At 59.9% G+C, this 57,671-nt stretch carries 41 protein-coding genes and 8 pseudogenes (2 of these 49 cut by a window edge); 23 read left to right on the plus strand and 26 right to left on the minus strand.

Annotated features, from left to right (window positions below):
* From trbC to BSY18_RS19890, 6 genes are all read left to right on the plus strand, one after another.
* On the plus strand, positions 1 to 649 hold the 3' portion of the coding sequence (gene trbC, locus BSY18_RS19865; protein WP_069052124.1) for a type-F conjugative transfer system pilin assembly protein TrbC. Its footprint begins 89 nt before the window's first position; only the last 649 of its 738 coding nucleotides appear in the window; the start codon falls outside the window, past its left edge; its stop codon occupies positions 647 to 649.
* 65 nt (positions 650 to 714) lie between these two features.
* Entirely contained in the window at positions 715 to 2,382 is a 1,668-nt protein-coding gene (locus tag BSY18_RS20785; RefSeq protein WP_150126412.1) for a conjugal transfer protein TraN, read from the plus strand.
* A 3-nt stretch (positions 2,383 to 2,385) separates the two neighbouring features.
* Positions 2,386 to 2,763: a hypothetical protein gene (locus BSY18_RS19875; protein WP_069052126.1), complete on the plus strand. Its 378-nt coding sequence runs from the start codon at positions 2,386 to 2,388 to the stop codon at positions 2,761 to 2,763.
* Positions 2,760 to 3,563: a conjugal transfer protein TraF gene (gene traF / locus BSY18_RS19880; RefSeq protein WP_069052127.1), complete on the plus strand. Its 804-nt coding sequence runs from the start codon at positions 2,760 to 2,762 to the stop codon at positions 3,561 to 3,563. The genes BSY18_RS19875 and traF overlap by 4 nt, the downstream gene beginning before the upstream one ends.
* A complete protein-coding gene (locus BSY18_RS19885) occupies positions 3,563 to 5,005 on the plus strand; it encodes a conjugal transfer protein TraH (protein ID WP_069052128.1) in 1,443 nt (480 codons plus the stop codon). Before traF ends, BSY18_RS19885 begins: the two co-directional genes overlap by 1 nt.
* A gap of 12 nt (positions 5,006 to 5,017) precedes the next feature.
* Positions 5,018 to 7,804 carry a conjugal transfer protein TraG N-terminal domain-containing protein gene (locus tag BSY18_RS19890; RefSeq protein ID WP_069052129.1) on the plus strand — a complete coding sequence of 929 codons (2,787 nt, stop codon included), beginning with the start codon at positions 5,018 to 5,020 and terminating at the stop codon, positions 7,802 to 7,804.
* Between the two features lie 29 nt (positions 7,805 to 7,833).
* On the opposite strand, the gene BSY18_RS21130 is transcribed toward BSY18_RS19890, so the two are convergent.
* A complete protein-coding gene (locus tag BSY18_RS21130) occupies positions 7,834 to 8,058 on the minus strand; it encodes a hypothetical protein (protein ID WP_150126413.1) in 225 nt (74 codons plus the stop codon).
* A 95-nt stretch (positions 8,059 to 8,153) separates the two neighbouring features.
* Here BSY18_RS21130 and BSY18_RS19895 point away from each other — a divergent pair, with 95 nt between their 5' ends.
* Complete coding sequence (locus tag BSY18_RS19895; protein WP_150126414.1) at positions 8,154 to 9,020, plus strand: hypothetical protein; 867 nt, start codon at positions 8,154 to 8,156, stop codon at positions 9,018 to 9,020.
* 10 nt (positions 9,021 to 9,030) lie between these two features.
* Here the strand turns inward: BSY18_RS19895 and BSY18_RS19900 are convergent, their stop codons facing one another.
* The 4 genes and pseudogenes from BSY18_RS19900 to istA form a co-directional block, all read right to left on the minus strand.
* Complete coding sequence (locus BSY18_RS19900; RefSeq protein ID WP_069052131.1) at positions 9,031 to 9,690, minus strand: hypothetical protein; 660 nt, start codon at positions 9,688 to 9,690, stop codon at positions 9,031 to 9,033.
* A gap of 30 nt (positions 9,691 to 9,720) precedes the next feature.
* A complete protein-coding gene (locus BSY18_RS19905) occupies positions 9,721 to 9,930 on the minus strand; it encodes a hypothetical protein (protein ID WP_069052132.1) in 210 nt (69 codons plus the stop codon).
* Between the two features lie 364 nt (positions 9,931 to 10,294).
* Positions 10,295 to 11,101: pseudogene (gene istB / locus BSY18_RS19910) on the minus strand (IS21-like element helper ATPase IstB); the annotation flags it as partial.
* A gap of 56 nt (positions 11,102 to 11,157) precedes the next feature.
* Positions 11,158 to 12,611, minus strand: a pseudogene (gene istA / locus BSY18_RS19915) (IS21 family transposase).
* A gap of 167 nt (positions 12,612 to 12,778) precedes the next feature.
* Here istA and BSY18_RS21500 point away from each other — a divergent pair.
* The 3 genes and pseudogenes from BSY18_RS21500 to BSY18_RS21505 form a co-directional block, all read left to right on the plus strand.
* A pseudogene (locus BSY18_RS21500) lies at positions 12,779 to 13,102 on the plus strand (integrase core domain-containing protein); the annotation flags it as partial.
* 381 nt (positions 13,103 to 13,483) lie between these two features.
* A complete protein-coding gene (locus tag BSY18_RS19920) occupies positions 13,484 to 13,894 on the plus strand; it encodes a MarR family winged helix-turn-helix transcriptional regulator (protein ID WP_171900312.1) in 411 nt (136 codons plus the stop codon).
* Positions 13,895 to 14,045: 151 nt separating this feature from the next.
* A pseudogene (locus BSY18_RS21505) lies at positions 14,046 to 14,240 on the plus strand (IS5/IS1182 family transposase); the annotation flags it as partial.
* 175 nt (positions 14,241 to 14,415) lie between these two features.
* Here BSY18_RS21505 and BSY18_RS19925 read toward each other — a convergent pair.
* From BSY18_RS19925 to BSY18_RS19955, 8 genes and pseudogenes are all read right to left on the minus strand, one after another.
* Positions 14,416 to 16,737, minus strand: a complete 2,322-nt coding sequence (locus BSY18_RS19925; RefSeq protein WP_069052134.1) for a TonB-dependent receptor — start codon at positions 16,735 to 16,737, stop codon at positions 14,416 to 14,418.
* Positions 16,738 to 17,101: 364 nt separating this feature from the next.
* The gene (locus BSY18_RS20800) at positions 17,102 to 20,026 is read right to left on the minus strand and encodes a TonB-dependent receptor (RefSeq protein WP_083231712.1); all 2,925 of its coding nucleotides are present in this window, start codon (positions 20,024 to 20,026) and stop codon (positions 17,102 to 17,104) included.
* Between the two features lie 468 nt (positions 20,027 to 20,494).
* Positions 20,495 to 21,791 (minus strand): annotated as a pseudogene (locus BSY18_RS19930) (IS701 family transposase).
* Positions 21,792 to 22,382: 591 nt separating this feature from the next.
* A pseudogene (locus BSY18_RS20805) lies at positions 22,383 to 23,165 on the minus strand (IS110 family transposase).
* A 59-nt stretch (positions 23,166 to 23,224) separates the two neighbouring features.
* Positions 23,225 to 24,185, minus strand: a protein-coding gene (locus BSY18_RS20810) for an IS630 family transposase (protein WP_150126428.1) whose coding sequence is annotated in 2 segments (ribosomal slippage) — positions 23,225 to 23,816 and positions 23,815 to 24,185 — 963 coding nt in all. Because the reading frame shifts where the segments join, the coding sequence is not laid out codon by codon here.
* 431 nt (positions 24,186 to 24,616) lie between these two features.
* The gene (locus tag BSY18_RS19945) at positions 24,617 to 26,092 is read right to left on the minus strand and encodes an efflux transporter outer membrane subunit (RefSeq protein WP_335617690.1); all 1,476 of its coding nucleotides are present in this window, start codon (positions 26,090 to 26,092) and stop codon (positions 24,617 to 24,619) included.
* Entirely contained in the window at positions 26,049 to 29,273 is a 3,225-nt protein-coding gene (locus tag BSY18_RS19950; protein ID WP_069052137.1) for an efflux RND transporter permease subunit, read from the minus strand. Before BSY18_RS19950 ends, BSY18_RS19945 begins: the two co-directional genes overlap by 44 nt.
* A gap of 13 nt (positions 29,274 to 29,286) precedes the next feature.
* Positions 29,287 to 30,414, minus strand: a complete 1,128-nt coding sequence (locus BSY18_RS19955) for an efflux RND transporter periplasmic adaptor subunit (RefSeq protein ID WP_069052138.1) — start codon at positions 30,412 to 30,414, stop codon at positions 29,287 to 29,289.
* A gap of 190 nt (positions 30,415 to 30,604) precedes the next feature.
* On the opposite strand from BSY18_RS19955, the gene BSY18_RS19960 reads away from it, so the two are divergent.
* Positions 30,605 to 31,243 (plus strand): TetR/AcrR family transcriptional regulator, encoded by a 639-nt coding sequence (locus BSY18_RS19960; protein ID WP_069052139.1) that lies wholly within the window; start codon positions 30,605 to 30,607, stop codon positions 31,241 to 31,243.
* A 45-nt stretch (positions 31,244 to 31,288) separates the two neighbouring features.
* Entirely contained in the window at positions 31,289 to 31,654 is a 366-nt protein-coding gene (locus tag BSY18_RS19965; protein ID WP_150126415.1) for a transposase, read from the plus strand.
* 740 nt (positions 31,655 to 32,394) lie between these two features.
* On the opposite strand, the gene BSY18_RS19970 is transcribed toward BSY18_RS19965, so the two are convergent.
* From BSY18_RS19970 to BSY18_RS19980, 3 genes are all read right to left on the minus strand, one after another.
* Positions 32,395 to 33,993 (minus strand): ABC1 kinase family protein, encoded by a 1,599-nt coding sequence (locus tag BSY18_RS19970; protein ID WP_069052141.1) that lies wholly within the window; start codon positions 33,991 to 33,993, stop codon positions 32,395 to 32,397.
* The gene (locus BSY18_RS19975; RefSeq protein WP_054135828.1) at positions 33,990 to 34,673 is read right to left on the minus strand and encodes a TetR/AcrR family transcriptional regulator; all 684 of its coding nucleotides are present in this window, start codon (positions 34,671 to 34,673) and stop codon (positions 33,990 to 33,992) included. Before BSY18_RS19975 ends, BSY18_RS19970 begins: the two co-directional genes overlap by 4 nt.
* Before the next feature lie 163 nt (positions 34,674 to 34,836).
* The gene (locus tag BSY18_RS19980; RefSeq protein ID WP_069052142.1) at positions 34,837 to 35,817 is read right to left on the minus strand and encodes an MlaD family protein; all 981 of its coding nucleotides are present in this window, start codon (positions 35,815 to 35,817) and stop codon (positions 34,837 to 34,839) included.
* Between the two features lie 242 nt (positions 35,818 to 36,059).
* Between BSY18_RS19980 and BSY18_RS19990 the strand changes: the two genes are divergently transcribed.
* Positions 36,060 to 36,263, plus strand: coding sequence for a hypothetical protein (locus BSY18_RS19990; protein ID WP_069052144.1), 204 nt, complete (start codon positions 36,060 to 36,062; stop codon positions 36,261 to 36,263).
* Positions 36,264 to 36,880: 617 nt separating this feature from the next.
* On the opposite strand, the gene BSY18_RS21515 is transcribed toward BSY18_RS19990, so the two are convergent.
* The 4 genes from BSY18_RS21515 to BSY18_RS20005 form a co-directional block, all read right to left on the minus strand.
* Positions 36,881 to 37,372, minus strand: coding sequence for a transposase (locus BSY18_RS21515; protein WP_236823527.1), 492 nt, complete (start codon positions 37,370 to 37,372; stop codon positions 36,881 to 36,883).
* Positions 37,347 to 37,706: a transposase gene (locus tag BSY18_RS21520; RefSeq protein WP_150126416.1), complete on the minus strand. Its 360-nt coding sequence runs from the start codon at positions 37,704 to 37,706 to the stop codon at positions 37,347 to 37,349. Before BSY18_RS21520 ends, BSY18_RS21515 begins: the two co-directional genes overlap by 26 nt.
* A gap of 712 nt (positions 37,707 to 38,418) precedes the next feature.
* A complete protein-coding gene (locus tag BSY18_RS20000; RefSeq protein WP_069052145.1) occupies positions 38,419 to 38,745 on the minus strand; it encodes a 2Fe-2S iron-sulfur cluster-binding protein in 327 nt (108 codons plus the stop codon).
* A 29-nt stretch (positions 38,746 to 38,774) separates the two neighbouring features.
* Entirely contained in the window at positions 38,775 to 40,052 is a 1,278-nt protein-coding gene (locus BSY18_RS20005; RefSeq protein ID WP_150126417.1) for a cytochrome P450, read from the minus strand.
* 154 nt (positions 40,053 to 40,206) lie between these two features.
* On the opposite strand from BSY18_RS20005, the gene BSY18_RS20010 reads away from it, so the two are divergent.
* The 10 genes from BSY18_RS20010 (at position 40,207) to BSY18_RS20055 (ending at position 51,123) form a co-directional block, all read left to right on the plus strand.
* Complete coding sequence (locus BSY18_RS20010) at positions 40,207 to 40,992, plus strand: FadR/GntR family transcriptional regulator (RefSeq protein WP_069052146.1); 786 nt, start codon at positions 40,207 to 40,209, stop codon at positions 40,990 to 40,992.
* Positions 40,993 to 41,004: 12 nt separating this feature from the next.
* Positions 41,005 to 42,030: an NAD(P)H-dependent flavin oxidoreductase gene (locus BSY18_RS20015; RefSeq protein WP_083231698.1), complete on the plus strand. Its 1,026-nt coding sequence runs from the start codon at positions 41,005 to 41,007 to the stop codon at positions 42,028 to 42,030.
* A gap of 16 nt (positions 42,031 to 42,046) precedes the next feature.
* Positions 42,047 to 43,222: a thiolase C-terminal domain-containing protein gene (locus BSY18_RS20020; RefSeq protein ID WP_069052147.1), complete on the plus strand. Its 1,176-nt coding sequence runs from the start codon at positions 42,047 to 42,049 to the stop codon at positions 43,220 to 43,222.
* Entirely contained in the window at positions 43,219 to 43,695 is a 477-nt protein-coding gene (locus BSY18_RS20025) for a Zn-ribbon domain-containing OB-fold protein (RefSeq protein ID WP_069052148.1), read from the plus strand. The genes BSY18_RS20020 and BSY18_RS20025 overlap by 4 nt, the downstream gene beginning before the upstream one ends.
* Entirely contained in the window at positions 43,692 to 44,915 is a 1,224-nt protein-coding gene (locus tag BSY18_RS20030; protein ID WP_069052149.1) for an acyl-CoA dehydrogenase family protein, read from the plus strand. Before BSY18_RS20025 ends, BSY18_RS20030 begins: the two co-directional genes overlap by 4 nt.
* Positions 44,915 to 46,006: an acyl-CoA dehydrogenase family protein gene (locus BSY18_RS20035; protein WP_069052150.1), complete on the plus strand. Its 1,092-nt coding sequence runs from the start codon at positions 44,915 to 44,917 to the stop codon at positions 46,004 to 46,006. Before BSY18_RS20030 ends, BSY18_RS20035 begins: the two co-directional genes overlap by 1 nt.
* A 24-nt stretch (positions 46,007 to 46,030) precedes the next feature.
* The gene (locus tag BSY18_RS20040) at positions 46,031 to 47,644 is read left to right on the plus strand and encodes an acyl-CoA synthetase (protein ID WP_069052151.1); all 1,614 of its coding nucleotides are present in this window, start codon (positions 46,031 to 46,033) and stop codon (positions 47,642 to 47,644) included.
* A complete protein-coding gene (locus tag BSY18_RS20045) occupies positions 47,641 to 49,248 on the plus strand; it encodes a flavin-containing monooxygenase (protein WP_069052152.1) in 1,608 nt (535 codons plus the stop codon). Before BSY18_RS20040 ends, BSY18_RS20045 begins: the two co-directional genes overlap by 4 nt.
* A 17-nt stretch (positions 49,249 to 49,265) precedes the next feature.
* A complete protein-coding gene (locus BSY18_RS20050; protein ID WP_236823528.1) occupies positions 49,266 to 50,225 on the plus strand; it encodes an alpha/beta fold hydrolase in 960 nt (319 codons plus the stop codon).
* A gap of 112 nt (positions 50,226 to 50,337) precedes the next feature.
* Positions 50,338 to 51,123, plus strand: coding sequence for an NUDIX hydrolase (locus BSY18_RS20055; protein WP_069052154.1), 786 nt, complete (start codon positions 50,338 to 50,340; stop codon positions 51,121 to 51,123).
* 410 nt (positions 51,124 to 51,533) lie between these two features.
* Here BSY18_RS20055 and BSY18_RS21525 read toward each other — a convergent pair.
* From BSY18_RS21525 to BSY18_RS20080, 6 genes and pseudogenes are all read right to left on the minus strand, one after another.
* Positions 51,534 to 51,676: pseudogene (locus tag BSY18_RS21525) on the minus strand (IS110 family transposase); the annotation flags it as partial.
* Between the two features lie 318 nt (positions 51,677 to 51,994).
* Positions 51,995 to 53,008 (minus strand): annotated as a pseudogene (locus BSY18_RS20060) (IS110 family transposase).
* A 413-nt stretch (positions 53,009 to 53,421) separates the two neighbouring features.
* Complete coding sequence (locus tag BSY18_RS20065; RefSeq protein ID WP_069052155.1) at positions 53,422 to 54,951, minus strand: DHA2 family efflux MFS transporter permease subunit; 1,530 nt, start codon at positions 54,949 to 54,951, stop codon at positions 53,422 to 53,424.
* Positions 54,952 to 54,957: 6 nt separating this feature from the next.
* Positions 54,958 to 56,103 carry an EmrA/EmrK family multidrug efflux transporter periplasmic adaptor subunit gene (locus tag BSY18_RS20070; RefSeq protein WP_069052156.1) on the minus strand — a complete coding sequence of 382 codons (1,146 nt, stop codon included), beginning with the start codon at positions 56,101 to 56,103 and terminating at the stop codon, positions 54,958 to 54,960.
* Positions 56,100 to 57,542, minus strand: a complete 1,443-nt coding sequence (locus tag BSY18_RS20075; protein ID WP_069052157.1) for an efflux transporter outer membrane subunit — start codon at positions 57,540 to 57,542, stop codon at positions 56,100 to 56,102. Before BSY18_RS20075 ends, BSY18_RS20070 begins: the two co-directional genes overlap by 4 nt.
* Positions 57,532 to 57,671, minus strand: partial view of a hotdog fold thioesterase gene (locus tag BSY18_RS20080; protein ID WP_069052158.1) — the final stretch only. The gene runs 274 nt beyond the window's last position; 140 of the gene's 414 nt are visible here — the last part of the coding sequence; its start codon lies beyond the right edge, outside the window; it ends in the stop codon at positions 57,532 to 57,534. Before BSY18_RS20080 ends, BSY18_RS20075 begins: the two co-directional genes overlap by 11 nt.

A 57,671-nucleotide genomic window follows, 5' to 3' on the forward strand; every position in this document is an offset into this window, starting at 1 on the left:
TCCCAAAGCGATCGAGGCGCGGGCCGATACATTCAAAGCCGACGCCCAGGCGCTCTTCGACTATGCGACCGCCAACGCGCAAACCCAAGGCGAAGAGGCGCAGACGGTTGTCGCGCAAGGCTATGAGGCAGCCGGCGGCCTCGATGTGTCGCAGATCGCCGGAAAAGATGGCCCCGTCGACTTCGACGAAATGGTGGCTGGCGCCAGGGCCGGCATGGCCCGCCCCAAGGGTGCGCCGCTGTTCGTGGCATTCGCTAGCCTGTCGATGCCCGAAGAGGCGCTCGCAAAGATGATCGCTGACACGACCAGGGCAGGCGGCGTTGTCGTTTTCCGCGGCTTCTCCACCGGCAATCCGCAGACCTTCATCAGCGGTATCCGAAAGGTTGTCGACCAGTCTGGCGCAAGCAATGTGGCAATCGATCCCCGGCTGTTTCGATCCTTCGGCGTCGACCGGGTGCCTACCTATGTGGCTCTAGCGACCGATTTCGAGCCCTGCGATCAGCTCGATTGTGTGACCGCGCCGCCGCCGCATGATCGCATCTCAGGCAATACCAGTGTGGCTTATGTGCTCGAGACCTTCGCCGGGGCTAACGGTCCGGGCGCGCCGGTTGCCCGTCTCGCTCTTGCCAATCTGAGGGGGAAGAGGTGAATGGCCTGCGCATCCTTGCGGTCTCCCTTGCGCTCGCGGCTTGCGGTCATCTTGCGCACGCTCAGATGGCAGCCAGTGATGCGAGGGTAGAAGGCGAAGCAATCGCAAAGGGTGTCCGTGACACAACGTCATCGGGCATTCTTGGCAATGGTTCGGCGGCAAACGTGCCCGGCTTCCAGGGCACTGATGTTCCATCGCGCGATTATGTCGACGATCCTGTCGGGCTGACGGCGGCGGGAGAAGCGCAGCGGTATCGCGATGAGTACCGCGTGATCGTTGATCCCTACAGGACCCGGTTCGATTCCGACACTGTCGACCTGTCTGCCGGTCGCCTGATTGAAGCTGACCCCGACGCCTATCTAGGCGCTGGTGGTGGGCCCGGAGGAGCCGCGGGAGCCTGCAACCCCTTACCTCCGGGAGGGACGGGCACCACGACTTATCTCGAAAGCTGCAATGCCGGCTCGCAGCCCTTTGCGGAGGCGCGCAGCTGTAATGCGTCGTTGCAGATCCAGACCGAGGGACGACGCACCTGGGAGTATTCTTGCGAAACCGAAGCGTTTGCTGATCGCAATGAGATGTGTCCGATGCTTGCCCAAGCACAGGGCTCCAGCTCTTGCACTCTCGAGCGCACCGTTCGGGTAGGGCAAAGGTGCCTGCAGTGGGTGGAAGAGGAATTTGGTCGTAGGTGGTGTGCTGAGCCGGGTGAGCCCTTCTTCCGCCAGTTCTGGCAATGCCCGTCCCGGCTAAGCGGCGTCCCCGGCGGGATTGAACGCAATACCTCGCGGATCGTCGGCGAGACCGTTGACGAGGCCGCCTGCCAGAGCGCCACGAATGGTGCCACCTGCACGCTTGCAAGCGAGGTCTGCACTGCGCCCGGAGAGACGCGGGTCATCAATGGTCTTTCGGTGACGCGCAGCTGCTGGGAGTGGCAGCGTACCTATCAGTGTGAAGGGGTGGCTCCTGCCAATGACTGTGGTGCCCTTGAGGCGCGTGGCGATTGCAGGTTCAGCCATGACGAGTGCCTGAGCTTTGACGCAGATGGTGTGACCTGCAACGTCCATGATCGCTGGTATCAGTGCGCCATTCCCGGCGCGGGATCGCAGCCGCCGCCCGCCTATGTCTGTGCAGGGGATCTCTATTGCATCAATGGAGAATGCACTCAGGTCGAGCGCGAGGCATCACCTGAGTTCAAGGACGCCATGGTCGCCATGAACGTCATGGGCGAGCTGCGGGACGGGTTTGATCCTGATCGGCTGAAGATCTTCAGCGGCGAGCATTTGCGCTGCACCCGCAAGGTCTTTGGCCTTTCGAACTGCTGCAGCGGCAAGGGCGTGCCGCTTCTCACGCCGTTCCTGTGCGACCGCGAGGACCGTGAAGTCGACAAGCGGGATGATGCAGGTCTGTGCCGCTTTATCGGGACCTATTGCTCATCCCGCGTGCTCGGCGTCTGCGTGACCCGCAAGCAGTCATACTGCTGCTACGGCAGTAAGCTCGTCCGTATTCTGAATGAACAGGGCAAGGCGCAGCTTGGGATGCGGTGGGGGACGCCGCAGCGCCCTGACTGTGAGGGCTTCCTGATCGCCCAGTTCCAGCAGCTTGACTTGAGCCGCATGGATTTTCGGGAAGTGTATGCCGAGTTCGTTGATGCGGCAAAGCTGCCTGACGAGATCGATATGTCGATACAGATCCAGCAGAAAATTCAGAACTATTACAACACGAACGGTGGGACCTGACCCATGAGCGGTGCTGATATTCTTGCCTTCCCGCATAGCGAGCCGTTTCCGCCCGCGCAGGTGCTCGATCTCGCGGTCAGTGTCGCCATTGGTCGTGATCTGGCGCGCAGCGAGACCGAGATGTTCGCGCTCATCAAGGACTGGTTCTTGCGGCCTGCGACGGTCGGCGAATTGGCAGCATCCATCCGGCGCCTTCTTGATTGTGGATCGATCAGGCGGGTGAGCGATGGTGAGTTCGACTTTTGCCTCACGCCTGCAGGTGTGGAGGCAACCACCACCCTGTCGGGGGGAATGATTCGGATGATCGACCGCGGCCGCGGTTATTTCAAGACTGCCTTCCTCTTGCAGATGCTCGACCTTGAAAAAGGAAAACGCCCATGACGAAACTAGCGATCCTGAGCCTTGCAGCAGCCCTCGGGGCGGCGGCTGTCCCCTTGCTCGCCCAGCCACCCGCTGATGCCAATCGCGATGCGTTCTACTGCGACGAGCGCAAGCTTGGGATCTGGTTTTACTGCAACTCGGAGGAAGCCAAGCGCAAGGCACGCGAGCAGGCAAGGCCCGCATCGCCAGCCATTCCTGCGACCGAGCGCATGGCTCAGATTACGGCGAAGCTCGATGAGCTCAAAGCACGGGCCATTCTTGAGCCAACGTCAGAAAACATCGTCAGCTATATCCGGTTCCAGCGCGAGCAGCTCGACCGCGCTTCGACATTCGCGGATGTGTGGGGTCGCTCGATCTGGCAGAACCCCGATCTCGACTATACGCTCGAACGGCCTGTTTCGACTCTCGCAAAGCAGACTTGGGCAGAGGATCGCAAAGCCCAGCGTGAGGGCTCAATGGCAGCGCTCACCGAGCGCTACGGGGTCTTCTATTTCTACTCCTCGTCCTGCTCGGCTTGCCGAACCTTTTCGCCGGTAATGCGGGCGCTGTCCGACACATACGGGCTCGAGGTGCTCGCGGTCTCGATGGATGGCGGGCCCAACGAAGCGTTCCCCAACTATGTCGTTGATAGCGGCCAGTACCAGCGCATGGGTCTGCAAGGCGGAGCTGTGCCGGCCCTGGTCCTTTTCGACACCCAGACAAGGCTGCCGATTCCGATCGGCTACGGCGTGATGGCGGCCGACGATGTGATGCAGCGCATTTTCTACCTCACCCAGATTGAGCCCGGGAGTGACTACTGATGGCACGCCAGACCAAGCGCGGCTTTGCCGCCCGCCTCTTCCGCTCGTCGGGGACGGCACTTGCCGTGCTTGCCGCAGCGAGTTTCGCTGCAGCCCCGGTCAGTGCCAATGTCGGCTCGGAGCTGGGTAGCTTCTTCGACGACATGGGGGCCGCCGCCAATGCCACCGGTCCCGTCGCCTATCAGGGCCAGTCGGCAGGCTATTACTCGGGCGGCAACATCTGGACCCGCTTTCCGCAAAAGAACGTGAACCCGGTCAATCTCCAGCTGCCCGGGGTCAAAGCTGGATGCGGGGGCATCGACGTCTTCTCCGGCAGCTTCTCCTTCATCAACACCGATGAGATCGTGGCGATGCTGAAAGCGACTGCCAACAACGCGCTGGGCTTTGCCTTCCAGCTTGCGATCAAGTCGATCAGCCCGCAGATCGCCTCGACCATCGAGGAGATGGCACAGAAGGTTCAGCAGATGAACCAGTTCAACATGAACAGCTGCGAAGTGGCGCAGAACCTCGTCGGCGGCTTGTGGGGCAAGTCCGATCGGATGTCCTCGGAGATTTGCAAGTCGGTTGGCAACAGCCAGGGGCTGTTCTCCGATTGGGCCAAGAGCCGCCATGAATGCGGGACAGGGGGGCAGCGAGCCGCGACGATCGCGGCCAACAGCGATCCCGACATTCCTGCACAGAGTTACAACTTCACGTGGGAGATGCTCAAGCAAAGCTACCCCAGTTTCTCGACTGAGTTCCGCGAGTACCTCATGACCTTCGTCGGGACGGTGATTTTCTACCAGGATGGCGATGCCAGTGGCAAACGCGGGTTCCAGTTCGTGGGGCAGGGCGACCGCGCCCTTCTGACCGCGCTTCTGGACGGCACCAGCTCGGTCACGATGCTGAATTGCGATACCAACGACAAGTGCCTCAACCCGACCACGCAGGCCATGTCGATTTCGGCATCACAGGCGTTGAAACCCAGGGTCCGGGCGATGATCGAGAGCATGAACGCGAAGGTTCGCAGCAATGCCGCGCTCACCAGTGACGAGATCGGCTTGCTCGGGGCGACCACGATACCGCTCTACAAGATCATGACGGTCAACGCTGCCGCAACCCTCGGCGGCATGACCAGCAACGACATGAATGACCTCGCCGAAATCGTGGCGATGGATCTCCTCGATGCGCTTGCGCAGCAATATTATGGCTATGCCTCGCGCGGGGTAGGGACCTTCCAGAACGCCAATGAGGAAGCTCTTTCGCAGTGGCGCGATCAGATCAATTCGGTGCGTCAGGTCCTCGACACATACTCGCAAGGCATGAAGCTGCGCCTCGACCGGACTCAGCATGTGGTTCAGCGCGCGGTGTTCCTTGAGGGCACGCTCAGGAACAATCTGTCGCCGCAGATGTCGGCCGCGTTGTCATTCAGCACGTCGCTTTCGCGTCAGGGCATCCAGTAAGGACAGCGTGCCATGATGGAGATCTTCACGATCGGCGGGGGCGAATACATCGTCAATGTCTTCAACGCAGTATCCGCTTGGACTGGGGGTGGGGGCTTTCGTTCGCTGCTGCGCGTCATGATGGTCATGGGCTTGATCTACACGCTGCTGGTGGTGGCGTTCAGCCTCAACTGGCGCGCCTGGTTCAACTGGTTTCTGGGGGCGACGCTCATGTACGGCGCCCTCATCGTACCTACGATGACGGTGAGGGTTACCGACCGCCTCAATCCTTCCCTGGCACCCGCTACGGTCGCAAACGTTCCTCTGGGACTGGCAATGATAGCCTCTGTCAGTTCGACTGCTGGTGATTGGCTCACGCGCACGGCTGAGACGGTTTTCGTGATGCCGGGTTCGCTGCAGATGTCGAGCAACGGCATGATCTATGGCGCGCGCCTTTGGGATCGCACCCAGGACTTCCGGATCCGCGATCCCCGCATCAGCGCCAATCTTGAAGAGTACATGAAGCAGTGCCTCTTCTACGATATTCTGCTCGGCTTCAGTTCCTTCGACACGATCGCGAACTCCAACGATATTCTGACGGAGATGGGGCCGGGATCGCCTGCGCGGGGGATGAAGTTCATCCCCGAAAGCGGCTCTCCTACCATCGTCACGTGTCAGGCCGGTTATACGGCGATCGCCACCGGCGTTGCGACCTATTCCGACACGGCCCTGGCGGAAGAAGGTCGCAAGATTTTCCCGGGGTTAACCCCAGCGCTCGCGCGCTCGAAGCTGATTGCGGACCTTCCGATTGTCGCCAGCCATTTCCATGGCAGTTCGCAGACCGCACAGCAGATTTTCCAACAGCGCTCGCTCGTCAACGCCTTCCTGCAGGCGCGCGCCAACCTCGGCGCGGCCGATGGTGACACCTTTGCTGTCCTGCGCGCAGAGGAGCAGGCGCGCAATACCTATACGTCGATAGCGGAGCAGGCCATGACCTGGGTCCCGCTGCTCAACATCGTGCTGACGGTCGTCTTTTATGCGATGTTCCCGGTGATCTTCCCGCTCTTCCTCATCCCGCGCAGCGGCACGCCTGCGTTGAAGGGATACTTTACCGGATTCTTCTACCTCGCCGCCTGGGGACCGCTCTACGTGGTCCTTCACATGTTCATCATGGACCGGACGGCTGATGCGATGAACGCGACCTCGCCAGGCGGGGTGACGATGGCCGGGATGGCAGGCATCGATGCCGTCAACACGGATACGGCAACGATTGCCGGCTTCCTGATGATGTCGATCCCGTTTCTGGCGGCAGGCATGGCCAAAGGCGCGATGGCGGTTTCGTCTCAGGCAACGTCGATGTTGGCGCCTGCCCAGTCTGCGGCCGAGGCTGCAGCGGTGGAGCGCACGACCGGCAATTATGCCTACGGCAACGAGAGCTATATGAACCTCTCGAGCTCCAACCGGCAGTCTGACCAGTGGAACACGGCACCGTCTTTCTCCGGGGGCGCGCCGATCATGTCGAGCGTAGGTGCGAATGCCGCGATAACCCGAACAACATCAGATGGGTCGACGGTTTACGACACCTCACCTGCGATGAGCCGCCTCGCGTTTGCATCGTCTGTCAGCCAATTCGCGAATGCTGAGCGCCAGCAGACGTTGTCCGAACTGGAAACTGCACGCAATACGCTGAGCGAAGAGCGTTCCCGCGCGCTATCATTGGCTGATCGAACGTCGAGCCGGCAAACAACCGGCACCCGCAATTCCAGCGGTTCCGAGAGTTCTGCAGGGTTCCGGTCGGGCGAGAACCTGCAGCGGTTTGACAACCAGTCGCTTGATGCACGCGACACGATCTCGGAGAGCGACCGTGTGAACTCCTCGCAGGGAGCCCAGCAAAGCAATACGGATCGTCTCGAAACAACTAGGGGTGGCTCGCTGAGCGTTGGTGGTTCAGCAGGACGCGGCGGGAAGCGCGCTGCGAATGGTGAAGGCGGCAGTGGCGCCAATGGTGCGATTGGTGGTAGTGTTCAAGCTGGCATTACTGGCGCTCGTGCGCGGCTAGATACGGTCACCCGAGGAACTGAAGCCAATCAGAGCCAGGGCTTCGACTCATCGACATCTGACAATCGTTCGAATGGATCCAACGCAACGCAGGACAGCGGCAGCTATGTGCAGAGTGGCAGCTTCAGCCGGAGTGAAGGCTATTCGGAGGCGGCCTTTTCTCGCGAACAGGCGCTTGAGGACGTTCGGCGGATTGATAAGCGCATTGCGGCGATCGACGAGGTCTCGAAATCCCTCAGTAGCAACACTTCGAGCAGGGATGGCTATGGGTCCAATCTCTCCTTTGACCTAAGCCAGATTATCGCAAGCCGGTATCAGGAAAAGGCGGCTGAACTGGGGCTGACGGCACCGAGTCTGGCACGCACAGATCTCAGCCCCCAGGAGCAGGCGACTGCTGAAGTGGTCGCGCGGGCCATCATCGCCGACTACTATGATCAGCGCGTGGCGCCATTCAATGATCTGATCCCGCAGCCTGGTTCGCTCGTTGGCAATGTCTCGGGCCCGGGCGCATTCACGGAGACAGACTTACGCGGACAGGGACCTCGCCGTTCAGTCGGATCGCCGCACAATCTTGTCGAGGGGTCGTCAGACAGCGCGATCAGCGATCGAATCGATGAAGGCGGTCAGTCTCTCGGACAGCGTTATGAGACCAATGTCACTCGATCCGGCCAGCGCCGTCAGGATTTTCAGCAGGATCGAAAAGGTGAGGGTGCCGCCGACGATCGCTTCAATGAGCGCTTCTATGACAAGGATCAGCGTTGATTGTCTGAGCGCTCGATCATCCCAATAGGCTACCAGCTGAGAATAGCGACTACGAGAAAGGCAATCGACAGCACGAGGGCAAGGAGTGAGCCCGTACCCGTGTGTGTTCCGCTGTAGGTCAGATCTTTTGTGTCGTCCTCAAGACTGCCGTAGGTTCGTCCAAGGTCACTAACCGATGCTCCTCGGGAGGTATCGCCGGTCATCACAGCATAGGTAATCGGATCCATGCTCGATTTGTGGCTGAAATCGTCCATCGGCGTTCTCCTAGCCTTTCCGTAGCGTTTTTACGCCAAAAAGACAATCATAGGTTCAACGCTGCGAGGGGTTAGGAGGCGATTGCCGATTCGATTTGTATCAGCGATTGCGTGGGGTGCCGGAATCATACCAGAAGGGGAGCGGTTACGCTGAATTCAAGCGAGCCGTTGAGAGCATGTTATCGAAGACTGACGCGACATATCTCGATCTTCGAGAGCGCATTCTATTTGGTGAGCTCAAGGCTGGAGCACCGTATTCTGCCCAGGATATGGCTGCGCACTATGGGCTTCATATCAATATGGCGCGCAGGTTGCTGGTCGCCTTGAAGGTCGGCGGCTATCTTACCCGCTCGGGCACGTCCTATGTCATCTCAACATTCTCGCAGAGCCAAGTTGAGGAATGGCGCCTTTCGTTGGGCGCAATCGTCGAGATCGGAGCAGTACGGTTGGCGCAGTCCGGGGGTGGAACTCTTGGCCCGCTTGCGGCATTCATCGACGAACGCATTCGAAACGTCCCTGTGAAACACGAGGATTTTTTTCTTGGTGCCATGGGGCTGACGCATATCGTCCTGGGTGGCAAGGAAAGCACCCTTGCCAACCTTGTCTCGCAGTTCATCCCCCAGGCGTTTTTCCGCCTCCTTTGGATGGCAGATTCTTATGCTGTCCGCACAGGATTTCTAGTGGAGGCGAGCGACCAGTTTCTTGGATCTGCCAGGTCAGGCGACCTTGCGGGCGTTCGCGCAGCTAGCCGGATCTTCTTCGATGGCATCGCCCCTTCGCTCCAGACGCTCATCGAAAAGATGGGCGAGGGCATCTATCCGGTCAACGACCGCCAGGATGGGTTTCAGACGATCGAGGACAACATAGCCGGGTATCCAACCTATGCGGGCAGCTCCCGCACATTCACGCCGATTATAGAGCCTTTGGAAGAGGTCGGTCAGGTAGCCCTGCCGCTTTGCTGAGTGAGGCGTCCTACGCGTTCACGGGTTCTCTCGGATGGAGCCGCATGGCGACAGCTTCGGCTGCGCAGTCCCGCGGCTCGTTCGTCCCGATGAGGTCCACAATGACATAAGCTGAACGTTTCATGCCCTCGAGGTCGGCAGCCTCAAGTCGAGCCGCAACTGCATAGGCGACCGCCACACTGGCATGTTTGACGTAATCTTCCATGAGGCGAAGCTCGCCGGTGGCGCTGACGATCGCCAGCATCATCCTGTTATGAGCAAGGCTGGTCGCAATCGTGTCCCCGCCATCCGCTTCTTCGAGGAAGTTCTCAGCCAAGGCGCGGATAGCAGGTAGTGCCGGCGCACAGTCCATGGAAGACAGCCTGATGATTGCCGCGGCTTCGATTGCCGCTAGCTCGGCTATCTTATCATCGAGTTCCTTGCCGCTGGGCTGGTACCATTTGAAACGGGCCCAGTCCGTCTTGATGAAACCGGTGCTCCGCAGTTCCGCAAATGCGGCGGCCCCCCAGTCTGCGTCCATTCCTACGATCGCGGCAAGCGAGGCTGGGTCAGTGCCCTCATATCCGAATTTGGAACTGATGCTGCAGCGCCGAATTTGCTCCATGCACGCGTCAAGGCTGATCGCCATGCGATTGGCAGCTTCCTGGTAGAGCTCAATCCTTTTCGCCATGCGGTAATAGTAGCATGACAGCAATTCTCATCAATCGGCCTTTGGCCAATCGCCTCCGTGCACCTCACGCTCGTATTTTGAAATACGCTTCCATGCGATGGCGACTTCGTCAAACCCGTCGTCCGAGAACAGCCGCTCGCAGAGGCGGTCGATTTCGTGCGGGTCTTTGGGCAAACTCTCGTCCTCACGGTATTTTGCGACCGCATCCATTACTTTCAAAGCGTCGTTGTAGCTTGCCATTCGATGCTCATTTCGATTATAAAGCAATCTAACGCACCTACTACATTTACCCGTGCTAAATCAATATAATTATTGAAATAAATGCCCTTTGAATGCGGTGAACGTTTTTTCTATTTCAATGTTTTCCTCCATTTTAGGGACATTATCGCCACAATCGGCTGAATGTAATGACGAAATATAGTTCTTCGCATTTCTGGCTCATTCTCTGCCAAACACTGCTATACGCTGCATAAACAATCGGACTGCTCGCAGAACAAGGTATTCGGTGTAGCGCGACGATCTGGGTGAGAAAGTAGCGACGATCAGGATGAGAAGTACTGATCGCGACGCGATGGGTTTGGATCGTTTGATTGTCGCGGAGCGACACGTCGGTGTTCTTGATTGTCGCAATCTTGGCGGGGCAACCCGCGCCGTGCTGTTTTCGGGCGATAGCCGTCCTGAGCCGGTAGCTTTCGACGTTCATTTCGAAGATGGTGGCGTGGTGTACGAGTCGGTCCACTGCCGCCAGCGTCATTGCCGGATCCGGGAAGACGCGGTTCCACTCGCCGAACGGCTGATTGGCCGTGATCATCAGCGAACGCCGCTCATATCGCGTGCTGATCAGCTCGAACAGGACCGATGTTTCAGCCTGGTCCTTGGCGACATAGGCCAGTTCATCGAGGATCAGCAGATCGAACCGGTCGAGCCGATTGATGGCATTTTCGAGCGCAAACTCCCGGCGCGCCACCTGGAGTTTCTGGACGAGGTCAGACGTGCGGGCGAACAGCACGCGCCAGCCCTTTTCGATCAACGCGAGCCCGATGGCTGAGCACAGATGTGATTTACCTCCCCCTGGTGACCCGAACAGGATGAGGTTTGCACCTTTCTCCAGCCAGCCATCCCCGGCACACAGGGCCATGACCTGCGCTTTCGACACCATCGGCACGGCCCCAAAGCCGAAGGTGTCCAGGGTTTTGCCGGGCAGTAATTTGGCTTCAGCAAGATGGCGTTCTATCCGGCGTCGATCGCGCTCGGCGATTTCATGCTCTGTAATAGCGCTCAGGAACCGGGCCGCTGGGGAGCCTTCCTTATCGGACCGCTCGGCGAACGAGGGCCATAGCTGCTTGATTGTCGGCAGGCGCAGCTCATTCAGCATGAGCGTGAGCTTGGTGGCATCGATGTCCTGGGTCATGCCACTTCCTCCGCGCACGCGCTCAACAGCGCTTTATATGCACTGAGCGGGACAAGCTAGACGACCACATTAGGTAGATCTGCCGGATCTGGCGCAAAGCGCGCTCGTAACGTTGCCATGTCAGGCATGCCCTTCGGCGCTGCCAGCAGCGATTCCAGCACGCCTGCGAGCTCAGCCTCACATGCGCGTTCATGGGCCAAGCTTAGCAGCTCAACCATCGTCCGGCAGGCGGCCTTTTCGGCGCACCGCTCAAGCAACCTCTCGAACATTCGGCGGTATGCCTCGGGCGGGAAGAGCTGATCGCGATATACCAGGTTGAGCAGTGCCATGGGCTTGCGCCGCAATGCGTGGATGACGTGGCGATAATCAACGACATGCCCATGCTTGCCGCTGCTCTCGGCGCGGCCCCGTGGCAGGTAAACAGCGGCGTCCCTCCAAGGAACAGGTCAAGCCGGGCATCGTAAAGGCGCTCACGCAACCGGTGGCCGATCAGCCGCGATGGCACGGTGTAGAACACCTTGCGCAACGTGAAGCCGCCCGATGATGTCACCAGGACAAGCACCTCTTCGTAATCACTGGTCCGCATTCCCGGCAGCGACTGCAGCGCAGCCCGTTCGGCGTCGATCCGCTTGGCGCACCGTGCATTCTTGAGTGCCACGATTTCGTCGATGAAGTGGCGATATCCTGCAAGATCGTCAAAGTCGGCTGACCCTCGCAGCAGCAGCGCGTCGCGCACAGCGGCCTTCAGATGCCCGTGAGAGCTCTCGATTCCGCCATTCTCATGCGCAACGCCCCGGTTATTTCGGCTCGGTTCCATGCGATAGTGGCGGCAAAGAGCATCATATCGCCGCGTCAGATCGTCCCTGGCCGATGCATCCAGATTGCGGAACGCCGCAGACAGGCTGTCGCTGCGATGCTCCCGCGGCGCTCCACCCAGCGCCCACAAAGCATTCTGAAGGCCTTCGGCCAACGCCACATAGCTCTCGCCGCCCAGGATCACATGGGCGTGTTCAAAGCCCGAACAGGCCAACCGGAAGTGATACAGCCTATGGTCGAGCCCGACACCAGCGATCCGCACCCCAAGCTGGGCCATGTCGGTAAAGTCCGACAACCCCATCCGGCCCGGCTCATGCACCTGACGGAAGATGACGTCACGCTCCGGCCCTTGCAACGCGCGCCAGCTGCGGATGCGCCGTTCCATGGTCCGCCGTACCCCATCGGGGAGCTCAGGATGACGACGCTGCATTTCTTCAAACACAGCAACAGCCCGGATACCCGGCGCCGCCACCAACAGCGGTACGACCTCGGCATCAAAGATATTGGCTATCGGATCCGGGCGACGCCGCCCGCGCGGGACCTTCTTGTGCGACGGTAGATCCTTGTCATGCTCCAGCCTGTAAGCAGTAGCCGTACTGAATGCCGCGCATGCCGCCGCTGACCGCGGCGACACTGTCTGTCTCATCTTCATATATAATCTCACCTGGTGATCGTTGATATGTCTGCCGGGCACTGCAGCTCCCCTTCCGGGGCAAAAGCGTAACCCAACAGATCACGATCACCATCGCGCCCCTCCCGCAAAGAGAGACGCTTGCGGCGTGTGTCTGTCGCTCCTCGGGGCTACGCCCCTCGTCCCGACAGACACACGCCGCCATTCTCATCTAGATTGTCGCGCAGCATATATCGGGCCTGCGGGTTGCGCGGGAGTTGGACTGGGCGATTGCCGAGCGCGCGCGTCCGGCGATTATTGTCAGCGACAACGGCACCGAGCTGACCAGCATGGCGAGCCTGCGCTGGTCAAAGGAACGGAACGTCGAATGGCACTATATCACGCCGGGCAAGTCGCAACAGAACGGGTTCATTGAGAGCTTCAATGCCCATCTGCGCGACGAATGTCTCAACGAGACGATTTTCACCAGCCCGCCACAGGCCAGGTCAGTACTCGCGGCATGCAGGCTCGATTACAAATGTCACCGGCCCCGCTCGAGCCTTGGCTACATGACCTCAGCCGAGATGGTAGCCAACCGGTTGTCATCACGCCCACGGATGGGCATCGATCGGGCCACCGGCTCTACTCATAGGTGGAGGAAGGTCGGGGCTCAGACCAGATGGTGTCGTCTAATGGCGAGGTGTTTTGCAAGCAGTTTGCGAGCTCACCGTATGCCGGGTTCAGGGTCGTTTTACACTTTGGGCATCAACCACAGAAGGAGGCTAAGCGGAGGAAATCCAGGGTCGTGCCATAGATCGATGAGAGTTTGACGATAATTCCTTGGTCTTTCGTTCTGGTTTGCTTATTGAGCTTGCATGGTTAGCTCAGAATTCCAACCTAAGGGACCAACGGATCTTCGGTCTACCATCAGTGACGACGACCGGATGTTGTATCTGATGGACGAGATAAGTCGGCGGGCCAGACGGTCATACGACCTGTCGGTTGCCGAACTTGGTCTGAACCGAACTCAGTGGAGGATTATTGGTTTGCTGTTGCAGGAACCTGACCTGACCCAAGGCGAGATAGCCAAACGGCTTGAACTTGAATCGGCAACGATCGGCCAGGCCGTTATGGCTCTTTGTAAACGTGGAGTAACCCAGAGAGAAAAAACGCCTTCAGATGGGAGGGTCTGGAAGATCAGGTTTACGGACGATATTAAGGAACTTTTACCGCAACTGAGGTTAGCTGCCGACCGATTACACGAAGTGTTGTGGATGGGTTTTAAACCCGATGAGAAAGCTATGTTAAGACGCCTGCTTGACCAATTATCTAAAAATCTAACTATAATCCCGAATGCAATCGACTGAAAAACGCCTCGCACTACTTGCGCAGAGGCCTGATTTACTGCCTTGCCGGGATGCTTGTTGCTTGATTTATCGGGAGCTATCTGGGCACCTCGAAAAGTCTCATTGGGGCGCTGACCTAATTCACTTCCGCCGTCGATCAGTGGGGTCAATGATGGTGGGTCAGCTTGGTTTCTTTGATCTGTCGGATCGATATGCGGCTCTGAGTGCGGCGGGGGATCCGCCTGAGCCATTGGCGGCGATAGTGGATTTCGAGGTGGTTCGCTGGCGGCCGGTGGCAGCGCTCCGGCGGAGCGCTCGCGGTAAGGGCGGCCGACCAACATCGCCTCCGTTCGATACGGCGGTCATCGAATAAAATCAGCGCCTCAAAGGCGAGGGTTTTTCGAAGCGTCCAACTTGCGTCGCATATGATGGTGCGGGTTCGCCATAACCGCCGTTCAGACCATTCGCACACAGGTCTCTCTGGCCAACATAGCATACTCCTCAGGAGGACGATCGCCCGTAGGGGCGATCGTCCCTCAACATCAAAACTCGAACAGCGCTTCCACGCCGACGTTCCGGCCGCGCATGAGTGGCGTGAAGGTGCCTTGGGTCGGGTTGGGGCCGAACGGACGGCGCACGCCGGTCGAGTTCGGACCGGTGAAAGGAACCTGAGTATCGCCGCCTTCCTGCACCTCATCCAGCAGGTTGCGACCATAGATCGACAGCGACAGGCCTTCGATCGGGGTTTGCCAAGTGATGTTGGCTTCGAGGTTGTTCAGTTCGTTCAGCCAACCGAGGTTGTCATCGGTGTAAGCTGCCTTGTCGCGATACTGGTAGTTCACGCGCGTCAGGATCGAACTGTTGCCGAGGTCCAGCTCGTGAATCAAACCAAGGCCGACCGTGACTGGAGGAACCCGCGGCAGGCTTAGGTCCAGATCGGCATCGTTGATAATGCCGTCGCCCGAGATGTCGAACAGCACCTCGTCATAGTTCGCGTCGACGATCCCAATGTTGGCCGTGAAGACCAGCGATTCCGACACGCGCATGCGCGCTTCGGCTTCGAACCCCTTGATCGTGGCATCGGCGGTATTAAGGATGTTTTGGACGATGCCGGCGCCCGGATCGGAGAGGTTCACTTCGCGCTGCATGTTGCCCACCTTGGTGATATAGCCGGCTACGTTGAGGGTGAACGACCCATCTTCGGTCTGGAACTTACCGCCGATCTCGTAATTATCGACCTTTTCCTCATCGAAACCAAGTAAGCCGGTTTGGTTGAAAGCCCGGTTGAACACTGCAACATCAGTGATGCGGAAGTTATAGCCGCCCGAGCGATAACCGCGGCTCCAGTGGCCGTAGATCTGGCTGTTGGCGAATTCATATTGCAGGCCGAGTTTGGGCGACAGGTTGCGGAACCGCACGCGATCTGTGAAGCCGTTGCGCTCGGTCGCAGGATCAAAGGGAGCGGTGCCAGTAGGGCAGGTGCCTTGGATGAATGAGCAGGGGGCGCGGGGCAGGAGATAAGTAACGCCTGCTTCCTTGGTTTCCTGGTTCCAGCGGATGCCCGCGATCAGCGACAAAGCGTCTGACAGCTGGTATTGCGCGTTAGCGAAAACTCCGATCACCTCGTGATCCTGCGCCCCACCGCCAAAGAACACCGGCGGCTGAAATGCAGGTGGCAAGTCGCGGCGTAGCGCCCGGGTTTCAGTGTATGCGAGATCTTGATTGAAGTAGAACCCACCGACCGTAAGTTCGAGACTGTCGAACGACATCGCATAGCGCAACTCGTTAGAGAATTGTTCTTGAGCGGTTTCGGAGGTGGAGTGGAACAGAAAACGCGGAGTTCCATCGATATCACCACGCGTCGTAGAATCATACTTGCGGTAACCGAACACATTAGTCAATGTGCCGGGGCCAATGTCAACTGTTGCGGTCAGCGAGCCGGTCCAGATCTCGTTGGCATAAGCGCCCGGTTCATCGATCGAAAAATCGAAACTGTTGCGGTCAAAAAGTGCCCGGTTCTGGCTCGAGGGACCATCGCCGTCGCTTTCGAAGTAATCGAGCTTGCCGAGTAGGGTGAGGCCGCCGAGGCGGGCTTCGAGCGCGCCGCGCAAGATCATGGTTTCTGCCGCACCATGGTTCGAATTGTCGAACAGGTTGGTGAAGTAACCTTCGTCCTTGTTGTAATAGGCGCCAACCTTGAACAACAGTACGTCTTCAACGATCGGGCCACTGATCACTCCGCTGGCGGTGTAGTTTGCGCCACCGCGGCCGCCATCGAGCGCCGGGCCATCGACTGCCGCGCGAAACTTGCCGCGGAAATCTTCGGTCGGGTTGCCGGTGTTGATCAATACTGCGCCGCCGGTGACGTTGCGCCCGAACAATACTCCCTGTGGGCCACGCAGGATTTCAACCGCATCAAGGTCGAACAGGTCGAAGACAACACCGCCGTTGATTCCCAGATACACCCCGTCCACGAACACCCCGACGGTTGGATCGATCGAAGGGATTGAGGAGTTGATCCCGAGACCACGAATTGTGAAGTTGGCAGTGCCCCGCGTGGTGCCGACATCATCCAGGCTCACGGTTGGTGCTTGGAACGAAAGGCCCGAGATAGTGCGGATCTTGTAGGCTTCGAGTGTGCCGGAATTGAACGCGGTGACTGCAATCGGAACGTCCTGCACGTTTTCGGCATCTCTGGTTTTGGTGCCTGTAACAACAATTTCGTCGATACTGTCAAGGGTGCTCGGACGCTCGTCACTTTGGGCAGTGTTATTTACATCTTGTGCAACCGCTACACCGGGGAATATTACGCTTGTTGCTAAAATCAGCCGGAACGAGCGGCCAAAGCGTTTCACAGTAATCATGACTTCCTCTCATATTATTCATTAAAAACTAAAAAGCTGCTGAATTAATCTCTACCTACCTCAGCCTGGTTTGCACCAGAAACAGGGAGACTTGGGTTAGGATTCAAAATGGCCTAGGCTAGGACGGAAATCGAGCCTATATTTAAATACAGAACTCCAATATCTTAAATCGCAAAAGCATTGTAATGCGGGTTATTATTGACGCCGCATACCCTGTTAGGATAATATTCAACGAACAGAAAACCAAAGCGCAAATATATCTATCGCTGAACCCTCATCATTCGATAACCAGATTCCTCAATGCTATACACCCGCCAAATATTATCATGATAGTGCAAAAGGTCGCGGCGTAAATAACAATGAATTAAAAGTTCGCACCGATTGAAATTCCATAACGGCGTGGATCTAGGGTATAGATATTGGTGAAATTACCAGAAGAGGCATCAGTGACATATAGACCGGTGAGAGAATTGCTGTCGAATATATTCTGAACAAATCCTCGCACAAACCACCGTTCGTCTGCACTATTCAATTGCACAATTGCATTTGCCTGAACGAACGGCTCAATTCGATTAATTCGACCGTTAAAAATATTGCCATATTGCTTCCCTGTAAGGGCGATATCAAAGCGAGGAACGAGCGTCATGCCGTTGACGAACTGGGCAGTATACTGAATTCCCACCGCTGCCTTCATTTCAGGTGCCTGCGGTAACTTATTGCCATCGATGTTCACCTCTACTCCAGGACTCAAAACACTGATCCCGCTACCAATGGGAGCCGAGCTTGAAAGGACATCACATATGCCGAAAGCGCCGCTTGACGCGATATTGCCGTCCGACGGGAATTCTTCTGGTCCGCGTAGCCCAAGTCTCGCGTTGACGCCTCGAACGAACGCATCTGCGGCTCCAGGCGCTGAGCCAGTCACGGCGCAATTGGAGCCATTGCTTATGTCTTTAATGATCACAGCGTCGGGATCGCCGCCGCCGGGATCTCGTGGGTTAGAAAAGAATTGATCGCCGTCAACCTCGGCGCTCAGATAGCTGAACGTCAGGTTAATTTGCCAGTTGGGGTCTGGACGAATGATGGATTCCACTTCTACTCCCCAGATAGTGGCATCGATCGAATCATTTACTGAAGTTCTGGCTACAATACGGCTGAGCTGTAACCCGCGGTACTTGTAGTAAAAGGCTGTTGCGTTCAGCTGCAGATTGCCATTGGCGAATACATTCTTCGATCCGATCTCGAAAGCATCGATCGTTTCTGATCCAAAGCTCTCAGGAACATTGAAAATCGGAATGAGCGGTGGGTTTATTCCACCTGATTTATAACCTCGAGAGTAAGAGGCATAAACTGTGTTGTCTGAAGATACCTCATAGTCGAGAACTGCGCGACCGGTTATTTCGTTAAAACCAACTTCTCGAAATTGAACGAGCTGATTTCCCGCTAGTCCGAGATCGGCGTCGAAAGTTGCAATAAATGGTGAGTCAAATGCATCGCCATCGTTGGAGTAGGGATTGAGAAAACTCGCGAACGTGTTGCGCGCGGTCACGTTTTTCTTGTCATCGTTGTAGCGCAGCCCTCCAGTAAACGTCAGTCTCTCAGTGATATCAAAATAAATCTCTCCGAAAATGCCGAAGCTTTCCAGGTTTGATTCAAGAGAGTTATTCCGGAACATTGAAGTTGCGAGGTAGGAGGGTGGTAATCCAGTAGAAAGCGAGCCAAAGGACCCAAGTATTGAGCTTGCATAATCGAGAGCGAAAGAGTTCACATAGTAGCTATTGTCTGTAGTTTTTGATTTAGCATAAATCCCTCCAAGTAGGAAGTTGAATGGCCCGTCAAAATCAGTGGCAAGCAGTATTTCGGCGCTCCACGATTCACGGGTCTCAGAAGACCTGTCGAATGAGAGTGGCGTGTCACTGCACACCGAGTTTCCTTCAAATGCGCCTCTGTTTCCATCATCATTGTTTGAGGTGCAGAGCGCACCCTGAGGACCGTTGGGTATTAGGCCATTGACGATTGGAGAGAAATAGCTGGACGATCCAGGAATAAAGGCAGGGGCTGGTGAAGCCAGTCCCGTCGGTAGCCCATTCGTTCCGAAGAACGACAGGGTGTTCAGTGCTGTTGCAAAACTGCTTCGATCCTGAATGCCAAGAAAGTAGTCCTGCCGCGAGTCCACTTCGGTATTTTGGTAAAGCCCAGTCGCTGTCAGCGTGATCGCGCCAATGTTCTGTTCAATGCGGGCCTGAAGTTGCAATTCATCGGCAAAGTAGAAAGGTGTGTAGGCGGTGTTGACGGTCCTTATGTCATCCGGCCCATCAAAGCTGGCGAAGGCGTCGGGGCCATACAGACTGCCGAGTCCAAGTTGGGTCGGAATGCCCTGGATTGCGAAAAATTCGGCTGACGCAAGCACACCGCCTAGGGTTGAGTTAGCATTGGTGGTCTCGAAATCGCGCCGATTGTTTAGGCAACCGAGAACGCCAAGAGGATCGCGTTGGCAAGCCTGCTTTTGATTTCGTAGCCGGGAGTCCTTCTCGCGAAAATAGTACCCCATCAGATCAATCGTGGTATCGTCGGTAGGCTCAAAGCGCAGTGATCCGCGTACAGCGTACAAATCGCGATCATCAATATCTGAACCATTGAACAGATTGGTTGTGTAACCATCTCGTTTTATATAAATTCCCGACACTCTCGCAGCAATTTTGTCCCCGATCGGGACATTGATCATCCCCCTGGCTTCGATGCTGTTGAAGTTACCATACTCTAGTTCAGCTGAAGCACCGAATTCTGACATTTCTGGCTTCGCGGTAACAATGTTCACTACTCCCGATGTCGCGTTTCTCCCAAATAGCGTTCCTTGAGGACCGCGGAGAACTTCGACACGCTCCAGATCGAAAAACTCAGTTTCAAATAGCCGAGTACCAAAAAGGGGCGATCCATTGACGTGAATGGCCGTGGCTGAATCGCATGTAACCCCCACGCAAAGATCACCAATTCCGCGAATGGTAAACGTCGATGCTGTGAAATTGCCCTTGGCAAAAGAGACATTAGGTAAGGTTAACTGAAGGTCAGCAGCATTTTCAATCTGCTGGCTATCGAGCGCCTTGGCATCAAAGGCGGATACTGCAATTGGCACCTCTTGAAGACTCTGAGCCTGGCGCTGTGCGGTTACGATAATGACATTTCTGCTGCCGTCTAGCTCTTCGGGTTCCCCGTCTTGAGCAATAGATACCTGCGGGAAAACTATTAAAGCAGCACCTGCCAGCCAAGAGGCTTTTTTGATCTTTTTCATATCCCCACCCCAGTTATTTTTTTCGGGTCGGCGCACACCGCCCCACTTAAAATTCGATATCAAAAAATGTGACAACCCAATCAACAGGGCTTTGTCTCGGGACAGGGTAGTTTTGGTGTCCTGTCCTAGCAGCAAGCAATACCCTGTCTATTGGCATGTCGTAAAGCCTTTTATTAATTTCGATTCCGCCGAACAGACCTGCGATATCGGCGGGGTTGCACTCGTTGGAAGGTTGCCGGCTCATGCCGATTTATGGCAGGGCCGTGTAACCCCTGGAGTGATGGAACGCCGTCGCCGCCGGCAGGCATAGCCCCAACTCGGAGAAGGCCTATGCGCCACGTCGGATTAGGCAGGTCGTTATCGAGAGCCGCAGCGTGAATCGTTGATCGAGACCATTACGGGGCTGGGTCGGAACTATGGCATGAGCACTACTTTGGCAGATTCCTGCGGATCATTTTTCGCCATCTTCTACGACAGTGGGGACATGTTGGCGGTGGAGGCTGGCCCAGCTGAGTTATGATTGCTTGCCTTATGGCTGGCAGGGTCGGCCGCGGCGGTGGGCTCGGGCTCCTTTTTTTTCCGACGCGCTGCCTATAGGCGGCGGGCTTGCAGGAAGGCGAACGCGATCATGCTCATGAGGGCATGTCGGTGCAGGCGATTTCATGATCGTCTGTCGAAGTGATCGAGGCCGAGCTCTTCCTTGAGTTGCTGGTGGGCCTGCTCGCATACCCACCGGGCTTTGATGGCACCGGCCAGCTTTTTGAGAGGCGTGTCGCTGGGCAGATTGCTGAGATAGTATTTACGCTCGCCGGTGGAGCGATGCTCGCCGACCAGCCAGACCTCTTCGCCGGGAAGATGCTGTTGGCCAAGGTGACCGATACGCTGCGGCGGCCCGTCAGCGACCCGCACGCGCATGGCAGCAAACCGCGCCGTGAGCTTGCCCTTTGTGCCACGCTGCCAGCTCACGGTCTGCCACTTTGCGCTCTCGAGCATCTCCTGGGCGGGGCGCGAAGGGACGTCGGGAACATGGTTCTTGCGTGGTCGCCCACGTCCAGCAACCGGGAAGACCATGGCAACATCGGCCGGATACACCTTCTGCTTGTATGGGATGCCTACCGCCCAGACCAGGCCGCGCTCCGTGAGTGCCTGTCGGAACGGACCAGACAAGCCATATCCGGCGTCGGCCAGTATCCCGCCGAAGCGTACACCAGCCTTACATACGCGGTCGATCTCGGCCAAGGCGATCTCGGGCTTGGAGCGGTAGGTGCGATACTCTCCAGGCACCTTGGCGCGATCCATCCGTGCGGCATCGCTTGTCCAGCTCTCGGGCAAGAACAGGCGCAACCCGATCATGACGGGTACTCCGCTCGATGCCAGCGTCACCGACACAAGGGTCTGGCAGTTGGCGTTCTTGCCCAATGCTGACGCATACTGGGGCGCAACCCCGACAGAGGCCGCCGCTTCTTCGGCAAAGCCGTATCATCAATGATCAGCCATGCATCGCTGCCACCAACCAGAGCATCAGCCTTTCTGGCAAGCTCCTCCTTCAGAGGCGCGCTATCCCAAAGGGCACCACCAATAAAATGATGCAACTGGTCATAGCCGATCCCCGGCGAGCGCATCGCCATCGGCTGCACGCTCTTGCGGTCTCCGGGGCCAATCAGCCCTTCAACATATGCAGGACACATTCGCCCCGCCGCCAATTGGCAAGTATTGACACAAACGGCCGAAGCCACTGCGCCAGATCATCCCGCCAAACATTCACCGTCGCTAGCCTCTACAAGCTGACGCCCTATGACCCACCAAAAACGACTCATGGGAATCCAGAAAATGCACTTCTGCCAAAGTAGCGCTAGAATGCCACGCAGCTCACCGGGACCGCATCGCCAGCCTAGTGCGCGATAACATCATGGCCTTGATGGTGACCACCGTTATCGCCGCCTTCGGCACATGGTCAATCCAATGGAAACAATCTGTAAAGGACTTTACTATCGCTGTAAAATCTAATATGATCCGGAGAGGGCATGGGAACACCCGTTGTTGTTCCCATACTCTTTCCACAAGCCTTTGGGGCGGCCGCAAGGCCGCCCTTTTTTTAACATGCCTCAGGGTCTGATTCAAATCTAAGTGGTATGATTCCATATGCTTGTGACGTGACGTGATAGCGTGGATGGCACCTGCACCGGCGCAGCAGTGTCATACTGCGGCCGTTGTTGGTCCATGTGTAGACGCCCGCCGCTCTGACCGGTTTCTCATCATTACTCAGCTACTCCTACGCCATCCTGCTACCGTGCTACGAAGGCAGCGTGGGGCGACGTTCACGCAGACGCGGCCGCGTCGACTTCTTTGCTCGACATCACCGCCAAGCGATCCGCGCTGTTATGTTGGCGAGCGCGACTATCGCGATCTTGACAGGTTTCCGCTCCAAAAGCTGCGCCATCCAAGGTCGCCGGGCGGGACATTTGCGCGACATCCGCATCACTGCGGTCGTCCGAACCACCAGCAATCTTCTCAGGTAGCCAACAACCTGTTTGGAGATCCCGCCAAGCCTTTTCTTGCCGCCGGAGCTGTTTGCTCGAGGCGTAAGACCCAGCCAAGTTGCGAACTGGCGCCCGGATCGGAACAGGGATGCGTAGAGCATCGACGCAGCTATAGCGGACGCCGTTATCGGACCAATACCCTATATCATAGCGAGCCGTCGGCTCGTCTCGCCTGAGCGATGCCATGCGATCTTCCGGGCCTCTAGACCATCGATCTCGCTCTTGAGCGCCCTCAGTTGAGCGGCAAGCCTGTGCAACGCTGACCGTGCACTAAATAGGCAGCTTATTTTTCGCTCATGCAGTGCCTTTAGCATCGTAGGACGTGGCACGGCCCTATAGATCGCCTCGGAATCTGTTGCAACGTTCTTTCCACGCTTTAGATGGGGTTTTACATAAGTGGGCGGGATCAGCCGAACCTCGTGGCCCAATGCGACCGGTTCCCGAGCCCAGTGATGCGCCGATGCGCATGCCTCCATGCCAATGAGGCCGGAAGATCGGAAGAGGCCGACTACCTCCGCGCGCCGAAGGTTGCGGCGGATCAGAACGATGCCGTCACTCGCGATCACGTGAACTTTTAAAAAGTTCTTCGCCAGATCCAATCCGACGCTAACAACCTCCGGACTTCTGCCGAGTGCGCCGTCTACCTAGAGCATTTTCATCATGACCGTTGATATCCAGCGGCCTGGAAGAAGTTGGCGCATTCAGTCGGAACGAAGCGATCGAGGAGCAGACCGATGCGCTCGACGAGGCTGTCGATACTGCGTGGCGGGTCATGCCGGATCAATGCCTTGAGCTTTGAGAAGGCCATTTCGATGGGGTTCAGATCGGGGCTGTAGGGCGGCAGATAGAAGATTTGCGCCCGCTTCTCTGCGATGGCCTCGCGAACCCCTGCAACCTTGTGGGCGGGGAGATTGTCGAGCACGACGACATCGCCGCGTTTCAGGGTGGGCGCAAGGATATGGCGGACATAGGCACAAAAGGCGGTTCCATCCATCGGGCCATCGAGCACCCAGGGTGCCGTCATGCCGGTCAGCCGCAGCCCCGCGATGAACGTCATCGTCTTCCACTGGCCGAACGGGGCGCTGTCGTGGCAACGTTCGCCCACCGGGGCCCAGCCATAGAGCCGAGCCATCTTCGTGTTGACGCCCGTCTCATCCAGAAAAACCAGGCTCTCAGGATCGATGAACGGCTGCGCTGCCCTCCACATCTTGCGCCTTGCTGCGACGTCCGGGCGATCCTGTTCGCTGGCGCGCAGGGCTTTTTTTGAAAGACAAGCCGAGACGGCGGGCGGTATTCCACATGGCACCGATGCTGAGCGTGACGCCGTGCTCCGACTGCAACCAGCTCTGCGCCTGAGCCAATGTAATGCCGGGGCGTGACCGGATGTGCGCCCCAAGCGCCTGTTCTTGCTCGGGCGACAGTTTGCGCGGTGGCCGACCTCGGACGGGATTGGCCCGTGTGTCGCCGGTCAGACGCCGACGGATCAACGCCTTGTAGATATAGGCAATGCTTACCTTGAAAACCGCAGCAGCCTCCCGAACGGCCATGCCGCCATCAACCGCGCCTATCACCCGATCCCGCAAATCCTGCGAGTAACTCTGCCCTGATCGCCAACCCATCTCCGCCACCTGCAAGACGGCTCCCCATGAATCACACAATCACCAAAAAGGGAATCCCCCGCCGATTCCGCTCATCATGAAAGTGCTCTAGGAAGGCTCCGTCCTGCGAAGACCCACCGTGCGGCGGCGCATGCCGACCGCGAAGACGACCCTGAACCCGGCATACGGTCAGCTAAGAAACTGCTTGCCAAACGGCACGCGATTAGACGACCCCATCAGTTCAAAGGGCCGGCTACGCCATCACGTTAGAGTCAAAACCGGCCCAGAGGGATCCCCTTTTTAATCAGTCAAATGACATCACGCTCCAGAAACGGATTAACCGGTCAGTCCCTACCTTGTCATCCAATTGCTTCGAAATCGTGCCTGCATTCAGCGGTCTGAGAGCACGATTCTATGCCAGCCTGACTAGGCCTACTGCTGAACGGGAGTTTTCAGTCCCCACTGACAGGCGGCTCAGCGAGGCCTCCGCCGAGCGCGACATAGAGCGAGACGCCATTCTGCAGCTCTGCCGATCGCAGGGCGAGCAATTGCTGCTGCGCGGCGAACAGGTTGCGCTCCGCGTCGAGCACCTCCAGATAGATCGATATGCCGTTCTGATAGCGCAGACGCGCCACACGGGCGAGGCGCTGTTGCGCGGTAACGGCGCGCTCCTGTGCCGCGATCTGCTGTGCGTAGCGCTGCCTGCCGACCAAGGCATCAGACACTTCGCGAAACGCTTCCTGCACGGTTCGCCGATAGGCTGCAGTGAGTTCATCAGCGGTTGCGCGGCTGATCTTGAGTTGTGCTTCCCGGCGGCCCCAGTCGAAAATCGGAAGGCCGAGCGCGCCACCGAACGACCAGTTCTGCGCATCAGTGTTGATCAGGCTACCCAAGGCAGGCGATGCAAAGCCAAGACTGCCGGTCAGGGAAATGCTTGGGAAGAAGGCTGCGCGCGCTGCGCCGATGTCAGCATTTGCTGCCCTCAGTTGCAGTTCAGCCCCAAGGACATCAGGCCGGTTGGCGAGCAATTGCGATGGCAGGCCCGCATCCAGACCACGAAACTGGCGCGGATCGGAAAGCGGCTGCCCTTCCGGCAACGAGCCAGCGATCGGCCCGCCGACCAGCACGTCAAGCAGATTGCGCGACTGATCCGTCGTCCGCTGCAGGTCCGCAAGCTCCGTTTCTGCCTGAGTCAACAGCACCGTGGCCTGATCGAGATCGACGACCGAGGTTACCCCTGCATCGGCGCGCAGCGTTGCGATCCGCAGGCCCTCCGTCCGGGCAGTCAGGGTTTGCTCTGCCAGTGCGATACGTTCTTCGCCGGACCGGATCGCCAGATAGGTGGCCGCGACCTGACTGATCAGCGACAGGCGGAATGCCCGCTCTGCCTCTATGGTCGCCAGAAACCTCGCGCGGGCTGCATCCTGCAGGTTGCGCACCCGCCCCCAGAAATCGATCTCGAATGAAGAGACTGCAACGCCGACATTGTATTGGGTGATGTCGATCGAGGTCGGCTGTTCACCGCCTCCGCCGCCGGGCAGCGTATTGCCGAAGCCCAGAGCATTGATGGGTGAGCGGGTGCGCGTTCCCGACCCTGACAGATCGACCTGCGGCAGACGATCGGCTTCGGTAATCCGGTATTGCGCCCGTGCCTGTTCAATGCGCGCGACCGACTGGGCAAGGTCCTGGTTGTTGGCCAGTGCGGCTTGGATATAGGCTTGCAGCCGGGTATCTCCGAAAAATTCCCGCCAGCCGATATCGCTGGCCAGGCGGCTGCCTTCTGATGGTTGCGCGTAAGTGGGCGATATCGGCGCTGCCGGCTGGCGAAATTCCGGTGCGAGATTGCAGGAAGCGAGCATGGTAGCGCCGAGGAAAACGATGAGTTTACGCATGCGCCGTCTCCCCTGTGCCGGGACCTTGCGAACCACGGTCGGCGGTGTCCGCTGCCCGGTCCTCAGCCATGTCCTCTGCCATATGGTCGTGCTTGCGGCTAAGCCACTTGCGCGCTGCCACATAAAAAACGGGCGTGAAAAATATGCCCAACACCGTCGCCACGATCATGCCGCCCATCACACCGGTTCCCACAGCGTTGCGACTGGCCGCGCCTGCGCCGCTGGCGATGACCAGTGGCACCATGCCCAGAATGAACGCCAGGCTTGTCATCAGGATGGGGCGCAGACGTTGGCGGGCGGCCTCTATCGTGGCCTCGACAAAGCTCTTGTCGCCGCGTTCATCGGCAATTGCGAACTCGACGATCAAGATAGCGTTCTTTGCCGCCAGACCGATGATGGTTATGAGGCCGACATTGAAATAAACGTCTGCGGAAAAACCCCGCAACGCCGTAAACAGCACCGCGCCCAGAACGCCGAATGGCACCACCAGCAGCACCGCCAGCGGGATCGGCCAGCTTTCATACAGCGCCGCGAGCAGCAGGAACACGACAACCATCGACAGGCCGAGCAGCAGGCCGATCTGGCCGCCTGCCTGCCTTTCTTCAAAGGCGATGCCCGTCCATTCATGGGCCATGTTGCCGGTCAGAACCTCATCGGCGATGCGCTCCATCTCGACCAGTGCTGCGCCGCTGGATTCGCCGGGCGCAGCTTGCCCGGAAATTGTCAGGGCGGCATAGCCGTTATACCGCTCAAGCGCCTGCGGGCCGGCTGTCCACCGTGTTGTCGTGAAGGCAGAGAAGGGAACCATCTCGCCGTCCGCATTGCGCACCCGCAGATTGCCGACATCCTCATCCGTCATCCGGTTTGCGGCATCGGATTGCAGATAGACGCGCAGTACATTGCCATCGCGGACGAAGTCGTTGGCATAGGCCGAGCCGAAGCTGATCGAGAGCGTTGCGTTGACGTCAGCAATCGAAAGACCAAGTGCGCGCGCCTGAATGCGGTCGATGTCGACATACAGTTGCGGGCCATCGCCTTGTCCTTCAGGCCGGACGCCCATGAGCAACGAGCTTTTTGCTGCCCGCGCCAGAATTTCGTCGCGCGCTGCAATCAGGGCCGCCCTGTCACCTGAACGGTGCTCCAGCTTCATCGAAAAACCGCTGGCGTTGCCCAGAGACTGGATCGGCGGCGGGTTGAGCGCGAAAATGGTTGCTTCGGGAATGTCCTGGGCAAATCCGCTGATCTTGTTGACCAGGGTTTCAGAGCTGTTTTCGGCACCGGCGCGGTCTTCCCACGGCGTCAGGTTGACGAAGGAAAGGCCCGCAGTCTGGCCCTGACCGAAGAAGTTGAAGCCACGGATCGACACGACGTCCTTGACCTGTGGTTGCTGGCGCAGAAACGTCTCTGTCTTGTCGATCGCAGCGCCCGTCGTCTGCAGCGTACTGCCGGGGGCGGCGTCATAGTTCACGAACACATAACCTTGGTCTTCAGACGGCAGAAATCCGCCGGGCAATCGTGTAAACAGCAATGCGGTGACCACGCAGACAACCGCAAACACCGCCAGCCAGCGTAACGGGCGGCCCACCATTTTGCTGACACCACCGGCATAGCTTTGCGTCGTGCGGCTGAACCGGTCGTTGAACCAGTTGAAGAACCGCTGCGGATATCCGCGAACGCCCGGTTGCGGTTCCGGCGCGTGACCTGCCGTGTTCGGATCGTGAGGCTTGAGCAAGGTGGCGCACAGCGCCGGGGTCAGCGTCAGGGCCAGCACGGCCGAAAAGAAGATCGAAACCGCCAGCGTAACCGAAAACTGGCGATAGATACCGCCGGTCGATCCCGGGAAGAACGCCATCGGCACGAACACTGCGACCAGCACCAGCGTGATGCCGATAATCGCGCCGGTGATCTGGCCCATCGCCTTGACCGTGGCACGGCGCGGGTTGAGCCCTTCTTCTGCCATGATGCGCTCGACATTTTCCACCACGACAATCGCGTCATCGACGAGAATGCCGATCGCCACCACCATCCCGAACAACGACAGGGTGTTGATCGAAAAACCGAACAGCCACAGCCCCAGACACGCACCCAACAGCGCGATCGGCACGACCAGGGCCGGGATGAGCGTGGCACGCCAGTTCTGCAGGAAAAGGAACATCACCAGAAACACCAGCACCATCGCCTCGATGAGGGTCATGATCACACTCTCGATTGAAGCGTTGATGAACGGGGTCGTATCGAAGGGAACCTGCCAGACGATGTCGGGCGGGAACGATCGCTCCAGATCGCCGAGCCTTTCGCGCACAGCCTCAGCAGTCGCGACCGCATTTGCACCGTTGCCCAGCTGTATCGCCATGCCGGCAATCTGTTTGCCGTTCAGCGTGGCATTGAACTGGTAACTGTCCGCGCCCAGTTCCACGCGCGCAACATCGCCCAGCCGCACTGTCGATCCGTCGGGATTGGATCGCAGGATGATCTCGCGAAACTGCTCTGCGCTGGAAAACCGGTTCTGCGTCACGATCTTGGCGCTGAATGCAGCACCTGCCGCCAGCGGCTGATCGCCAAGCGAACCGCCTGCCGTCTGGCTGTTCTGCTCCTGCACTGCGGCCAAAGCCTCGCTGGAAGACAGGCTGTAGCCCGCCAGCTTGGCAGGATCGAGCCAGATGCGCATCGCATATTGCGAGCCGAACAGCTGCACATCTCCAACGCCCTCGATCCGCCGCAGCTCCTCGACGATGTTGTTGGAAGCATAATCGCCAAGTTCCAGCGGCGTGGTTTCACCGGATTTGGACGTTAGCGCCACCAGCATCAGAAAACCGGCGGATCCTTCCTGGATCTGTACACCCTGGCGCCGCACTTCTTCGGGCAGGCGCGGTTCGACCCGGCTGAGGCGATCCTGCACCTGGGTGCGGGCAACGTCCATATCGGTGCCGCTCTCAAACGTTACCGTGATCGCAGCTGTGCCGCTCGAACGGCTGGTCGAGGACATATAAAGGAAGTTGTCGACGCCGTTCATTTCCTTTTCGATGACCGCGGTAACCGTGCGATCCATCGTTTCAGCGTCGGCTCCCGGATAGCTGACATTCAGCGACAATGCCGGCGGAGCTACCGCCGGATACTGTTCGATCGGCAGGTTCGTCAGGCCGATGATGCCGGCCAGCGCAACGAACGCAGCGATGACCCATGCAAAGACGGGGTGGTAGACAAAAAAGCGGTTCATGCTGCCTGCCCCCTCAACGCTTTGGGGCAGACTGCGCAGGCGCAGCGGCCGCGCGGCCGTTCCTGGCGGGCCGAACGCGGACCTTTTGGCCGGGCTGGGCCTTTTGCCAGCCCGTCACGATGACACGCTCGCCAGGTTTCAGGCCAGAGCGAATAACCCATTTGCCATCGACCAGTCCGCCCAGCACCACGGGCCGCCGCCGGGCGGTGCCATCGCTGGCGATGATGGTTACGGATGCTTCCTCACTGGCGATTTGAACAGCCGCTTGGGGGACGGCAATGCCGTCAGTGGTCGTGCCAGCAAAAATGCGGCCGCGCACAAAGGTGCCGGGCAGCAGGATCCGTTCGATATTGGGAAAATCTGCGCGCAGCACCTGGCTGCCCGTCGACGGATCAACCGTGAGGTCGGCAAAGTTCAGGTGCCCCACCGGACCATATTCTGCGCCGTTTTCAAGGATCAGCCGAACTTCGACACGCGACAGATCGGGTAGCACGATCTCCCCGCTGCGCGCACGCTGGGCGATATCCTGAACGCGGGCGCTGGATTGGGTGAATACCGCATAGACCGGGTTCAGTTGCTCGACCGTGGTCAGAAGCGTGGCTTCGGTCGCACTGACGAGCGCGCCCTCTGTCACCTGCGCCCGGCCGATGCGCCCGGCAATCGGCGCGCGCACGGTCGTGTAACTCAGTTCCAGCTGCGAACGCGACAGCGTTGCGCGGGCATCGGCAACCGACGCTTCAGCCTGTGCGAGGTCTGACTGGGCCTGATCGTACTCCTGCGCGCTGACGGCACGTTCGGAAACGAGTGGCTGGTAGCGCTCGACGATCTGGGCGGCATTGCGCCTCGCTGCCAACGCGCGTTGCAGTGCGGCGCGGCCCTGCTGCACCTGCGCTTCAAGATCGCGTGGATCAATTCGGAACAAGGGTGCGCCTTCGCGCACGTCGGTCCCTTCGGTGTAGAGCCGCCGCTCTATGATGCCGTTGGTGCGCGCCCGGACTTCGGCCCTGCGCACGGCTTCGATACGGCCTGGCAGCTCGATGATGTTGGGCACCGGCTCGGCGGCTAGTGTGATCGCAGTGACCGCGACGGGTGGGGGCGCAGGCGGCGTCTGCTGCTCTGTACTGCACGCGGCTGTCACCATGAGCGCAGCGGCGAGTGCGGCAGAAGGTGCACAACGCGCGCCAAGGGGGTGAGTGCGGAAAAACTGGAACAAGGAGCGAGCCTCCACTGGCGCGATTATCGATACTGGAGAGTTCCTTTACAGACTCGATTTCAAAACGCAACTGGCGGGTTTATTTTTTTGTCGCGCGTGCTAAACAGCCTGCGGAGAGATGCAGAAAACGCGAACCGACGACGACCGGCGCCCAGGCCGCCCCACCCGTGAGCAGGCAGCCGCGATCGCTGATGCGGTGCTGGCCGGTGCTTATGAGGTGTTTGTCGCGCAAGGCTATGGCGCCGCCGGAATGGACGAGATCGCCGCGCACGTCGGAGTTTCGAAGCTTACGATCTACCGCCGCTTCCCCAGCAAGGAGGCATTGCTGGTTGCGGTGGTCAACTACCGCATCGCCAGAATGGTCAGCGAAATCGATGCCAGCGCATCTGGCTTTGAATGTTCCATCGATGCGTTGCGCCACACCATCAAGACACTGTTCGATGGCTCAATAACACCTGATCTGGTTCGCTTCAGCACTCTGCTTCTGTGCGAATCTGCGCACAATGAAAGTCTGCGCGCGCGCTTTAACGAGTGGCAGCACTTAGCCCGGGCACCTGTGTGTGACCAGATTGTTGTGGCACAGGAAAGCGGTCGGATCATCGATGCCGACCCTCGATTGCTGTGCGACATGCTGTGCGATCTGATGGATGGCCTGCCCAAATCGCTGCGGCAGGGAACTGTGAACCCAGCCGAAATCGACCCGGAAGTGTTTTTTCAGGAGCGATGGAATTTCTTCCTTCGCGCCGTCCGCCCGTGAGTGGTTGCAGAACCATGCCGAGTCGTTCTTTGCGTAGAACCTGGCGTGGACGGCTCCCGCACCGTTAGCTTTGATGTTTGGCGGGATGATCTGGCGCAGTGGCTTCGGCCGTTTGTGGCAATGCTGGGCGATCGGCGGCGGGCGCAGATGTGCCCTACATATTTTGAAGGGCTGATTGGCCCCGGAGACCGCAAGAGCGTGCAGCCGATGGCGATGCGCTCGCCGGGGATCGGCTACGGTGCCGATCCCGACATGCACGCCTTGCCCCGCAAGACCCGATTGGATCTCGGCAAGCGTGATATAACGATCCTCATCGAGCATCGCAATGATCAGATCGGCATGGGTGCCGGTCTTCGAGGAACGCTGATCGCCAACGGGCTTGCCAGCAATGGCGCGGCCATGTTCGCGTGACATCTGCCGCCAACGGACCGCTGTGGCGACCCCAACCCCAAAACGAGCGGCCGCGGCTCGGCAACTCATCCCGGCTTCCGTCGCCGCAACAAACCGTTTCCGTAAATCCTGCGATAGTGCTCTGGCGATCTTTGCTGGCCTCCTGCCCAGCACGCACGATGAATCAGAATTTCCCCGCCGATGGAATCCCTCGCGATTCACGCGCTGTGCAAAACGCTCTAGCCGCGCGACGCTCTATCGCTACGTCGGACCGAACGGCCAGTTGCGCGATCATGCAAAGCAGGTCCTCAAAGTCGCGTCGTCCGGCAGTCCGAATGCTCTCAGTGCTTGACCTCAATTCGTATGTCGCGTTCGGTAATTTTGCGGGGATGGTCCCTATGCTGTCGGTCGCAGGGACGTCGCGGTTGAGGAGGCGCTCGCATCCAGCGGCGTTTGCTGACACGCGAGGCGTTCGTCTCGCATTACGCCCCCCCCGACCGACGAACAAGTGATCGCCCCTCACTTCACCCTCAGTTGTGAAGACCTTAATCTTGTCGGCGAACGCCGAGCCGGCTCCACGATGCACACGCTGCTCTCTTGCAGAGAGACATCGATTCCGGCAAGATACTCGGTGGCTGTTCCTCTCATGATTTTTGGGGCCGATCACTTGAGCCCCGTTTCCAGCGCCATCATTCTGAGGGACAGCCACCCGAATTAGATACTCTTGAAACGCTGGCGCATTACGGTATCCAGCTAAAACTTCACGTGCGCTTCGAGAGACCAGCCCAAAGAAAATTGGCAATCGCTACAAAAAACAGGATGACCCCTGCGACCGCATGATCCTCCACGAGGATAGCGCCCGCGATCAATGAACCGGCGGTAAGAACGTGCGGATCAGCCGTCGAATTCCTCTTTATCCGCGAAGATGACGGGGAAGTTTGGATCTGTATTGGCACAGCGCCTGACCGCGCGATATTCTCTGCCAGGGTGATTAGCTCAGGAGACGCGGTCGCGAGCCGTCCAAGGCTGGCCACGAAACGTCGCCCGCGTTTTTTGAGGTCAGCGGGGCTCAGTCGTTCGCGCATCAACTCCCGGGCAATCGGCATGGTCCTGGCTGCTATGTTAAATTCCGGGTCGAGGCTGCGCACGAAGCCCTCGGCGGTAAGGAGCGTTCGTAGCAGGAGAGCGAGATCCGACGGCAGCGTGAGCCGGTATTCGCGCAGAAGCGAGAAGACGCGGGAGAAGATCACCGACAACTCGATCTGCTGAAGGACGGCGCCGCGAAACTCGCCGATCAGCGATTCCAGGTCTCGCTGCAGGGCTTGCGCGTCCACCGAATAGTCCCCCGACCAGCGCATCAGCACGTCGGCAACGGCGTGGGGATCGTCGCCCGCGATCGCCAGTACGAGTGTCACCAGTTCCGATCGGCGCGCTGGGGTCAGGATTCCGACCGCACCAAAATCGATGAACGCAATCGCGCCATCGGTCAGGACGAACACATTGCCGGGATGTGGATCGGCATGGAAGCGGCCGTTGAAGATGATCATGCGAAGAACGGCGTCGGCATATGTTCCGGCGATTGCCTTCGCGGTCGGAAGATCCACACCTGACGCAGTGGTGCCACGGACAGACACGCCGACAAGCCGCTCCTGCACGTTCGCGCGCCGTCCGATATGGTCCCAGAAAAACCTGGGCGTCCGGACGCCCAAGGTTACGAGGTACGCGCCTATGCTCTCGCAGGCCGCTGCTTCGGCGCTCAGGTCCATCTCCTGCGACAAGCCTTCGGCGAAAGAGCGCAGCAACTCGTCGAGTTTGAGCCGCCTCAGCTCGGGCGAGCGTCGCTCCCCCAACCGCGCAACCCTTCGCAGTAGCCGAAGGTCGGCATCCACCCGGGCGGCGATGCCGGGGCGCCGCACCTTGACCACGACCTCCGTCCCGTCGTGGAGCGCGGCGGCATGGACCTGAGCAATCGAGGCCGCGGCGATGGGATCACGGTCGAACCGGGCAAACACCTCCTCAAGTGGTGCGCCAAGCGCCGCCACAAGATCGTCTTCGATCTGCTCGAAGGGCAGCGGCAGCACCTGGTCCTGAAGCGTCGAAAGCGCTGCCACCCATTCTGGCCCGAGGAGGTCTTCGCGGGTGGCCAGAACCTGACCGAGCTTGACGGCTACCGGTCCGAGATCGCGCAGCATCGCGACCACGCGTTCTGGGGCATCCGCTTCGACGGGTAGCGCGGAGCGGCCTGGTATCAGGCCTATGCGGGAAGCGAGATCGCTCAGGCCATGACGTGCGAAGATCCTTGCCAGCTCGGCAAACCGCGCACGCTCGCCGAGCGATACATCCTCCTCGGCTTCGCTCAAGACGATCGTCCATTGCCTGAGGCTTGAGCCCGGCAGCCAGCGATGAACAACTCGATGCTGCGCCGGACGCGCTCCCGTGCGGCCGCGTCGTAGGCGGCGGGGGCGAGCCCGAGCGCGGAGCGACGCATCGGAGCCACGACCACGAGGGTGACGAACTGCTCGGCGGCGAACACCGGGTCCGACAGCGTGAGTTCGCCCTTGGCGTTGGCGTGCGCGAGGATGCTCGCGACCCATTTCGCGGCGCGCTGGAAGCCGAATTCGTGGATGTTCGCCGCGAGCGCGGGGAAGCGCACGGCCTGTGCGATGACGACGCGCTCCATAGACGCGACACGCGTGGTCAGCAGCCATTCCAGCAGGACGTCGGCGATCTCCTGAAGTCTTGCTGCGATGTCGAGCTTGTCATCTACGGTCGGTTCGAGCGCCCGCAGTTGGGTGCCGATTTCATCGAGAATCACGGCCTCGAACACGCGAGCCTTGCTGCCGAACCTGGCGTAGAGTGTGCGCTTCGAAATCCTAGCGCGCTCGGCAATCATGTCGGCACTTGCTCCATCGAACCCGTGCTCGAAAAAGACCTCGCGCGCGCTTTTCAGGATGTGGCCGGTCAATCGGATCGCATCTGCGGCGGTCGGGCGCCCGATCTTCCTTCCGCGCTTCGGTTTCTCCTGATCCAATTTGGTCAACTTGACCTCCGTTTCTCGCACTGGGAACGCGAGGTTCTCCTGACACTAGACGAGAGCACTAGACAAGGCCACGCCCTTGCGATGATGCTGCGTTGATGCAGACAGCATGGATGGAGGTGCGACTATACCCTCAGCCTGTCGACAGGTATCATCGGTGGCGTCTTTATCGGCGCGGCGGTGGGACGCCGGCCGGTGTAGCGGCCCCGTTCCCAGGTCTGTAATCAGGCAACTTCGGCGCGCCGAAGAGTTGCAGACCCTCGCGATCGATCCGCTGAGCCTGCTCCGCGACCCGCTGCGTCGTCGAACGGACGGACTGCGCCTCGGCGGATATCTTCTGCTGCTGTGAGTCGATTCTCTCGATTGCAGGGCGCGCCGCCTCCACTTTGGACCCAAACTCCTCGGCGGCACTCTGGGCTCTGCGCAGCTTTTCCCTGAGCGAGCCAGGGCCGGATCCCCGCTGCGCCTCGATCCTCGCATCCAGGCGCTCGGCATAGTCGCCGGCGCGGGCGATTGACTCGCCGACCCGCTGCACTTTTCCCCCGGCGCCCGTCAGTCCGTCGGAAATGTGCGACGCCCTGCCCGACCAGCCCTCCGATCTCTCGGCGAGCAGTGCGAGACGCGCGCGCACGCGCTCCTGACCTTTGGCATCCAGGTTGCTCGAGACCTTGTCCACAGAGCTGCTGATCTTCTCGATCAGGGCCTTCGGATCTCCACCCGGACCCAGAAGGCCGCCCTTTTTGGCGGGGATCACCGGCAGTCGCTCCCCGGCTATCGGTACAATCGGCGGCGCTCCTTTGCGCGCGCCATCAAGATTTACGGTGGAATCGCCGCGGATGAAGGATCGCGAGACCGTAGCTTCCACCCCGCGTGCAATCGGAATATCGGGATCGAGCCGCACTGTCACCAGCACAGTAGAGGGATCATTCTCGGCGAAGCGCACCTCGGTCACGGAGCCGGCCGGCACGCCCGAAAAGGTCACAGGCGAGCCCTTGCTGACGCCGGTAACGCTGTCGTCGAACCGTATGAGGTATTCGCGCCCGTAGGGATTGCTGCCCAAGAAGAGCCAGACCGCGAACACCAGCATCGTTGCAAGCAGGGTGCCGACAAAGGCGAAGACGAGCAGGCGATTCGAATGCGTTTCCATAACCTACATAGGTCGGTAGCAGTCATCAGCAATTATGTAAACCGAATGGCACATTTCTGTTTTTACAAGGTTGACGTCCGGCGGTCTGAGACAGGATGCCAGATTACGGTGTGGGCGCATTGGTATAGCCTCGCGGAGGGTAGGGCATTCGTTTGTGCGGAGGTGTGGGATCGCGATGCTTCGGACATCGTGGCGGCGGCGCAGGGCGTCTTCTCGATCAATCGGCCGATCGCGGAATGAGCATGGATAATCGCGTTTCGGCCATTGTCGCTTCGTCAGGCTTCGGTGCCAAGCTCGGCGACATGATCGACGTGTCGGAGGGCCGCGCGCTCTGCACCCTGTTACCTCGGCCCGAATCGATCCGCAATCCCCTTCGTCCCGCGCTTCATGGCGGTGCTGTGACAGCGTTCCTCGAACTTGCGTGCAAGCGTCGTCGGCGCGCGTAGGCTCGAACAGTCATCGCTCCCTTGGCTCATCAGCTTGAACGTGCAGTTCCTGGCCTTGATGCGCCGGCGGGACGTGATGACGCGACCCGATGTCCGACGGATTTGCCGACGGGTGGCCGTCGTCCACATCCAAGCGTGGCAGGATAATCCCAGCATGCCCGGATGCGCGGCGCAGTTAGAGTTCTTCTGCATCGCAGAGCAAACTCGCTCCGCCTGAGGCAGATTGCTCTGGCGTCAGACGTCGGCCCCGATGGTCACGGGCGAACGGTCGGCCTCGGAGCCGTCGACGTGCTGCGCGTGGGCGCTCTAGGTCGTGATGGCACCGGCCGCCATCAGCGCAACGCCGCTAAACCGCAACCATCTGGCAGGCTTGTCATTCCTCAAAGTCGTCGTTCGGAAGCCGTTTGATTGAAGACGGAAACCCGCTTTGGAACTTCGATAAGGCATTCTATGATACGATACAGTTTACATTTTGCAGGGTTTAATGAGGCATGTGCGCGCGTGTGGGAAGATTGTGGAGATTGCACTGGTTTCCTAGCCCATGCCGGCAGAATGTCCCGCGCCATGAAAGGTCTGATCGGAGTGCGGCAAACTTCAGGTTAGGGATGCGAGAATATTCAGGGTGCGCTTGAGGTTGTAGGCGATGGGGTGAGGTGGACTTGGACTACGGCTTTGGCGAGACCTCGCCATCGCATTCGGCGCAAGCCATAGCTGCGCTTCCATGTGCCGAAAATCTTCTCGATCCGCCCTCGGACGCGATGGATGGGTTGGTTCCATTGGTGGCGCTTGCGCAGCGTTTCGGTTTCATTGCGGCCCCACATGCCGGTTGCGACAATGCGGGGAACACCGCCCTTCGCCCGCACCGCACCGAGAAAGTGATTGCCGCGATAGGCGCTGTCGGCATAAACCTCACCGGGATTGTTGGGCAACGCTTCAAGGCCTGCATTGCCATCATTGATATTGGCCGATGTGACCGAGACTGCCTCGACCAACGCTGTATCGGCGTCGGCACCAACGTGGGCTTTGAAGCCATGAACCGCCCGCTTCCCCTCGTGCTTAACCCAGCGCGCGTCGTCGTCATCCTCACTGGCAGAGGCAATGTTGGGCATCGACCAATGTCCCGGTCTTGACCATCTCCGCCTTGGATTTGAGCTGCAGGGTCACGGCTTCAAACAGTGACCGGTCCAGGTTGTACGCAACCATCAGCCTGCGAAATCTGACGAAGGCGGTGCGCTCCGGCGTCGCTTCACTTGCCGAAAATCCGCAGAAGCGGCGAAAGGAGGAACGATCGTCGAGCGCCTCGGCCAGCTTCACGTCGGACAGATCGTACCAGATCGAAAGAAGCAGCGCCCTGAACATCGCGACTGGCGGCCAGGCGGGTTCCCCTTTGCTGACCGGGTAGAGCGGGTCAAGAAGAGCTGCCACTGAGTTCCAGTCGATCATCTTGGCAAGTTCGTCGAACGCTGATGACGGCCGGGGTCGCCCGGCAAAACCAAACTGCTCCTAGCCTATCGAACGCTGCGCCATAGCTGCCCACCCGCGCACAGGTCTCATTACTGGGGCGACACGCAACGCGCTGCACGCAACGATATCGTCGCCGCTCTGGACCCCGGCGTGGCGGTTGGCTCAATTTCCGGACTTGGATTCTCGCCCGAAGCCCTGCTTCAAATGCTCAGCAACATGGTCGAGGCAGAGGCCACAACATTGGCCATAATTCATATATTCTGGACGTTTTCCGCGATTTTGCTCGTTGCGGCGGCCCTGATTTGGCTGGCTCCGCGTCCAAAGCGAAGCGGCGGCGTCTCGATAGGGCATTGACCCTGCTCATGCTTGCTTCGACATAGACAGCAAAGCTAGCTCGGCCTCACTGGCTTGATTCACCACGCTATGGAGGGTCGCGGGCTTGCCTTACGGGGTTGCTGGGTTCGTATCCAAGCCATTAGGTATGGTGCGCAGCAAAAACCTCGGGTGTGGCATTCATAACCCTGATGCTTTTTGAGGAACGTGCAAACATCCTTAGCTAGCTTCCGGTCATCGGATTGGCCGGTGGCGTCCAAAGCAGCGACAGCTTGCTCATGAGCACGTCGTATCTCATGGCATCGGACGACGTGCCGCGCCTTTTAACCGCGGGCCAAGTGCGAAAGTAGACCTTGGTTCAGTACTGCTGCTCCGGGACATAGAGGACAAGTCCGTCAAGCCGTTCATCAAGCTTAATCTGGCAGGCTAGGCGGCTTTCTTCGGTTCTGCCCTCGACAAATTGAAGCAAATCGGCCTCCATACTGCCATCGACAAGGCATCCGACCCGGCCGATCCATCTGGGATCGACATGGACGTGACATGTGGCACAAGCGCATTGGCCACCACAATCGCCGTCGATTCCCGGGACATCGTTGAACAGTGCCGCTTCGCGGGCCGTCATTCCGGATCCGATTTCAACGGGAAACCGGCGACCGTCGTGGGCAACAAAGGTGACCTTGACCATCGAACTGCAACTTTCCTTTTGCGCGGGATTTAGTGCGCGTGAAGTTTGACCGGCAAGCGGGTGATGCCGCGAACAAGGTTTGACAGCAGTCGCTCGGGCTCGCCAACGACCTCGACGAAGTGGAAGCGCTTCTGGATCTCTTCCCAGGTGATCCGCAATTGCAATTCGGCCAGTCGATTGCCCATGCAGCGATGGATGCCGTAGCCGAACGAAAGATGCTGGCGCGGGTTCTTCCGGTCAATGATAAACTCCTCGGGCCGGTCGATCACCGTTTCGTCGCGGTTGCCCGAAAGATACCACATGACGACCTTGTCACCCTTGGAGATGCGCTTTCCGCCGATCTCGCTGTCTTCGAGCGCAGTTCTGCGCATGTGGGTGAGCGGAGTCTGCCAGCGGATGATTTCAGGAACCATGCTGCCGATCAAGCCGGGGTCGCGCCGCAATTTATCATACTGTTGGGGATGCCGGTTCAGCGCCAGGACCCCGCCGCTGATCGAATTGCGGGTAGTGTCGTTTCCGCCCACGATCAGCAGCAGCAGGTTGCCCAGGAATTCGAGGAACGGCATTTCGCGCGTGGCAGGCGAATTCGCCATTATTGAGATCAAGTCGTTACCCCCCGGCTGGTCGATCCGCTGGTCCCAGAGCCCTTTGAAATACATCGCACACTCGATAAGCTCTTTGCGGCGCTGTTCGAAGGAACCGACTATTCCTGCCCCTGGTATCGCGGTCGTGACATCGGACCAACGGGTCAGGCGTGCCCGCTCATCCCAGGGAAAGTCGAACAGGGTTGCCAGCGTCATGGTGGTCAATTCGACCGAAACGCTCTGGACCCAGTCGATCTCCTCACCGACTGGCAGCGAATCAAGAATAGCACCGGCACGTTCGCGGATCACGGGTTCGAGCAGCAGCAGGTTTGACGGCGCCACTGCCGGAGTGACCGCCTTGCGCTGGTCGTCGTGCTTGGGTTGATCCATCGCGATGAACATCTCGAGCTCGAGATTGCTCTGGTCGCTGTGCATATCCTGGATCGCAATCCCGCCCAGCTTGGCTTCGGATGAAAACGCCTTGTGGTTGGTGTCGACCGCCATGATGTCGTTGTATCGAGTGATAGACCAGTAGGGTCCGTAGGCGCTTTCGGCGCAATAATGAACCGGGTCCTCACGCCGCAGCCGCTCGAAGAAGGCCCCAATCTTGTCGCTCTGGAACAGGCTTGGGCGAGCAACGTCGATTTCCGCAAGAGGGATGGCGGCAATGGCCCGGGCAAGATCGGCCTCGTCCAGATCGGTTGGAATTGCCTGCGCAGCCATGGTCACCTCCCTCAGCACAGTTTACTTTGGGATGGCTAAAGGCAGATCGCCAATGAGTCAATAAATAGTATAATGGTTTGTCCAAAAATACCTCATATACCAGGCTCCATATGAGCACATTGACAGCATTTGGATTAATTCTTATCAGAATATCATGAAATCCAGTCACGCCCCTGTCCGCCCGGCGGCACCCGCCGCAAGCATTGTTCAGATCAAGACCAAGCGCGCCCTGTTGCTTGCCCGCGAGATTGTCGAAGACATCGAGAGTAACGCGCAGGGGCCGGGTGACCGGCTTCCCCACGAGCATGCCATGCTGGCACGCTACGATGTGGCGCGCGCCACGCTGCGCGAGGCACTACGTTTTCTCGAGTTGCAGGGTGTGATCCATCTCGCCCCGGGTCGGGGCGGCGGACCGGTTATCACCCGTCCGCAGACCGCAGATTTCGCCAGCTCGATGGCGCTGGTTTTGCAATTCATGGATACCGACCTTCGGGCGCTGCTCGAACTGCGCGAGGCGGTTGCCCCGATGGTTGCGGCGCGGGCTGCGGAGATGGCTACCGTTGCCGATCTTGCTGCGCTCGAGGATAGCCTGGCACAGCTCGAGCGTGAGCGCGACGGACCGGAATTCGAGGAAACCAATCGGCGGTTTCACGATCTGCTGGGCTGGGCAAGCGGAAACCCGACCTTCGGTCTGCTGGTCTCCGCTCTGCACCTGTTGACCCGCAGCATGTCAGTAGGTCTGGGCTATTCGGTGCAGGAGCGTGACGCCCAGTTGAGGTGCCTCGGCCGGGTGCTTCACGCCGTGCGGATGCGCGACGCTGTGTCTGCCCGGCGCCAGATGGAACGGCTCATCGATGGATCGACCCAATATCTGGCAGAGCGCAGTCCCGATCTACTCGCGCAAAAGGTCCGCTGGGGGGACGCAAGCCGGGAAATCTGAAGGAGAGAGACGATGGCTTTGAACAGCCGCATTTGCGACTTGCTGAAGACTGAATACCCGATCGTCCTCGCCGGCATGGGTGGGGCAAGCGTTCCGGCGCTAGCGGCGGCGGTTTCCAATGCCGGCGGGCTTGGCGTCCTGGGCGCCGCAGCCTGCGCGCCCGGGCGACTGCGGGAATGGATTGCCCAAACCCGCGCACTGACCGACAAGCCGTTTGGGGTCGATACCCTGCTGCCGGCTTCGGTGCGCCTGGGCAAGCCCCTGCAAATCGGCGCCGCGCGCGCCGATCCGATGGCGCTGGCGGCCGAATACCGCGAGTTCGCCGAGGATTTCATGGCCCGCGAAGGATTGGCTAGGGCAGATGGCGATGCGGAAAGGCGCGCGATTGGCGGACGCGATGACGAGGGCGGCCCGCCGTTGTTCTCAAAAGAGTTCTTCGAAGCTCAGATGGAAGTGGTGATCGAGGAGAAGGTGGCGGTCTATGCGGCTGGCCTTGGCAATCCTGGCCCGTGGATGGACCGGCTCCATGCCAACGGGACGGTCGTCATGGCGGTGATCGGCAAGGTCAAGCACGCGCAGCAGGTGGTCGAAAGCGGTGTCGACGTGATCGTCGCCCAAGGCCACGACGGGGGCGGACACAATTCACCGATTGGGACAATCTCGCTTATCCCGCAGGTGGTCGATGCGGTGGGCGACAGGGTGCCGGTGCTGGGCGCTGGCGGCATTTCCGACGGACGCGGGGTGGCCGCTGCCTTTATGCTGGCCGCGGAAGGCGCCTGGGTCGGCAACGCGTTTCTTGCCACTGAGGAGGCGGGGATCGAGGACTTCCAGAAGGAGGCGATCGTCGATGGAGGAGATGCCGATACCGTGGTCAGTCGGTCGATCACCGGCAAACCGGCGCGGATGATCCGCAACAAATGGGCTGACGCTTGGGTTGCGGCCGGCAAGGAACCGCTGCCGATGCCTTATCAATCGATGATCTCCGGCCTGGTTTCTGAAGCCGAACGCGCGCTCGCGCTTGCTAGCCGTTTCCGCTGATGCGGGGGCGAGGCGCATGACCGGATTTTCCGACAAAGCCGCAATTACCGGAATTGGCGAAACCGATTTCGTCAAGGGCACCGAACGCAGCGCGGTCGACATGATGCTAGAGGCCTCGCGCCGCGCGATCACCGACGCGGGACTGAAACCGGGCGACATCGACGGCATGATCCCGCCGCCGATTTATACTACGTCCGAGGAGTTGGCCGCCAACCTGGGAATCGATGTGTTGCGTTATGCCGCGACGGTCCACATGGGCGGTGCCAGTCCTACGACTGCGTTGCAAAACGCAGCCATGGCGATCGCTGCGGGCCTGTGCGACCATGTTCTTGTCACCCTTGGTTGGAACGGGTTTTCGGCGCTACGCCCCAAGCCCGGCGCACCGCCGACCCGGTCGATGAACATGACCACGCTGACCAACACGATCCAGGGTTATTACATTCCCTATGGCGTTTTTCTTCCGGTGCAGATGTATGCTTGGCTGGCGACCCGCCACTCCCAGCTTTACGGGGTTGGACCGGAGGCAATGGGTGCGGTGGCGCTGGCCTGTCGCAAGCACGCTCAACTAAATCCCAAGGCCTGCACCTACGGTCGCCCGCTTGACTGGGATACCTACGCCACATCACGCTGGATTTCCGAGCCCTTCCGGCTTTACGACTGTTGTCTTGAAACCGACGGAGCCTGCGCTGTGGTGGTCTCGCGGATCGACAAGGCGCGCGACATGCCCCACGTGCCGGTGACGATTGCCGGGGCGGCGGAAGGGCACCCATATCCGGCCGACGACATCCCCTCGCGTCCCGATCCGTTCAAGATAGGGCTTTCCTACGCCGCTCCGAAAGCTTTCGCGATGGCGGGAGTGGCCCGTGAGAACATGGACTTCCTGCAGATCTACGACTGTTTCACCTACGTGGTACTGCTGCAGCTAGAAGCGCTGGGTTACTGCGAGCCGGGCGGCCAGCTCGATTTCGTAAGGGACGGACAGATCGAACTTGGCGGGCGCTATCCGCTCAACACCCACGGCGGGTTGCTCAGCGAAGCGCATGTCTGGGGCCTCAACCATGTGGTCGAGGCGGTCCGCCAGCTGCGTCACGACTGCGGCGATCGGCAGGTCGAAAACGCCCAGACCGGCCTGGTCACCGGCTGGGGCGATCTGGGCGACGGCAGCATCGCCATCTTGCGGAGGTTCACATGAGCCAAGATGCAGAACTTCCTCCCAAGCAGCGGCCTGATGCGCAGACCCGGCCAGCCAAGCCGCGGCCGCGTCCGCAGGACCCCGTAGAGCAGGAATTCTGGCGGCTGTGCCAGGATGGCGAGCTGCATTTCCAGCGCTGCTCTTCCTGCGGCACATGGCGCCATCTGCCGCGCTACATGTGCGCCCGCTGCGGTTCTCCCGAGTTCGCCTGGCAGCCCAGCACCGGTAGGGGCACCTTGTTCTCGTGGACCGTCACGCACCAGGCCCTGCACCCGGCATTTGCCCACGAAATCCCTTTCATTGCGGCCGTGGTCGAGCTGGAGGAAGGGGTGCGCATGGCGACCCGGCTGATCGAATGCACTGTGGACCGGATCGAACTCGACATGCCGGTCGAACTGACCTTCGAGCCGCTGGGGGACGATTTTCGGCTGCCGGTGTTCCGGCCGGCTGCGAGTGGAGAACACGCGCCATGAACCTCGAATATGGCCCTGAATACGAGCGCTTCCGCGCCGAAGTGCGCGATTTTCTGACCCGCAATGGCCACCGCGCCCCGGAATCGGCCCAGCGTGGAGCGCGCCCGACGGCCGAAGCGGTCGCCTGGCAGAATCTGCTGCTGGAACATGGCTACACCGCGCGGACCATTCCGCGCGAATATGGCGGATACGGCGCCGCGCCCAACATCCTGGAAGTGCGGATCATCGCCGAGGAGTTCGTCAGTGCCTCCGTGCCAAGCGGGCTGTCTAACCAGGGCATCTCGATGTTGGTTCCGACCCTGCTCGAACTCGGCACCGAGGAGCAGAAGCGCCGCTGGATCGAACCCACCCTGCGCGGCGAGATCGTCTGGTGTCAGGGCTATTCGGAACCCGGCGCGGGCTCCGATCTGGCCAGTCTGCGCACCAGCGCCCGCGAGGAAAACGGCCACTTCGTGATCAACGGACAGAAGATCTGGACCAGCACTGCGCGGCAGGCCGACATGATCTTCTGCCTGGTGCGGACCGAGACCGATGCACCCAAGCACGCGGGCATTTCCTATCTGATCTTCTCGATGGACCTGCCGGGGATCGAGGTCCGCCCACTCAAGACGATGACCGGGCACGCTGAATTCAACGAGACGTTCTTCACCGACGTGCGGGTGCCGGTCGATCAGATCGTCGGCCAGCGCGGCCAGGGCTGGTTCGTCGCCAATGCGACGCTCGGCCACGAGCGAGGGATGCTGGGCGATCCCGATGCGCTTGAAAGCCGCCTGCTGGCGCTGATCAGGCTGATGCAGGAGGAGCAGGTCGGATGCGCTCGCGCTATTGACAATCCCATGCTGTGCGACCGTCTTGTTGCCCTGCAGGCGGAAGTCGTGGCGATGAAATACAACGGGATACGCGTGCTTTCTAATCAGCTCAAGGGCGATCCGGGGGGCATGGCCAAACTGATCGTCAAGCTGCAGAGCTGCGAACTGGCGCACCAGATATCCGCCCTGGCGATCGACGCCATGGGTGAAATGGGCATCTTGTATGGCGGCAGCCCGCGCGAACGCGAAGGCGGGATCTGGCAATGGAACTACATGTTCCAGCTCGGTCTCATCATCGGCGGCGGCACCGCGCAGATCCAGAAGAACATCATCGCCGAGCGCGGCCTTAACATGCCGCGCGAACCGCGCCTTGCGCTCGACGCCGCCCAGAGCCGGAAGGAAGTCGCCTGATGGATTTCGGTCTTTCACCCGAACAGGAAATGCTCCGGGACACGGTCGGACGCTGCCTCTCGGAAATCTGCCCGCTCGATCACGTGCGCTCCTGCTTGAATGCGGGCAGTGCGGTCAGCGACCAGGTCACGGCTGCGCTCCATGATATCGGGCTGACCGGCCTGATGGTACCCGAAGCGCATGGCGGGCTTGGGATGACACTGCTCGATGCGGCGGTGGCGGCCGAGCAGCTTGGCCGGGCAGTGGCTCCCGCGCCGTTCCTGGCGCGCAGCGTGCTCGCCCCGCTGGCGCTGATGCTGGCGGGTTCAGAGGCGCAGCAGGACGAATGGCTGCCCCGGATAGCTTCCGGCGAGGTGCGTTTCGGCGTTGCGATCGGGGGCATGGTCGAGGAGCGCGATGGCGCGAAGGTCAAGGCCGGCGACGGCTGGCTGACCGGCACCGCCCTGTTCGCGCTCGACCTTGCGGGGGCGGACCATTTCATTGTCGCCGATGATTCGGGGAGGCTTCATCTGCTTGCCGCAACGGCGACCGGTGTCGAACGGATCGCCTTGCAGACCATCGACGCAACCCGCAGCGTCGGCGAGTTGCGGCTGACCGGCGCACCGGCCCAACCCCTTGCCGACGATGGCGGCCTAGCAGCGCGGCGGCTGCGCGACGCCGGGCGGGTCTTGCTTGCGGCGGACAGTCTCGGGGCGGGCGAGGCGATGATCGAGAAGTCGGTCGCCTATGCCGGAGAGCGCGAGCAGTTCGGGCGAGTCATCGGCAGCTTCCAAGCGGTCAAGCATATGTGCGCAGAAATGGCCGCTCGGCACGAACCTTGCCGCGCTCTGGTGTGGTATGCCGCGCACGCCTTCGACGCCGTTCCCGAGGAGGCGGCGCTGGTGGCCTGCCACGCAAAATCGCTCACTGGTGAGGTCCACCGCTTCGTGGCGCGAACCGCGACAGAGGTGCACGGCGGGATGGGCTTTACCGACCTGCTTGGCCTGCCCTTCTGGTTCAAACGGATTGGCTTCGACCGCCAGGCGCTTGGCGGACCGGAGCGAGTCAGGTTCGAAGCAGCGCAGCTTCAGGGATTGACCGCAACGACATAGTACGACGGGTCGGGAGAGAAGAAGATGACCAAGTGGAATTTCGGCGACATACTGGATGCGATCGAACCGGCGCTTCCTCGCGATGCCCCGGCGCTGATCCACGGGGATCGGCGGATCACCTGGTCGGAAATGGCCGCTCGGTCCAACAATCTTGCCCGCGCGCTGTGCGCCAAGGGAATCAGGCCCGGGACTAAAGTGGCCTTCTATATGCGCAACCGACCGGAATACGGCGAGTCGATGGCGGCCTGTTTCAAGGCTCGGCTGACGCACGTCAATATCAATTACCGCTACAAGCCCGACGAGGTGCTTTACATCTTCGAAGATTCCGATGCCGAGGCGATCATCTACAGTAGCGAATTCCGCGATTGCATTATCGAATTGAAGGATCGGCTCGGTAAGGCCCGGATCTTTGTCGAAATAGGCGATCCGGCAGCGATCGCGCCGTTTGCCGAACCTTACGAGACGCTGGCGGCGCAAGGCGACGGTTCGCCGCTGGGCATAGCCCGTTCGCCCGACGACTTACTGTTCATCTACACCGGCGGCACCACCGGCATGCCCAAGGGGGTGATGTGGCGCCACGATGACCTGCGGCGGGCGCAACTCGATTCCGCCGGCTTGCTTGGTCCGGCGCCGCAGGACATGGACGAAACAGTCGAGATGATCCGCGCCGACGGACCGGGCCGGGTGTTCCTTTCCGCCTGTCCGATGATGCATGGAACTGGTCTTCTCTCTGCCCTGGGCACGATGATGGGGGGAGGCTGCATCATGACGCTCGATAGTCCGTCGTTCGACGCGGATGAGTTATGGCGCGCTGTCGGGAAACACCGGGTGCAGTCGATCGCGATCGTCGGCGATGCCTTCGCCAAGCCGATGCTCGCCGGGCTCGACAACGCGCCGGGGCGTTACGACACCTCGAGTCTTATTTCGATCCTCTCATCAGGGGTCATGTGGAGCCGCGAGGTCAAGGACGGGCTGATCCGGCACATTCCGCAGGTCGCGTTGATGGACGCCTTCGGCGCATCCGAGGGGCTTGGTTATGGCCTGTCGGTGGCCACCGCGCAGGGATCCGTCCACACCGCCAAATTCATGATCGGCGAGCATTGCGATGTGTTCGACGAACAAGACGCCAAGGTGGAAGCGGGCAGCGGCGTCGCCGGCTTCATCGCCCGCAAGGGCGCCATACCGATGGGCTATTACAAGGATCCGGAAAAGTCTGCGAATACGTTCCGGACCATCGGCGGCGTGCGCTACTCGATCCCCGGCGACTGGTGCAGGGTGGAGGCTGACGGCAGCCTGACTCTGCTCGGCCGGGGCAGCGTTTGCATCAACACCGCCGGGGAAAAGGTCTATCCCGAAGAAGTCGAGGAAGCGCTCAAAACCCACCCGTCCGTGATAGACGCCCTGGTTGTGGGCGTGCCCGACGAAAAATGGGGCCAGGCCGTGACCGCAGTGGTTCGCCTGGAGGATGATGCCGCGCTCGACGAGGCCGGGCTCAAGGCCCATGTTCGCCAGCAGCTGGCCGGTTACAAGACCCCCAAGGCTGTCTATCTGGCCGGTATCGCGCTGCGCGCGTCGAACGGCAAGGCCGACTACGCCGCAGTAAGAGACTTTGCGATGCGCCAGGACGGGGCGGCGTGAGTGACGAAGCCAACAGTGACTGCGAGGCGCTGATCGTTGGCGCAGGCTTCAGCGGGGTCTATCTCCTTCACCGCCTGCGCGAGGCCGGCTTCGACGCCAGGCTGATCGATGCGGCCGAAGAGCCGGGCGGCATCTGGTACTGGAATTGCTACCCTGGCGCGCGCGTCGATTCGCAGGTACCGCTGTACGAACTTTCGCTGCCAGAACTGTGGCGCGACTGGACCTGGAGCGAACGTTATCCCGGATGGCGCGAGCTGCGCGCCTATTTCCGCCATGTCTGCGACCGACTTGGACTCTGGCCCCATATGACCATGGGAACACGCATAGCGGGCGCTGAGTGGAATGAAGGCCGGCGCAAGTGGCGGGTCACGACCGGCGGAGGCGAAACGATCACGGCGCGCTACCTGCTGCCCTGTCTGGGGTTTGCTGCAAAGGCCTATGTGCCCGAAATCGCCGGACTGGAGACCTTTGCGGGCGAATGGCACCACACGGCCCACTGGCCGCAGCAAGGCCTGTCCATGGCCGGGCGCAAGGTGGCGATCGTCGGCACGGGAGCCAGCGGTGTCCAGGTGGCGCAGGAAGCCGCAGCAGAAGCGGCCCAGGTCACCTTGCTACAGCGCACGCCGATTCTCGCGCTGCCGATGCGGCAGGAATCGCTGACTGCTGAACAGCAGGAGCGGGAGAAAGCAGATTACCCGGCGATCTTTGCCGCCCGTCTCCAGACTGGCGGCGGCTTCGATACGGGCAGGGTCGACGCCTCCGCGCTCGAAGTCGACGAGGAAGAGCGGCACAGCCTGTTCGAGAGGCAGTGGCAGGCCGGTGGTCTGCGTTTCTGGTACGCCAATTTCGCCGATCTGCTGACCGACGAGCGTGCCAACCGCTACGCCTACGATTTTTGGCGCGACAAAACCAGGGCGCGGATCGCCAATCCAGCCTTGCACGAGACGCTGGCACCGAGCGAGCCGCCGCACCCCTTCGGAACCAAGCGTCCCTCGCTCGAGCGGAACTATTACGAGATCTTCTCCCAGGAAAATGTCGCGCTGGTCGATCTATCGCGCGCGCCGATTCAGCGGATCGTGCCCGAGGGGATCGAAACCGCCGAAGGGTTGATCGAATGCGAGCTGATCGTGTTCGCTACCGGCTTCGACGCCGGACGCGGCGGGCTGACGCAAATTGAGATCAGGGGGCGGGACGGTCGCAGCCTGACCACTGCCTGGCATGACGAGGTGACCGCCTATCTCGGCTATGCCGTGCATGGATTTCCCAACATGGCCTATCTTTACGGACCGCTCAGTCCTTCGGGCTTTTCCAATGGTCCGACCGCAGCAGAAATCCAGGGCGATTGGGTCCGCGACCTTCTGGTGAAGCTGCGCGAAGACAATTTCACGCGTTTCGAGGCGGAAATAGACACAGAGCGCGAATGGACCGAGAGCGTTGCTTCGATCGGGACTATGACGCTCTTTCCCCGGGCAAAGTCCTGGTACATGGGCGACAATATTCCGGGCAAACCGCGCCAGTTGCTCAATTATCCCAGCGTAGTTGGCTTCGCGACGATCTCTAACGAAGTGGCAGCGGACGGGTACCGCGGCTTCACGCTGGCATGAACGGGGGACTACGACTCATGAATGTGACCACATCCGACATCACTTCGGAATGGGCGCCTGACCCGTCCGTCCTGCCGGTCTGGTTTGCTGAGGCCCTCGCTGTTCCGCGGGAGGAAGGCTTCGTAACCGTCGATGGCGTGCGCTTGCATTACTTCCGTTGGGGCAACCCGGCCGCGCCGCCGGTGCTGATGACCCATGGCTTCCTTTCGCACGCCCGCTGCTTCGCCTTTGTCGCCCCCTTTCTCGCCCGCGATTACCACGTAGTCGCTTATGACCTTTCCGGCATGGGCGACAGTGACGTGCGCCCGGACTGCGACATGGCGGCGCGCGGGCGTGAGCTGATAGGGGTTGCTGAAGCCTTAGGCCTTCTCGGCCATGCCCGCAAACCCATCTTGGCTGCCCACAGTTTCGGCTCGGCGGTGGCGCTGACGGCTATCGAACTCGCCCCGACCACTTTTGGCGGAGCCGTGATCTGCGACATGATGGTTCTGCGCCCGTCGGAGCTGGAAAAGTATAGGAGCAATGGCCGTACCAGCCCTGGTTCGGGCGATCCCAACCGGCCTCATCGCCGCTATCCCGATTACTTGAATGCCCGCGCACGGTATGTGTTGTCCCCGCCTCAGCCGGTAGGGGAACCGTTTTTGATGGATTATATGGCCTATCATGCGCTGCGCCGTGAAGGGACTGACTGGACTTGGAAGTTCTCACCCGACGTGTTCAAGCGGGACAATTCACAACGCTTGTGGCTTGAGATTGGCCTTCGTCTGGTCGCCGCATCCGGTCGAAAGGCGATTATCCATGGCGAAAAGAGCCAGCTTTTTACGCGGGATTCACGCCAGTACCTGCGCGAATTGGGCGGGCGGGACATTCCGATCATCGCGGTTCCCGAAGCGCGACATCATTTGATGCTCGACCAGCCCCTTGCCTTCACCGCTGCCTTGCGCGCTGTCATCGAAGAGTGGTCCATAGGTGACTGATCGAAGTTACGGCGATGACAAGTGTACCTTCGAGAAGGAACCGCAGAACGGCATCAACGGAATTGCGAGCGCGCCAAAGGGTGTCGATGCAGCTAAAGCCAGGGAGACAGACATGACCAATGCACCTCAGATTCCCGAACCGAAGCCCGCAGCGACCGTGCTGCTGGTACGCGACCAGCCCGAATTCCAGGTTCTGATGGTCAAGCGCCACCACCAGATCGACTTTGCGTCCGGCGCTCTGGTTTTTCCCGGGGGAAAGACGCACGCTGGCGACACCGACGAGCGGTGGGCCGAGCATGCAATTGGATGGGACGAATTGGATCCGGTCCAGCGAACCTTGCGGATCGGGGCGATCCGCGAGGCGTTCGAGGAAACCGGTATTCTGCTGGCGCAAACCCCCCAAGGCGCGCCTTTCGAAGACCCGTGCGCCGCATCGGTGCGAAGCGCGGTCGATTCTGGCGAAGTCGCCTTCATCGATGTCATTCGCGAACTGGGTGTTCACCTCAGGTTAGATGTGCTCGCCATCTTCGCTCGGTGGATTACCCCGACCATGATGCTGAAGCGGTTCGACACCTGGTTCTACGTCATGAGCGCCCCGCCGGGACAAGTCGCGGCGTGTGATGGGCGCGAGACCGTCGATGCGGAATGGATCTCGCCGTCCGAGGCGATCCGATTGGCAGCCGTGGGCGAACGCACCATCATCTTTCCCACCTTGATGAACCTCAAGCTGCTCGCCGAGGCGGCAAGCGCGCAAGATTGCATTGCACGGGCACGGCAACGCAGGCTGGTTACGGTGCTACCCGAAGTTTCGATCGAGAATGGCGAGCGTGTTCTGGTGATACCGCCCGACGCCGGCTATGGCCCCGTTTCGCAGTCGCTGAGGACGCTTGGTGTCTGACGCAATGTGCTTCGGCGTGCAAAAAGCCCCGCGTTAGCGGGATGATCGGCATCTAAAAGGGACCATCCCATCGATGGTTGTATAATCGCATTCCGCTAGGCAAGCGGGTTCGGCGTCAGAAGGCTTGCCGCGCGGCAGCGTAGGTCGACACGTTAATCAATGTCATGCATCGCATTTCACAATGGTCATATTTTGCGCGAGGGTGTTCTTATGCCGGGAGCATGGTTGTTTTCGCGGTCGGCACAGAGCCGCCGCATGATGGTCTTCGCAGGTGAGGTCTTCCTATTTTTAAGACGCGGTTCTCGAGGAGCTTCAGCCAAACCAAACGGAATGACCTGACCCACGTCCACGACAAGGAGGCCTCGGCTCGTCAAATGCTAACGCGCTGAGAACTTAAACTGGCACCCCGGTTAGGCCGCGGCACCAAGCGATGTGTTGAGTGGCTCTCCTGTCTTGAGCTGGTATGCATGATGGCCGCCAGTTTGCGCGCCACGGCGACTGCAGCGCGCGTGAAGCCCAGCTGCTCACGCAGCTTGTTACCCCAGTCTTTAAGGCTGCTATGGATATTAGCGTTGGCGCGTGTGTGGATGCCCCCAGTTTTGCAAGGTGATTTTTGACGGTTGTAACGGCTTGGCGCTTCTATCGCTCGTGTGTCAGGCCTCTTGCTGTGGCCTGATTTTGCCACGGGCCGGTATGCAGTTCGAAGAACGAGTTCCACATCGGTTCAGAGAGCTTTGATGCTCGAGTCCCGGGACTGGTTTGCTCGTCCTGAACATTGAAGTCTTTGCCGCATAATCGTCAGTCGATCTCCTTGCCGGGGCATGTCGCCCCTAAGCGCGTCCGGTTGTGCCTTTGTTGGCAAGCAGCCGGATCATGCTATCTGGTAATTTTGCTCGCGCGTCATCATCGCCCATATCGTGCGCGCCATCTTGTTGGCCAAAGCGACAGCTGCCACCATTCGCGGTTTGCGCCCCAACACGCGGCCGAGCCAATCGTCGGGCAGCACGCCACGCCGAATGATCCAGCGGATCCTGCTCATTGCGTCCACGATTAGCAGCTTGCGAATGTCGGCTTGGCCCATCTTGCTCACACCGCCTAGCCTCGTCTTGCCGCCTGTGGATCGCTGTCGCGGAACCAGCCCAAGCCATGCGGCGAAGTTCCGTCCACTGGCAAATGCGCGCAGATCGGGAGCAAACGCCATGATCGCACCCGCTGTTACAGGACCAACGCCTGGCACCGTGCAAAGCCGCCGCATTGCATCGTCGACCTTGGTCGCCGCGCGCAGCTTGAAATGCAGCTCATCGATCTTCTGGGTGAGTACCGCAATCTGGTCCAGATAAAGGCGAGCAATATCGCGCACCGCGTCCGGGAGCTGGGTAATATCGTTGTCGATCATGCCGCCGACGGCTTTGATTCCAGTCGGCCCTTGCGCCACGACAAATCCAAACTCTGCCAGATGGCCGCGCAACGCGTTGATGAGTTGTGTGCGCTGCCCAACGAAGGATTGGTGAGTTCTGAACGCCACCGCGCGGGCCTGATGTTCAGCGCTCTTCACGGCCACATAATGAATGTTCGGGCGCAGCGCAGCCTCAGCAATCGCTGCTGCGTCTGCCGCATCATTCTTCTGCCGCTTGACGAACGGCTTGACGTAAATCGGAGGTATCAGGCGAACCTCGTGCCCGAGATTTTCTGCAAACCGCCCCCAGAAATGGCTGGTCGCACAGGCCTCCATCGCCACGATACAGGGCGCTTACTCGCGCAAGATGGTCTCGAGCTTTGCGCGCGAAACCATCCGGTTGAATAGAACCGCCCCTCCCAGGGCTGTACCGCAGACCTGGAAGCTGCGCTTCGCAAGGTCGATCGCGAGAATGTGGACGTCGGTCATGTGCTCCTCCTTCTACAGCGCACCGTCGCGCTGGTCTGGCATCTTACGATGCCGTCGAAGGGGGCATCCACCCCATCAGTTCAGTCGTTCGTCATGGCACGCACCCCGCAGGTTCCGTGCCTGAGCAGGAATCACAGCCGAGTCAGTGGCTTCAACTGTAATGCGCTTACGTGAATCACGCGTGCGACCACTTGTGGGTAATTGAAAGATCGACCGGAGGGATACTCATTAGTCGATGCCGGACGTTGCGCTTGTTGCAAACGCCAAGCGTTTAAAGCGAGACACGACATTTGTTGGTGCTTGAGCTCCGCGAGGGTCCTACGAGCTTTTCTAAGCTGCCTTTCCGGTTTTGGACAGCGCCGACCTTGCCTCGCCTAACGATATCGCCACCAAAGGTTAGGGCGGATGGGGTTTTAGTGCCCCATCGACATACCACCCGATTTCTTCGGGCGCGGAGCCAACCAAATGAGCGCAGCTGCCACAAGCAGCATCGCAGAAGTCACCCAAAAGACGTGAACGACAGCAAGCGTTGTCGCTTCCATTTCGACCATGTTGCTCAGCATCAGCCTGATTTGCTCGGGCGAAAACCCCATGCCGGATAATTGCGCTTGCAGGACTTCAGGCTGGAGTACACCAACCACGTCATTGCGCGCCGCGCGCTGACTATCGCCCCAATAGGTAAGAGATAACGAAGTTGCGAATGCTGTTGCGATCGTGCGGACGAAGCTTTGAAGGCCGGCAGCGGATGCGACCTCATGCTCTTCCACCGTATTCAGGGTCAGGCCAATCAGCGGGATCATGAAAAATGTCATGCCCAACCCTTGAACGAACTGCGGTAAGGTCAGGGTCCAGAAATCGGAATCGGTGGTCCAGAAGGTCCGGGTGAGAGCCAGCACTGAGAGCCATATGATGCCGCCTGACACCAACAGGCGTGGATCATAGCGCGGGGCGATGATCGCAACGATGGGGGCCGTGAGAAGCGCCGCGATGGCCGTAAACGAGGAAGAAATGCCTGCTTGCGTTGCCGTATATCCAAGCCAGGCCTGCTGCCATTGCGGGACGATCACGAACCCGGCAAAGTAAGCGCCGAAGCTGATGCCAAGAGCAAGCAGGCTTATGCTAAGGCCGCGATGCCGCAAAACGCGCAGATCGACGATGGGATTATCCTCGGTCAATTCCCAGATGATGAAAAACAGGAAGGAGACGACCGAGATTACAGTGAGTGCGACGATCATGGGGTCACCGAACCAGTCATGCGTCCGCCCCAGATCGAGAACAAGCTGGAGGCAGCCAACCGCAAGGATGAGCAGCGCGAGGCCAATGAGATCGACTGGCACGATGCGGCTTTCAGTTTCCAGCGGACGGACGAGCCGCCAGCAGGCTAATAGGCACAACAGCACAACCGGAATATTGATCAGGAAAATCCAATGCCAGCTGTAATTGTCGGTCAGATAGCCTCCGAAGATCGGACCCAGCGCCGGGGCCAGCAAGGTTGTTACCGCCCACAGCCCCATCGCGTAGTTCTGCTTGTCCGGGGGAAATACTTTGAGCAGCAGGGTCTGCGAAAGCGGCATCATGAAGGCACCTACGATGCCTTGTCCGATCCGGCAGATCAGCAGCATCTCAAGCGAAACCGATACGCCGCATAGGAATGAGAACATCCCGAACCCAAGCATACTGACCATGAAAGTGCGCACCGAGCCGAAACGCCCTGCCATCCATCCGGTCAAGGGCACGCAGATGGCTTCGGCGACCGCATAGGAGGTGATTATCCAGGTGCCTTGCTCCAGCGTGATGCCGAGACTGGCGGCGATATGCGGCACCGCGACATTGGCAATGGTCAGGTCGAGGATGACCATGAAATTGGCAAAGGCGAGTGCAATCGCCGCGGTCAGGCGCTGCGACGGAGACAGCCCATTATAGTTGACCACAATGCCAGTCACTTTGCGTCACTTCCTCGAAACATCGATTTCAACTTCCATTGAAAGCCCGACGCGCAAGGGATGTCGACGCAGTTCGGCGGGATCGAGTTCGATCCGCACCGGCAGGCGTTGGACGGTCTTGATCCAGTTGCCGGTTGCGTTCTGTGCAGGGATCACCGCCATCGAGGAGCCGGTGCCGCCTGCCAGTCCGGCCACCGTTCCGCGATAGACCACATCGCCGCCATAGAGGTCGGAAGTCAGTTCGACAGGCATACCGACGCGAACGCCACCGAGCTGAACTTCCTTGAAGTTCGCATCGACATAGAGCTTTTCGATCGGAACGATGGTCATGATCGTCTGACCTGGATTGAGGCGCTGGCCGATCTGCACCTGCAACCGGCTGACCACGCCTGCAACGGGCGCGCGAATTTCGGTGCGCTCAAGATCGAGCAATGCCGAATCGAGGCGCGCTTTCGCGGCGCGCACTGCGGGATCAGTCTCCATGCTTGAACCGCGCACCAGCGCGTCATTGGCCGCAAGCTGGCCCTGCGCGACCCGTCGAGCGGATGCGACTTCGGATATTCCGCCACGAGCGGCGTCGAGCGCAGCGCTGGCCGTCTTGTAGGCTTTGCGCGCCTGCGCTAATTCTTCACCCGAAACCGCTCCGCTGCCGGAAACCGCTTCGCGGCGCTGCAAATCGACGCGGGCTTTGTCGAATTCTGCCTGTGCTGTCTGCAGCCGTGCTTGAGCCTGAACCAGACCGGCGCTGGAGGTATCGACCTGCGCCGACAACGCGCTATTGGTCGCGACCGTTTGGCTGAACCGGCGGCGCGCGGCGGCAAGATCGGCCTCGGCTTGGGCAACGGCGATCTTTGCATTCGCTTGATCGAGCCGGGCCAGCACGTCGCCCGCATTCACTTGTTGCGTATCTATAACAAGCACTTCGGTTGCCGAACCTGCAACAAGCGGCGTGACCTGCGCCATCTGCGCGTTCACATAGGCATTGTCAGTGCTGACATGGTTGCGAGCGACCAGATAGTACCAGGCACCCCAGCCGAGGCCGACAATGGCCAGTATAACGAACAGCCGCCGCAACCATTTCTGGCGCGTTGCCTTGCGAGAAGCGGAAACGTCCGCATCGGCATCGGAGAGGTTGTCTACTGCTTCGGTCATCGGTCGGCTATTCCTGCTGGGGGCGTTTCACGCGCGTCAAACCCGCCCCCAAGCGCACGAATTGTCGCCAGCGTCGCGCCGCGTTCATTGGTTTCGAGGGCGATGACAGCAACGCGCAGCTCCAGCACTGCGCGTTCGCTCGCCAGCACATCAAGATAGCTGACCAGGCCCGCGCTGTAACGCTGGCGAAGGAGCCCAAGCAGATCCTCGCCGGCCGTCAAGGTGGCGCGCGCGGCGCTCAACCTTTGGTCCGCCGCATCACGTTGGGTGATGGCATCGGCAGCTTGCTGATATGCGGTGATCACCGTCTGGTTGTAGTTGGCTACCGCCTCATCATAGGCGGCAGTCGCGCCGCGATACTGCGCCTTCAGCCCGCCGCCTTCGAAGATTGGCAAGCTAATTGCAGGACCCACCGACCCGAAGACCGATTGCGAATCGACAAGATTGCCAATGCCCAGCGCCTGCAAGCCGATTAGCGCCCGCAAGTTGATCGAAGGGTAGAATCCCGCCCGAGCCTGCTCGATCCGGGCAGCAGCCGCGTCGACCCGTTCGCGCGCAGCCACAATATCGGGTCGCCTGCCGAGCAAATCGGTGGTCAGGCCTTCGGGAACCCCTGCGGGCGTTGAGGGCGAAAGCGGCGGACGGGTGATCGTCAGTCCTCTATCCGGCCCCGCGCCGACAAGCGCCGCAAGCTGGTTGCGGCGGATGAGTATGGTCTCTTCGGCGGCAGCCAACGTCTGCTCTGCGTTCGCGACTTCGATATCGGCGAGGCGCAGGCTGGCGCGATTGTCGAGGCCGTTACGCTCACGCTGCGCCACCAGGTCACGTGTCGTCCGCCAGTTTGCCAACACGGCCTCGGTATTGTCGCGTTCGCGGTAGGCGCGGCCAAGCTCGGCATAGGCGGCGGTTATCGAGACCGACAGCACCAGCCTTGCCTGCGCGGCATCGACGGTCGCCGCACGGAATTCCGAAGTCGCAGCGGCGAGTGCGGCTCGGTTGCGGCCCCATAGGTCGAGATCATAGCCGAAGTTCAACGAGGCCTGTCCATAATCGGCCCAGCCACCGGGAAGGAATTGCGCGGGGATACCAAAACTGCCACTTTGGCGGCGCACGCCACCTTCCGCCTCTGCGCCAACCGAAGGCTGTCCCGCCGCGCCGGTGCGTTGCGCTTCGGCCTCCGCGCGGCGGATACGCGCAGCGGCAACGGCAACTTGCGGCGCATGGGCCAGTCCCTCTTCGATGAGCGCGGTCAGTTGCGGATCGCCCGCCCGCTGCCACCATTGATCTGGGGGCCAGATGTCAGGGCCACGCGGCGCAAGTATCTGGCTGGCAGCCAGCGTCTCGGCGGTCCGCATTGCCGGTCTGACTCCGGTATCGGGAACCGACGCGCAGGCCGAGAGAGCCAGCAAAGTGAGCGGAATGCCTTGCCTAACCGACATAGGCACCTCGTCCGCTCGCCAACAGCCTGCTCTCGGCATCCTCGATCCGGGTTTCCGCGACGCTCAATTGCTTGCCTAGCTTGACGACGCGCCCGATGGCCCGCAGCGGACCTGATGTCGCGGGTCTGT

The organism is Blastomonas sp. RAC04 (assembly GCF_001713435.1).
GTDB lineage: Bacteria > Pseudomonadota > Alphaproteobacteria > Sphingomonadales > Sphingomonadaceae > Blastomonas > Blastomonas fulva.

What these genes read in the sequence shown, in the direction of transcription:
- BSY18_RS19905 (WP_069052132.1), bottom strand. Translation starts at nt 9,930, where the DNA reads ATGGCAAGCTACAACGACGCTTTGAAAGTAATGGATGCGGTCGCAAAA.
- BSY18_RS19875 (WP_069052126.1), top strand. Translation starts at nt 2,386, where the DNA reads ATGAGCGGTGCTGATATTCTTGCCTTCCCGCATAGCGAGCCGTTTCCG.
- BSY18_RS19900 (WP_069052131.1), bottom strand. Translation starts at nt 9,690, where the DNA reads ATGGCGAAAAGGATTGAGCTCTACCAGGAAGCTGCCAATCGCATGGCG.
- BSY18_RS21130 (WP_150126413.1), bottom strand. Translation starts at nt 8,058, where the DNA reads ATGGACGATTTCAGCCACAAATCGAGCATGGATCCGATTACCTATGCT.
- BSY18_RS20010 (WP_069052146.1), top strand. Translation starts at nt 40,207, where the DNA reads ATGAAATCCAGTCACGCCCCTGTCCGCCCGGCGGCACCCGCCGCAAGC.
- BSY18_RS20040 (WP_069052151.1), top strand. Translation starts at nt 46,031, where the DNA reads ATGACCAAGTGGAATTTCGGCGACATACTGGATGCGATCGAACCGGCG.
- BSY18_RS20800 (WP_083231712.1), bottom strand. Translation starts at nt 20,026, where the DNA reads ATGAAAAAGATCAAAAAAGCCTCTTGGCTGGCAGGTGCTGCTTTAATA.
- BSY18_RS20075 (WP_069052157.1), bottom strand. Translation starts at nt 57,542, where the DNA reads ATGTCGGTTAGGCAAGGCATTCCGCTCACTTTGCTGGCTCTCTCGGCC.
- BSY18_RS20030 (WP_069052149.1), top strand. Translation starts at nt 43,692, where the DNA reads ATGAACCTCGAATATGGCCCTGAATACGAGCGCTTCCGCGCCGAAGTG.
- BSY18_RS19980 (WP_069052142.1), bottom strand. Translation starts at nt 35,817, where the DNA reads ATGGAAACGCATTCGAATCGCCTGCTCGTCTTCGCCTTTGTCGGCACC.
- BSY18_RS19950 (WP_069052137.1), bottom strand. Translation starts at nt 29,273, where the DNA reads ATGAACCGCTTTTTTGTCTACCACCCCGTCTTTGCATGGGTCATCGCT.
- traF (WP_069052127.1), top strand. Translation starts at nt 2,760, where the DNA reads ATGACGAAACTAGCGATCCTGAGCCTTGCAGCAGCCCTCGGGGCGGCG.
- BSY18_RS20050 (WP_236823528.1), top strand. Translation starts at nt 49,266, where the DNA reads ATGAATGTGACCACATCCGACATCACTTCGGAATGGGCGCCTGACCCG.
- BSY18_RS20785 (WP_150126412.1), top strand. Translation starts at nt 715, where the DNA reads ATGGCAGCCAGTGATGCGAGGGTAGAAGGCGAAGCAATCGCAAAGGGT.
- BSY18_RS20070 (WP_069052156.1), bottom strand. Translation starts at nt 56,103, where the DNA reads ATGACCGAAGCAGTAGACAACCTCTCCGATGCCGATGCGGACGTTTCC.
- BSY18_RS20020 (WP_069052147.1), top strand. Translation starts at nt 42,047, where the DNA reads ATGACCGGATTTTCCGACAAAGCCGCAATTACCGGAATTGGCGAAACC.
- BSY18_RS20055 (WP_069052154.1), top strand. Translation starts at nt 50,338, where the DNA reads ATGACCAATGCACCTCAGATTCCCGAACCGAAGCCCGCAGCGACCGTG.
- BSY18_RS20015 (WP_083231698.1), top strand. Translation starts at nt 41,005, where the DNA reads ATGGCTTTGAACAGCCGCATTTGCGACTTGCTGAAGACTGAATACCCG.
- BSY18_RS19890 (WP_069052129.1), top strand. Translation starts at nt 5,018, where the DNA reads ATGATGGAGATCTTCACGATCGGCGGGGGCGAATACATCGTCAATGTC.
- BSY18_RS19885 (WP_069052128.1), top strand. Translation starts at nt 3,563, where the DNA reads ATGGCACGCCAGACCAAGCGCGGCTTTGCCGCCCGCCTCTTCCGCTCG.
- BSY18_RS20005 (WP_150126417.1), bottom strand. Translation starts at nt 40,052, where the DNA reads ATGGCTGCGCAGGCAATTCCAACCGATCTGGACGAGGCCGATCTTGCC.
- BSY18_RS19960 (WP_069052139.1), top strand. Translation starts at nt 30,605, where the DNA reads ATGCAGAAAACGCGAACCGACGACGACCGGCGCCCAGGCCGCCCCACC.
- BSY18_RS21520 (WP_150126416.1), bottom strand. Translation starts at nt 37,706, where the DNA reads ATGATCGACTGGAACTCAGTGGCAGCTCTTCTTGACCCGCTCTACCCG.
- BSY18_RS19920 (WP_171900312.1), top strand. Translation starts at nt 13,484, where the DNA reads ATGGACGAGATAAGTCGGCGGGCCAGACGGTCATACGACCTGTCGGTT.
- BSY18_RS21515 (WP_236823527.1), bottom strand. Translation starts at nt 37,372, where the DNA reads ATGCCCAACATTGCCTCTGCCAGTGAGGATGACGACGACGCGCGCTGG.
- BSY18_RS20035 (WP_069052150.1), top strand. Translation starts at nt 44,915, where the DNA reads ATGGATTTCGGTCTTTCACCCGAACAGGAAATGCTCCGGGACACGGTC.
- BSY18_RS19990 (WP_069052144.1), top strand. Translation starts at nt 36,060, where the DNA reads ATGGATAATCGCGTTTCGGCCATTGTCGCTTCGTCAGGCTTCGGTGCC.
- BSY18_RS19925 (WP_069052134.1), bottom strand. Translation starts at nt 16,737, where the DNA reads ATGATTACTGTGAAACGCTTTGGCCGCTCGTTCCGGCTGATTTTAGCA.
- BSY18_RS20000 (WP_069052145.1), bottom strand. Translation starts at nt 38,745, where the DNA reads ATGGTCAAGGTCACCTTTGTTGCCCACGACGGTCGCCGGTTTCCCGTT.
- BSY18_RS19955 (WP_069052138.1), bottom strand. Translation starts at nt 30,414, where the DNA reads ATGGTGACAGCCGCGTGCAGTACAGAGCAGCAGACGCCGCCTGCGCCC.
- BSY18_RS20025 (WP_069052148.1), top strand. Translation starts at nt 43,219, where the DNA reads ATGAGCCAAGATGCAGAACTTCCTCCCAAGCAGCGGCCTGATGCGCAG.